Source organism: Piscicoccus intestinalis NBRC 104926 (genome assembly GCF_001515525.1).
Lineage (GTDB): Bacteria > Actinomycetota > Actinomycetes > Actinomycetales > Dermatophilaceae > Kineosphaera > Kineosphaera intestinalis.
The window spans coordinates 1-56,093 of the sequence record NZ_BCNQ01000016.1; the positions used below are offsets into that span (position 1 = coordinate 1).

The following is a 56,093-nucleotide window of genomic DNA, read 5'->3' on the forward strand; positions in this document are numbered from 1 at the left end:
GTGCGCGATGACGGCGGCGACGAGCCCGGCCGCGAGCGGCACGACGAGCGCGGCCCGCAGGCCCGCGGCGTCGGAGATGACGCCGATGACCGGCGAGGTGAGCAGGAAGCCCAGGCGCATGAGCCAGCCGAGGATCGCGATGCCGGTACCGTGCGCCAGCCCCGGGACCCGGGCCGCGGCGGCGAACGCGGCCGGTACGAGCGTGGCGCAGCCGAAGCCCATGAGCGCGAACCCGACGAACGTCACCAGGTAGGTCGGCGCGATCATCGCGACGAGCACGCCGACGGCGATGACGACGCCGCCGGCGCGGGCCACCGCCTCCCGGCCCCAGCGGTCGGTCATCGGGTCGCCGACGATCCGGCCGACGAACTGGCTGGCCAGCACGATCGTGAAGCCGAGGCCGGCCAGGCCCGCCGGGGCGTCGGTCTCCCGGCCGATGAACAGCGCCGACCAGCTGTTGGCGAACTCCTCGAGCAGCGTGCCGCAGATCGCGAGCACGACCAGCGGGGCGAGCAGGCGCCACGGCCGGATGCCGGTCGCCGCGGGCCGCGCCTCGTCGAGCTCGGCGTCCTGCGCCTCCTCGGTCGAGGCGTGCCGGTCGCCGGGCGCGGTGGCCAGCTTCGCAGCGACGAGCGCGACGATCGCCCACACCACGCCGTTGACCGGCAGCTGCACCGACAGCGGCACCCCGTTGGCCGCGCACCACGTGCCGATGAGCCCGCCGGAGGTGGCGCCCAGGCTCCAGATCGCGTGGAGGGAGTTGATGATCGAGCGGCCCCGCCACTGTTCGACGATGACGCCCTGCACGTTCTGCGCCGAGTCGACGATCGCGTCGGTCAGGCCGGCCACGAGCAGGATCGCGGCGAACAGCACCGCGCTCGGCGCGAACCCGGCGAACGAGAGGATGACCGCGAGCAGCACCGTGCCGATCGCCGTCACCGCTCGGGCCCCCGCCGCCCGGATCAGGGGCGCCGCCGCCGCGGCCGCGAGGATCGCCCCGATCGGAAAGCAGATGACGAGGAACCCGAAGGCCGTGTTGGACAGGCCGAAGGCCTCCTTCACCTCCGGGTAGCGCGGCAACAGGCCGCTGAACAGCACACCGTTGGTGAAGAACATGAGCGAGACGCCGAGCTGGGCGCGCTTCGGCGAGAGAGTGGAGGGCACCGGACGACGGTATGGACTGTCATGATCACGTGCAACGACCGTCTCAGGGCGAAATGATCACCGGCCGAGGCAGGCCGCGCGACGACCGCGGTCAGCACTTAGGGTGGCGCTCGTGAGTGAACTCGTTCTCATCGCCAACGCCTCCGACGGCACGATCAGCTCGCTGCGGCTGCACCGCGGCGAGAGCCCGCGGCTGGAGGCGCTCACCACGACCGAGGGCCTCACCGGCTGCGGCACCTTCGCGGTCGACACGCAGCGCAACCTCGTGCACGCCGCCTACAAGGGCGACCCGCCCGGCGTCGCGACGCTGCGGCTCGACCGCGAGACCGGCGAGCTGCGCGAGGTGTCGCGCCGCAGTGTCGAGAGCTCGATGACCTACCTGTCCCTGACCGCCGGCGGCACCCTGCTGCTCGGCGCCTCCTACGGCGGCAACGTCGGTGGCACCTGGCCCGTGCGCGTCGACTCCGAGCCCGGGCTCGAGGAGCCGGTGGCCCGCATCGAGCACCGCAACCTGCACTGCGTGGTGCCGTCGGACGCGCCGAAGGGGACCGACTCCGCGCCGACGGTGGCGTACTTCGTCGCCCTCGGAGACGACCTCATCGCACAGTACAGTGTGGAATCCGACGGTTCGCTCACGCCGCTCGACCCGCCGACCGTGGCCGCGCCCGCCGGCTCCGGGCCGCGGCACCTGCTGCTCGACGGCGACGACGCCTACCTCGTCACCGAGTACTCCGGCGAGCTCATCCGCTTCGCCCGCGGTTCCGACGGTGCGTTGGCAGCCCGTGAGGCGGTCGTCGTCGTCGACCCCTCGCAGGGCCTGGCGCACAGCCGGTACGGGGCCGACCCGACTCAGGAGCACCTCATCTGGGGCGCGGACGTGCACCGCGCGGGCGACTGGTTCGTCACCTCCGAGCGCAGTTCGTCGCTGCTGACCGTCGTCACGCGGGAGGCCTCCGGTCGGCTCGGCGACGTCGTCGGATACACGCCCACGCAGCGGCAGCCGCGCGGCTTCAACGTCACCGACGACGGCGCCTTCCTCGTCGTCGTCGGCGAGAAGTCCACGGACGCCGAACTGTTCGCCGTCGAGAGCGACGGCCGCCTGACGAGCCTGGGCACCGCCGGCATCGGCCACGGCGCCAACTGGGTGCGCATCCTGCCCTGAGCGGCAGGCGTGCTCGACCCAGCGCTCGACCCAGCGCTCGGCTCAGTGCTCGGCGGAGCGCGGCTCCAGCAGCGCCAGCGCGGTGTCGATCGACTCGACGGCGCCGGCCCCGTCGACCCGCGACAGCGTGAACGCCGAGATGACGAGGTTCGTCACGGTCGAGGCGAGCCGCTCGGCCTCCGCGTCGTCGAACTCGGGTCGGCGGGCGCGCACCCCGGCGAGCATCGCCGCGAACAGCTGCGCCCGGTACCGGACGATCCGGGCGCGCAGGGCGGGATCGGCGGCCAGTGAGCCGCTCGCCGACCGCAGCGCCAGGCACCCGTCGAGCGGCAGCCGCGAGCCCGGATCGGTCAGCTCGCGGCGCACCCCCAGCAGATAGTCCGCCAGCGCCCACGGAGCCGGTCGCTCCTGCCGCAGCGCGATCAGTCGCGGCAGCGCGACCTCGTCGAGGTAGTTCGTCAGCGCCTTGTCGAAGAGCCCGCGCTTGCTGCCGAAGGCGTGATACAGGCTGGAGGCGCTCAAGCCCGTGGCCGCCCGCAGCTGCGGAATCGAGGCCTCGTCGTACCCCTGCCGCCAGAACACGTCGCGGGCCGCGCGAACGACGTCGGCCGTGACGAACGATTTCGTTCTGCCCATCACACCTCCCGCAACTTTGTGGATCGAGCGATCCATTTTAGGCTGGAACAAGCGTTACAGAAAGGGCCGGCCGGGACCGCCGGCCGCGTCGTAAGGGGAGGCCGTCGTGACCGCCATCGCGTGGATCTGTGCTGCGCTCGCAGCGCTCGTGCACTGCGTCATCTTCTATCTGGAGTCGATGGCGTGGGGCAGCCCGCGGGCCAAGGCCGTCTTCGGCGAGGTCGATGCCGAGGCCACTCGGTTCATGGCCTTCAACCAGGGCTTCTACAACCTCTTCCTGGCCGTGGTCACCGTGACCGGCATCGCGTTCTGGGCGGCCGGCTCGGCCGCCGCCGGCGCGGCGCTGCTCGTCGCCGGCCTGGGCTCGATGCTCGCGGCGGCGCTCGTGCTCGCCGCCGCGTCGCCCGCGCACCGCGGGGCCACGCTCAAGCAGGGGGCGTTCCCGCTGCTCGGGCTGCTGGCCGCCGCCGCGGCCCTGCTGTGACCGTGCGACCGGTGTGACCGGTGTGACCGTCTCCGTCCTGTTCTGACCCCTCGTCTTCGTTCCATTCGCAGGAGTGACCCCCTAATGACCTTCGATCTCAGCACCCAGGTGCAGCTCGTCGCGCGCCCGCACGGCTGGCCGACCCCGGACGACTTCCGCGTCGAGCGCGAGCTGCTCGACGAGCTGGCTCCGGGGCAGGTTCGCGTCGTCAACGAGTTCATCTCGGTCGACCCGTACATGCGCGGGCGCATGAACGACGCCAAGAGCTACGTGCCGCCGTTCCAGCTCGAGCGCGCGATGACCGGCGGCGCCGTCGGGCGGGTTGTCGCCTCGCGCTCCGAGATCCCGGTCGACTCGCTCGTGCTGCACCAGCAGGGTTGGCGCGACGTGGCGCAGGGCGACGCGGGCGGCTTCCAGGTGGTGCCGCGGCTGCCGGGCGCGCCGTCGTCGGTGCACCTGGGAATCCTCGGCATGACCGGCCTGACGGCCTACGTCGGTCTCACCACGATCGCCCGGATGGCGCCGGGCGACACGGTTTTCGTCTCCGGGGCCGCGGGTGCGGTCGGCAGTGCGGTCGGGCAGTTCGCCCGGCTCCTGGGGGCCTCGCGGGTCGTGGGCTCCGCGGGCTCGGCGCAGAAGGTGGCCGCGCTGACCTCCCGGTACGGCTTCGACGCGGCGCTGAACTACAAGGACGCCCCGGTGCGTGAGCAGCTGCCGCAGCTCGTGCCCGACGGCATCGACGTGTACTTCGACAACGTCGGGGGTGATCACCTCCAGGCGGCGCTGGACAGCATGAACCGGCACGGCCGGGTCGCGCTGTGCGGCGCGATCTCCGGCTACAACGCCACCGACCGCGCGCCCGGGCCGGACAACCTGACCAACCTCATCACCCGCAGCCTCACCCTCGAGGGCTTCACGCTCGGCGACCACTTCGACAAGGCGCCGGAGTTCGCCGACGTCGTGACCCCGTGGTTCCGGGAGGGCAAGCTCGCCTACGACGAGACCGTCGTCGACGGCATCGAGAACGCCGTGCAGGCCTTCCTCGACATGATGCGCGGCGCCAACACCGGCAAGATGGTCGTCCGCGTCTCGTAGTCAACGCCCCCAGCGCCCCCGCCCAACCAACGCCCCCGCTCGACCTCCCGCCCAACGTCCCTGAAAACTGCGTGTCACGGTCGGGACTGCTGTTCGTGTCGCAGTCCTCACCACGACACGCAGTTCTCAGCGAGGAGACGGGAACGCTCGGAGAAGTCCAGCGCAGCGACGGCGGCGTTCGGGAATGTTCGGTGAGGCTCGAGGTAGCCGGGGCGGGCCGGAACGACGGGCGGGACGGACCGTCTCCGTCGATGATGGACGCGTGAGTCTCATCGATCTGCACCGACCGATCAGCGGCGACGTCATCGACCTCATCCTCGCCGACCATTACCTCTTCGAAGACCTGCTGCGGCGGCTGCGCAACACCGCCGAGGACCGCGACGCGCTGCGGCAGGCGTTCATGACCCTGCACGTGGCGCACGCCTCCGCCGAGGAGAGCGTCGTGCTGCCCGCCCTGCGCTCCCGCGCGAAGTCCGTCACCGAGCACGAGGTGGAGCACGGGGAGGAGGAGCATGCCGAGGGCCACGAGGCGCTGCTGGCCGTCATGGAGCTGAAGGGCACCGGCACCCAGGCCTTCGACGACGCGCTCGAGGAGCTCTCGACGGTCGTCAACCACCACCTGGTCGAGGAGGAGCTGACCGTGCTCAACCCGGCCCGCGACGAGGTCGGTCCCGTCAAGCGTCGCGACCTCGGAGCGGCCTTCGCCACCGAGCGCAACGCGATCATCGACGCCGGGGTCACCGTCGAGCAGCTGCGCGCGATCGTCGCCGGCGCCAAGAGCGAGGGCCTCCTCGACGAGGAGGGGTAGTCCGCGGGCCCCTCGACCCGCGCCCCCAGGCCAACTGAAAACTGCGTGTCGTGGTGAGGACTGCGACACGAACAGCAGTTCTCACCGCGACACGCAGTTTTCAGCGAAGTTGGCGCAGGTCGCGGGGTGGGGCGCCGAACCACCGGCGGCAGGCGCGGGTCAGCGCGGCGGGCTCGGAGAGGCCGACCATGCCGGCCACCTGCCGCAGCGGCAGGTCCGTGGTGACGATGAGCCGGTAGGCGCTCTCGCGGCGCACCTCGTCGAGCACCGCCTCGAACGTCGTGCCCTCGGCCGCGAGCCGCCGCTGCAGGGTGCGCGGGTGCATGGCGAGCAGGTTCGCGACCGACCCGATGAGCGGCGGGCTCGACCCCAGCGAGCTCGCGAGCACCCGATGCACCTGCCCGGAGACGGTCGCCGCGTGCTCGCGCCCGTGCGTCTCCAGGTACTGCACGGCCATCTCGTGCACGAGTTCGTCGCCGCTGTCGAGCCGCTCGTCGAGCAGCCGAGCGGGCACCCGCAGCAACCCGGCGCCGGTGCGAAAGCGCACCGGAGCGCCGAAGATCTCGCGGTACACCGACTCCGCGGCCAGGGGCGGGCCGGGCAGGTGCACGCCGCGCAGCCCGTACGGTCCGCCCCGCACGAGCAGCAGGAGACGGTGGATGAGCCCGAGACCGACGTCGATCCCGAGCGGCTCGGGGGCGCGGCCGAGGGCGATCGCGATGACGCCGGGCTCGCCGCGCGGGTCGGGCAGCACCTGCACGCTGGCTTCCGAGGCGTGCATGAACAGGAACCGGTCGCCGGAACGCACCGCCTCCCCGATCGTCGGCGCGCTCTCCAGGCAGACGGCGAGCGGTCCAAGCACCCCCATGTCCTGGCGCTGCGTCAGCAGCAGCGCCAGCTCGGGGCGGCCGAGTTCGCCGCCGGCCAGCGCGAGGCAGGCCGCGAACTTCTCGCCGGGCAGCAGCGCGTCGTCGTCGCGGAGCACCGCCGGGTCGAGCCCGACGCGCCGCAGGTAGTCGACCGGGTCGCCGCCGAGTTCGGCCACGAGAGTGTCGAATCCGCGCAGCGCGGCGGCGCGGATGAGGGTCGGCATGCCCGGTATCCCACCCCGAATGTCGCGAGGAGTCAACTTTCTGTCGCGCACGGTCAAGAAGGGGCGGGAACGGCGGGAGTTGGGTAGAGCATGACCACTTCGCAGAGCACCGCCACCGCGCCGGGCCCCGCGCCCAAGCCCGTCGTCGGCACCCTCTACGCGATCGACCCCGAGGCGCCCGTGCAGAGCAACATGAAGCTCGCGCAGCAGTACGGGGAGATCATCAAGCACCAGTTCCCCGGCCGCCCGCCCGTCTACTTCGTCTCCTCCCAGCGCCTCGTCGACGAGCTGTGCGACGAGAGCCGGTTCGACAAGCGGGTACACACGCCGCTGGAGAACATCCGCGCGTTCGCCGGCGACGGCCTGTTCACCGCCTACACCCCGGAGGAGAACTGGGGCAAGGCGCACCGCATCCTCATGCCGGCGTTCTCGCCAGTCGCGCTCAAGGGCATGTTCGACGGCATGGTCGACATCGCCGAGCAGCTCATGCTCAAGTGGGAGCGCCTCGGCCCGGAGGCCGACATCGACGTCACCCACGACTTCACCCGGCTCACCCTCGACACCATCGCCGTGTGCTCGTTCAGCTACCGGTTCAACAGCTTCTACAGCTCCTCGATGCACCCGTTCGTCGACTCGATGGTCGACGCGCTGCAGGAGTCGGGCGACCGCGGCCGGCGGCTGCCGCTGCAGAACCGGCTCATGCTGCTCACCCAGCGCCGCTACGACGAGGACATCCGGCTCATGCACGAGGTGGCCGACAAGATCATCGCCCACCGCAAGGAACACCCCCTGCCCGACGGGCGAAGCGACATCCTCGACACGATGCTCGGCGCGACGGACCCGCAGACCGGCGAAACCCTCTCGGACGAGAACGTGCGCTACCAGATGGTGACGTTCCTCATCGCCGGGCACGAGACGACCTCCGGCCTGCTGAGTTTCACGCTGTACGAGCTGCTGAAGAACCCCGAGGTGATGCGCGCCGCGCGCGAGCACGTCGACGAGGTGCTCGGCGACCGCTACCCGACGTACGCGGACCTGTCGAAGCTTGGCTACCTCGACCAGATCCTGCGCGAGACCCTGCGGCTGTGGCCGACGGCACCGGCGTTCGGTCTCTACCCCTACGAGCCGACGACGATCGGAGGCCGTGAGGGCGGGCCGGCCTACCCGCTGAACCCCGACGAGAGCGCGCTCGTGCTCACGCCGTCGCTGCACCGTGACCCGGCGGTCTGGGACGACCCGGAGCGTTTCGACCCCGACCGCTTCTCGTTCGAGCGGGCCAAGACCATCCCGGCCAACGCGTGGAAGCCGTTCGGCAACGGGCAGCGCTCGTGCATCGGCCGCGGATTCGCCCTGCAGGAGGCCCAGCTCGTGCTTGCGCTCATGCTGCAGCGTTTCGACCTCGACTGGGCCGACCCGGGCTACGAGTTGAAGGTCAAGGAGACGCTGACCCTCAAGCCCGAGGGGTTTTTCGCACGCTTTAGTGTGCGATCGGACCGGTCGGTGCAGGGGCCGGCGCGCGGCACCGACTCCGAGCCGGTGAGTGACGAGGTGCCGGCGGTGGAGAGCCACGGCACGCCGGTGCGGATCCTGTTCGGCTCCAACGCCGGCACGAGCGAGTCGTTCGCCAACCAGGTGAGCCGGCAGGCGACCCGGCTGGGCTATTCCCCGAGCGTGGCGCCGCTGGACGAGGGGGTCGACGCGCTGCCGAGCGAGGGCGCGTTGGTCGTCGTCACGGCCTCCTACGAGGGGCAGCCGCCGGACAACGCCAAGCAGTTCGTGCCCTGGCTGGAGGCGGTGCCGGACGGCGCGCTCGACGGCGTGCGGTACGCGGTGTTCGGCTGCGGCAACACCGACTGGGCGCGCACGTACCAGCGCATCCCGACGCTGGTCGATGAGCAGCTGGAGCGGGCCGGCGCCGCCAGGCTGCTCGAGCGCGGCGAGGCCAACGCCCGCGGCGACTTCTTCGGCGACTTCGAGGAGTGGCACGAGCGGCTGTGGCCGGCGATCGGTTCGGCCCTGGGCGTGGCGGCGTCGCCGGACGTCGACGCGACCCCGCAGCTGTCGGTCGACATCATCGGCCCCGGCCGCGAGCAGCTGCTGCGCGCCTCCGACCTGGAGCTGGGGCAGGTCGTCGTCAACCGCGAGCTCGCCGACCTGTCCAAGCCGGGAGCCCGCAGCAAGCGGCACCTGGAGATCGCGCTGCCGACCGGGCAGACGTACCGCACCGGCGACTACCTCGCGGTGCTGCCGCTGAACCCGGTGACCGTCATCGACCGGGCGCTGGCGCGGTTCGACCTGGCCTACGACACGCGCCTGCAGATCAGCGGCGCGGCCACCCAGTTGCCCGTCGACGCGCCGGTGCTCGCCGGTGAGCTCTTCGGCTCCTACGTCGAGTTGTCGCGCCCGGCGGGGCGGCGGCAGGTCGAGCAGCTGGCGGCGGCCTGCCCGTGTCCGCCGGAGAAGGCGCAGCTGCTCGCGTTGGCCGACGAATCCACCTACGAGAGTGAGGTGCTCGGCAAGCGGCTGTCGGTCTTGGACCTGCTGGAGCGGTTCGCGTCGGTGAGTCTGCCGCTCGCGACGTTCCTCGGCATGCTGACTCCGCTGAGTCCGCGGCAGTACTCGATCAGCTCCTCGCCGCGCTGGAGCGCCGATCACGCGACGCTGACGGTGGCGCATCTGTCGGCGCCGGCGCTCGCGGGCGACGGCACCTACGAGGGGGTCGCCTCGACGTTCCTCGCGCACTCGCGGCCGGGCACGCGCATCCCGGTGACGGTGCGGGAGAGCAACGTCGACTTCGCCCCGCCGGCCGACCTGTCGACCCCGATGGTCATGGTGTGCGCGGGCACCGGGCTGGCTCCGTTCCGCGGGTTCATCCAGGACCGGGCGCTGCGGGCGCAGGCCGACGGGGTGACCCCGGCTCCGGCGCTGCTGTTCTTCGGCTGCGACGGGCCCGACATCGACTACCTGTACCGCGACGAGCTGCAGGAGTGGTCGCGGCAGGGCGTCGTCGACGTGCGCCCGGCGTTCTCCGCGGAGCCCGAAGACGGGCCGGACGGGCCGATGCGGTTCGTGCAGGACCGGCTGTGGGCCGACCGCGCCGACGTCGCCGACCTCGTGCGGGCGGGCGCGCAGTTCTACGTGTGCGGCGAGGGCCAGCGCATGGCGCCCGCGGTGCACGAGACGTGCGTGCGGATGTACGCCCAGGCCGCGGGAGTCTCCGCCGAGCAGGCCCTGGAGTGGGTCGAGTCGATGGAGCGCGAGCACGGGCGGTACGTCTCCGACGTCTTCGCCTGATCCGTGCCGGTGGCGCTCTGCTGAACGCGCGATAGGTCGCCCGTTCAGCAGAGCGCCCGCATGCGACTGAAGACCGCTGATATCGCAGATCGCCATACTGCCTACGTGGACGGTCAGAAGCTTCGTGAGCTGCGCGAATACCACGGGTTGACGCAGTCGCAGGTGGCGCGCGCGGCCGGGGTGTCACAGAGCATCGTCTCCGACGTCGAGCGTGGGCGTCGACTGTCGCCGGAGGCCATCGAGCAGGTGGTGGGCGGGCTGCGCCGCAGCATGTCGCCGTCTCTGGTGCTGGTAAGGCACGGGGCGGCGATGCGCGCCTTTCTCGAGGTGAACGGCGCCAGGGACGTGCGGGTGTTCGGGTCGACGGCCAGGGGTGCCGACCGCTGGGACAGCGACCTCGACATAGTCGCCCGATTCGACCGGCCCATGAGCCTGTTCGACGTCGACTCCCTTGTCGGCACGCTTCGCCGTATCGCCGGTGGCCTGCCGGTCGACCTCGTCGTGGAGACGGATCGCACCCGGCTGCGTGATTCGGACGCGGTGCCGCTGTGAGCGAGGTTCAGTGCGCGACGGAGCCGAACGCGAAGAGTGCAGCACCCGCCCTCTGGAGCGGAGGGCCAATCTGTGTCCGTCGTACGACTGGTGACTGGAGCCTCTGGGAGGTGCGAGCGCCGATCGTCATCAGGTCACTGAACCCAACTGGCAGTCAGTCTTAAACGGTGGATAATTGCCAGCAGAAGTTGGCACGCTAGGTTGCTGTTGAGGTTCGCATGGACGATGAACCGTTGATCCTCGAGAGCGCGCGTCGGCACGGGATCGACGATGACGACATCCTGAGTGCCTACGCTTTTGTTATCGGCTCGTTCGTCGATGAGCGCGGACCGCGACCGCTGGTGATGCTGGTCGGGCTTTCGACGAGCGGCGCGGTACTCGAGATCGGAGTAGTCGATCGTCCCGACTACGGGATCATCTGTGTCGTGCACGCGATGACCGCGCGGCCCGAGACGTTGAAGAAGGCAGGGGTGCTGTGATGACTACTAAGCGACTGTCGACGGATGACCTCACCGAGTTGAACCTGTGGGGCGAGGGTGTCGCGGATCAGTACGAGGCCGGGATCACTCCGACTCCGGGAGCGTCGGTTCCGCCGCTGCTCGAACTGCAACGTCTGCGGTACGAGCGGCGCCGAATCGAGGAGGAGACGCGCCGCCTTGTGGCGGCCGCACGCGAGGCGGGCGAGTCGTGGCATCGCATCGGCATGGCCCTCGGGGTGACCGCCGAGGGCGCTCGCCAGCGCTTCCGTCAGGCTTCCTGAGCCTGACCGGTGCCGCGCGTATTGGTCAGCAGCATGCGGTCAAGCACGACGAGGCCGCCCACCGCGAGCGAAGAATCCGCTGGGCAGGCCGCCTACTCCACCTCGGCCGGCCCGCTGAGCCGGACCTCCTCGAGGTCGAGGCGGGCCTGCACCTGACGAAAGGCGCTGTCGTCGATCTCGCCGCGATTGCGCATGCCCACGACCGTCTCGCGCTTGACCGCGATGAGGGCGAGCCGCAGCTGGGCGTACTGGTCCATGGCACGCTCGACGCGCTCCCGGAACTGCGGGTCGTCGAGGTCGACCTGGTCGCGGTGCTCGGCGTACTCGGCGACCACCCGATCGATGGTCTCCTGGTCGACCCCGAGGTCGCGGGCGATCCCGGGCAGCGCCGCCAGGCTGGCCCGGGCGGCCTCGCAACGAGCCTGCGCCACCTCGTCGTGCTGGCTGCTGTCCAGCGGCAGCCGCGACCAGCGGGCCACGTAGGGCAGCGCGAGCCCCTGCGCGACGATCGAGGTGACGACCACGCCCGCGACGACGAAGACGATCATGTCGCGGTTCGGCCACACACCCACGCCCTCCGCCTCCAGGGGCACGGCCAGGGCCACGGCCAGCGACACCCCGCCGCGAAAGCCCGCCACCGTCCTGAGCACGCGGGCGCGGTTGGTCGCGCGCAGGTTGCGCTGGGCAGGGCGCCGGTCGAGGGCGCGGATCGTGTACGCCGAAACGACGAGGAAGAGGTAGCGCGAGGCGAGCATGACGACGTACACCGCCGCCGTGACGATCATGCCCGTGCCGATCTGCGCCGAGGACAGGCCCGAGACCGCGATCGGCAGCTCGAGCCCGATGAGCACGAACAGGGCGCCGTTGAGTAGGAACGTCGTCAACTGGAAGAACGGGGTCGACTGCTGGCGGGAGCGCGCGTCGACGACGAGCGGCGCCATCCGCACCCACAGCAGCCCGCACGAGACGACCGCGAGCACGCCGGAAGCCTCCACTGACTCCGCGATGAGGTAGAGCACGAAGGGGGTGAGCACCAGGAAGGTCGTGTCGAGCACCGGGTCGTGGATGAAGCGGCGCACCTGGAAGAGCAGCCAGCCGCCGATCAGGCCGATCGCCAGCCCTCCGACGAAGGAGATGAGGAAGAGGACGGTGATGTGCCCGGGGGTGATCGCCTCCTCGTGGGTGGTCAGCGACAGGGCCAGGGCGAACAGCACGAGGGCGGTGCCGTCGTTGATGAGCGACTCGGACTTCAAGATCCCCGCGGTGCGGGCCGGCAGGTCCTTGCCGAGGGCGGCGACGGCCGTGGCGTCGGTGGGCGCGAGGGCCGCCCCGATGAGCCAGGCCGTGGCCCACGGCAGGCCGAGGGCGTGCGCGACCGCCGCCATCGCCGCCGCCGTGACGACGACGAGCAGGATGCCGGACAGCAGGATGCCCCGCAGATAGACGCGGATCGTGCGCCCGGAGGCCGTGATCGCCTCCCAGAACAGCAGGATCGGCAGGAACAGCACGAGCACGACCTCGGACGGCAGCTCGATGCCGCGCATCGCCGGCACCAGCGCCAGCACCAGGCCTGCGGCCACGAGCGTGATCGGCGAGGCCACGCCGCTGCGGCTCGAGACCAGGCTGCCGACCAGCACCGCCGCGCCCAGCGCGACCACGATGACCAGGGCTTCCACAGGCGCATCCTCTCCGAGTCCGGTCGCGGGCCCACGCAGGTCACGCGAGCGTGTGCGAACGGCGTCTGGGAGACATCATGCCTCCCGCGGATCGCGCCCTCAGCGCACGAGCATCGCCCGGGCCGCCTCGCGCAGGTCACCCCCGGCGTCGGCGGCGGCGGTCCGCATGCGCTGGTAACCGGCTCCGCGGGCGACGATCGCCTCCAGGCCGGCGAGTTCGCGCTCGCACCCCAGCCGGTGGGCCATCGGCGCCAGCCGCTCCAGCAGCCGGCTCAGGTGGTCGGTGACGAGTTCCTCACGGCTGTCGGCGCCGACGATGACGATGGCGTCGAGCCCGTACCGGGCCGCCCGCCACTTGTTCTCCTGCACGTGCCACGGCGGCAGCGGCCGCGGCAGGGTGCCGTCGGCCAGCTGCTCCTCCAGGTGCAGCGTGAGGCAGTGGATGAACGCGGCGATCGCCGCGACGTCCTCCAGCCGCGCCAGGCCGTCGCAGCAGCGCACCTCGATCGTGCCGAGGTTCAGCGACGGGCGGATGTCCCAGCGCAGCTCGCTGGCGTCGGCGACGACTCCCGTGGTGAACACGTCGCGCAGGTACGCGCGGCACGCCGACCACGTCTCGAACTGGAACGGCAGGCCCGCGGTCGGCAGCTGCTGGAACAGCATCGTGCGGTTGCTCGCGTAGCCGGTGTCCTCCTCGGTCCAGTACGGCGAGGAGGCGGTCAGCGCCGTCAGGTGCGGGTGGTACGTGAGCAGGGCGTTGATGAGCGGCCAGACCTTGGCGGCCGAATCGATGCCGACGTGCACGTGCACCCCGAAGATCACCATCTGCCGCCCCCACCACTGGGTGCGGTCGATGAGCGTCTCGTAGCGGTCGCCGGAGGTGACGCGCTGGTCCTCCCAGCGCGCGAACGGGTGCGAACCGCCTCCGTAGAGGTCGACGCCGACGAGGTCGGCCGCCGCCCGGACGCGCGCGAGCCCGTCGGACAGGTCGGCCGCCGCCTCGCCCGCGTTCGCGCAGATGCCGGTGACGATCTCGACGGTGTTGGTGAGCAGCTCCTTGGTGACCGTCGAGCGCGCGGCCCCGGGGTGGCCGTGGCCGTCGTCGCGGGCCTCGATGAGCGCCAGCAGGTCTTGGGCCTTCGGCACGAGTTCGAGGGAGACGGGGTCGACGAGGCCCAGCTCCCACTCCACACCCACCGTGCGCCCGAGCGAGGGGGAGAACGACCGCGCCGGCTCGGTCTTCGGCTGGGTGTCGGTGGCCGTGCTGTCGGCGGTCTCGGTGGTCTCGGTGGTGTCGGTGGTGTCACTGGCTCGGGTCATGGCGATCACCTCTCGGGCCGCGACGGGAACGGGACGGCCATCGATAACCTAGCGTGATGCCTTGCATAAGCCCGCGGGTGGGCTCGGCATGCGAGAGCGTACGCGTGCCGCCCGTGAGCCGGCGAGCCGGGAGGCTGCGCACGCGGTCGGTCGCGGCCTGACACCCGGCGTGACCTCGGCGTGTGTCGTGGTCAGCGCGTACAGTCGGCGATCCACGAGCATCCCGGCATCGGGAAGCGCGTGTGGGGGGAGCGGTAGACCACGGGGGTGGGGGCGATGACGGAGGCGGAGGCGCTGGACGTGCTGCCGCGTGCGCGCACGCGGGCCCGCTGGAGCAGTGCTCTCGGAGGCCTCATCGGCGCCGGAATCCTCGCCGGCTGGCTGTGGTTCGGCGACCTGCCGGTCGCGCAGACCCCGGCCGGAAGGGTCGTGCACTGGCTGCTCTACCTCGTGGGAATCATGCTGTTCACGGAGGTCGTCCGGATGCGACGCTTCCCGGCCGCCGCCGACCTGCAGCCGGCCCGCCTCGTCGCCCGCAGCCGCTCGCGGATCGCGGTGCGCGACTCGCGGGGGCGGCGCTGGTCGTGGCGGGTGCGCGGGGCCCGGCGGCTGCGGGTGGGGTCCCGGGTGTGGGTCGACACCGAGCTCGCCCTCGACCGGCGGGTCAGCCTCATCGTGCCGACCGATGCACAGCCGCTCGTCCTGGAGCCGGTGACGCGCGCCGAACTGGAGGCCGACCCCACCTTCGCGGCCGGTTCGGGGCGGCCGGGTGAACCGGCTCCCGAGGAGGTGCGCGACGCGGTGGTCGAGGTGGCACGCGCCGCCGCCCGCCCCCGCGCGTGGCTGCTGCTGGGCACGCTGGCCGTCTGCGCGATGGTGCTGGTGGGAGGCGGTGCCACCCGCGGCACGGCCGGGCTCGATGCCGCGTCGGTCGTGTGCGTGCTGCTGCTCGGGGCGGCCGCCCCCGCGACCGTGCCGTGCCTGCTGGCCGCGCGTAGCCTGGCGCGCGCCACTCGTGGCCCGACCCGTGGACCCGGGCTGGTGCGGATGCGGGTCGTCGACTCGCCCTCGCTCGCCCGGGAGTGGGACGGCCAGCCGGCTCCGGCCAACCGCGTGCTCGTCTGGGCGGCCGACGGCCTGGGCGTGGCCGGTCTACACGGAATTCCCCTGGGGCGCGGCGCACGTGTGGGCCCCACCCGGAGCCCGAATCGGCCGGCTCGTGCCCCTCGTCGCCATCGGCGGCCCGGCGGGCGCCGGCCGGATGATCGTGCCCTGGCTGCCGGCCCGCCCGGCCGACGACGTCGAGGCGGCTGAAGCCGCTGAAGCCGCTGAAGCCGCAGGGGAGGTCACGGGCCGCGCGACCTCGCGCCGGACTTCCTCCGACTGACCGCCTGCGACTCAACGCCTCCGCAGCGGCTGCGCTACAGCCCGGCCTTCTGCGTCGTCTGGCGCTTGATGCGCCCGAGCATGCCGGCCATGCCGCGCAGGCGCAGCGGGCTGACCAGGTCGTTCAGCGCGAGAAGGCCGGGCAGGTCGTTGGGGGTGTCGACGACCTCGCGGGCGCTGGAGCCGTCGAGGCCCTCGTGCAGGATGCCCGCGAAGCCGCGGGTCGTCGGAGCCTCCGGCGGCGCCGAGAAGTGCAGGTGCACGGTCGCGTCGTCACCAGTGCCCTCGACGTCGACGATGAGGAAGATCGGCGACTGACACTCCGGCACCGGCTCCAGCAGGTCGGGGTGTTCGGCGTAACGCTCCGGCAGCGCGGGCAGCTCGGTGCTGAACTCCAGCAGCAGGTTGAGGCGCTCGCTGCTCGGCAGCTCGTTGAAGTCGCTGACGACCTCGGCCATCGCCTCCGTCAGTCCGCTGGTGTCGGCGGTCATCGGGCCGGCACCTCGCCCGGCTCCTCGCCGCGCACGATCGGCACGCGCACCGCGTTGCCCCATTCGGTCCAGGACCCGTCGTAGTTGCGCACGCGCTCGAAGCCGAGCAGGTAGGTGAGCACGAACCACGTGTGGCTCGACCGCTCCCCGATGCGGCAGTAGGCGATGACGTCGTCGCCGGGGGCCAGGCCCTTCTCCTGCTCGTAGATCGCCTCGAGCTCCGCGCGGGACTTGAACGTGCCGTCGTCGTTGGCTGCCCGCGCCCACGGCACCGACTCCGCGCCGGGGATGTGGCCGCCGCGCAGCGCGCCCTCCTCGGGGTAGTCGGGCATGTGCGTGCGCTCACCGGTGTACTCCTGCGGGGAACGCACGTCGATCATCGGCTTGCCGAGGTGATCCAGCACGTCGTCCTTGTAGGCGCGCAGGCCGGCGTCGGAACGCTCGACCACCGGGTAGTCGGCGGTCGCGCGGTCGGGCTTGTCGGTGGTCATCGGCCGGCCCTGGGCCTGCCACAGGGCGCGGCCGCCGTCGAGCAGCCGCACGTCCTCGTGGCCGAAGAGCCGAAAGACCCACAGCGCGTAGGCGGCCCACCAGTTCGACTTGTCGCCGTAGAAGACGATCGTGTCGTCGCGGGAGATGCCCTTGGCGCGCATCAGCTCGGCGAAGGCCTCCCCGTCGAGGTAGTCGCGGGTGACCGTGTCGTTGAGCTCGGTGTGCCAGTCGACCTTCACCGCGCCGGGGATGTGGCCGGTCTCGTAGAGGAGCACGTCTTCGTCGCTCTCGACCACGACGAGGCCCTCGTCGCCGAGGTGGTCGGCGAGCCACTGGGTGGAGACGAGCCGCGTCGGGTCGGCGTACTGGGCGAACTGGGCGTTGTCGTCGAAGTCCACAGCCATGCGCGTCATCCTCCCACGCGCCCCCCATCTGGCCGAAGGCTGCCCTTTCGGTCGAGGGCTCCTAGCGGGTGTCCCGTGAGGTCGCCGGTGTCCTGTCGGGCCGCCGGTGTCCCGTCGGTTCGCCGGTGTCCCGTGAGGTGGCCGGTGTCCTGTCGGGCCGCCGGTGTCGCGCGGCGGTCAGCCGTGCCCGTTGGCTTGCCGGCCCCGGGTTCGGTGGCCGGTGATCCGAGCGGGCGAACTGGCCGGAGTCGGCCCGCCGCCGCGACGACGGCGGTCATGCTGGAGACGGGAGGTTGTCATGCGCATTCGAGACAAGGTGTTCGTCGTCACCGGGGGCGGGAGCGGCATCGGGCGGGAGGTCGTGCTCGAACTCCTCGAGCAGGGAGCCCGAGTGGCCGCCGTCGACCCTGCGCGCCGCTGCCCTGGCCGAGACGCTGTCGATGGCGACCGCGCGGTGCGGCTGCGCTGCGGCCGGACGGTTGAGCACGCACGAACTCGACGTCACCGACTCCGCGGCGGTCCGCGCCCTGCCGGAGACGGTGACCGCCGCGCACGGGCAGGTCGACGGACTGCTCAACGTGGCCGGGATCATTCAGCCGTTCGTGCGGCTCGTCGACCTCGACGAGGAGCACGTGCGCCGGGTCATGGCCGTGAACTTCGACGGCGTGCTCACCACCGTGCGCGCGTTCCTGCCCGGGCTGCTGACCCGTCCCGAGGCGGCGATCGTCAACGTCTCGAGCATGGGCGGGCTCGCGCCGGTGCCCGGGCAGACGGTGTACGGGGCGAGCAAGGCCGCCGTCGGGCTGCTCACCGAGGGGTTGTACGCCGAGCTGCGCGGCACGTCGGTGACGGTGACCGCCGTCTATCCCGGCGGCGTGGCGACAGGCATCAGCGAGAACAGCGGCGTGCGCATGGCCGGCCGCGAGACCGCACCCTCCGCGGCCCAGCAGCGGATGCTGACGTCGGCGCCCGCGGCCGCCCGGCAGATCGTCGACGGCATGGTCGCCGGCCGCTACCGCGTGCTCGTCGGCTGGGACGCCCGCGCAGTCGACCTCCTGAGCCGCCTCGCGCCCCGGTTCGCCACCGAGCTCATCGCCCGCCAGATGGCCCGCCTCCTCGACCCCGCCCCCGAGCCCGCCGCGGCCGTGAGCCCGCCGCGTCCGTGAGCCCGCTCCGCCCGTGAGCCCGCTCCGCCCATGAGGCCGCACCGTCCGTGAGGCCGCCGCCCTCCGACCGTGACCGTCTCCGAGCGCCCGGCCCCGGGCGTCGGCTCGGCGGCACGACCGTGAAAACTGCGTGTCGCGCTCAGGACTGCGACACGGACTGCAGTTCTCACCACGACACGCAGTTTTGAGGGAAGTGAGGCGAGGGTCAGGGACGCTCAGCGGGTCAGCGGGTCAGCGGGTCGGCGAGGTCAGCGGGGTCGGCGGGGTCGGCGCCGGAGACGGACTCGCGCAGGAGACGCCAGAGGGCCTCGACGTCGGCGCGCTCGGTGGGCTCGGCGCCGATGGAGACGCGCACCATCCAGCGCCCGTCGAGGGTGCTCGGCGACACGAACGCCCGGCCGCCGGCGTTGACGGCATTCGCCCACAACAGTGTGTGTTCGTCGAGCGCCTCGCCCGCCAGCCCCTCCGGCTCGTGGCGCACGCACACCGTCTGCAACTGCACCGGCGCGAGCACGCGCCACCCCGGCTCCGCCTCGACCTGCGCGGCGAACCTGCGCGCGTTCTCCAGGTCGCGCCGCAACCGGGCCCGGATCGCCTCGGCCCCCTCGAGCCGCAGGTGGAACCACAATTTAAGGGCGCGGAACCGCCGACCGAGCGGGATCCCCCAGTCCTTGTACTGCACGACGTCGGCGTCGGCCGCCGAGCCGAGGTAGGCCGGGGTCGTCGACATGCACGCGATGAGGTGCTCGACGTCGCGCACGTACAGCAGCGAGCAGTCGAGGATCGTTCCCATCCACTTGTGTGGGTTCCAGCCGAGCGAGTCGGCGCCCTCGACCCCGTCGAACAGGTGCCGCATCTCCGGCAGTAGCATCGCCGCGCCGGCCATCGCCGCGTCGACGTGCACCCACGCGCCGAACTCGCGGGCCACGTCGACGATCGGGCCGACCGGGTCCATCGCCGTCGTGCCGGTCGTGCCGACGGCCGCGACGACCACCGCGGGCCGGCGCCCGGCCGCGACGTCGGCCGCCATCGCCTCCCGCAGCCTCCGGCCGCATCGCGTAGGTCACCGGGTCGACGTCGACGAACCGCAGGTTCTCCCGCCCGAACCCCGCGAGCAGCACCGCCTTCGGCACCGACGAGTGCGCCTGCGGCGAGGTGTACGCCACCAGCGGCTGCTCGACGCCCTGCAACCCGCCCGTCTCCTCGGACAGGTTCGAGGCCCGTTCGCGGGCGGCGATCATCGCGACGAGGGTGCCGGTGGAGGCGGTGTCCTGGATCGCGCCGCGCCACTGCGGCGAGAGCCCGCACAGCTCGCGCAGCCACTCGGTGACGACCTGCTCCACCTCGGTGAGGGCCGGCGCCGACTGCCACGTGATCCCCAGCGCCGCGACGCCGCTGCTCGCGATGTCGCCGAGCACCGACGCCAGCGAGGCGTTGCTGGGAAACCAGCCGTAGAAGGCGGGGTGCTGGGTCTGCGTGATGCCCGGCACGACGATGTTCTCCAGGTCGGCCATGACGGTGCTGAGCGGCTCGGCCTTTTCGGGCGCGTGCGGCGGCAGCGCGTCGCGGATCTCGCCGGGCACCACGCGCGATTCGACCGGCAGCTGCGGGATGCGGGCGCGGTGGTCGGCCACCCAGTCGACGAGGGCGTGGGCGGCGATGCGGAACTCCTCGGGCGTCATGGCGCCCATTCTCGCGCCGCCGGGCGCCGGTGCGTCGGCGGCTCAGTGCGGTCGACTGCGCAGCAACTGCGCGAGCGAGATCGGCGGGTGACCGGTGAGGCGGGCGACGTCGTCGGTGACGTCGGCGACCTCACCGGCGGCGATCGCCGTGTACGTCGAGACCCACGCGTCGAGCTGCCACGACGGGGCGCCGAACGAGGCCCGCGATTCGTACGCCTCGGCCACCGTCTCCGGGTGGTAGCTCACCGTGCGGCCCGTCTCGTGGCCGACGATCTCGGCCACCTGGTACAGCGTCAACGACTCCGGACCCGTCAGCGAAAACGTCTGGCCCGCGCGGGAAGTCGGGTTCAGCAGCACCGCGGTGGCGGCGTCGGCGATGTCGTCCTGCGCCACGACCGCCACGCGACCGTTCCCCGCCGGGCCGCGGATGACCCCGTCGTCACCGACGAGATCGGGCATGAAGTCGGCGTAGAAGCAGTCGCGCAGAAACGTGAACGCCATGCCGGTGCCGCGGATGTGCTGTTCGGTCTCGTAGTGGTCGCGCGCGAGCGTGAACGTCGCGGTCGGCGTGGCGCCGTAGAACGAGATGTACACCAGGTGCCGTACCCCGGCCGCCGCGGCGGCGTCGACGAACGTGCGGTGCTGGTCGAGGCGGTCGGGGCTCTCGGAGCCGCTGACCATGAGCGCGGTGTCGATGCCCTCGAGTGCCGCGCGCACCGCCGCGCCGTCGCCGTAGGAGGCGGTCACCGCATCGGAGGCGGGCAGGTCCGGCGCGCGGGACGGGTCGCGCACGAGCAGCCGCTGGGGCGTGCCGGTTTCGGCGATCCGGCGCGCGATCCGGCCGCCCAGTTTGCCGGTGGAGCCGGTGATCGCGATGGGGCGGGTGCTCATGGCTGCCTCCGTGAGTTGGCGTCCGGGGTTTCCACCGTAGGCCAGACCGGTGACGCGCGCCGAGGGAGTCGGGGCCGCGACGCGCGCCACCGGAACGACGAGCGGTCAGCGACCGATGACCCCGCCCCAGTCGAGCCCGAAGCCGAAGGCGTAGGTGTTGCCGGCCGAGTCGACGTAGGGCGCGGTGTCCTCGCCGACGTCCTCGAGCTGGGCCTCCACGGCGTCCATGTCCTTCGGGCTGGCGATCGGCAGACGACCGGTCGGGTTGTAGCGTCCGGTTGCTACATCCAGGAGCGGTTCGTCGGCGATCGAGTAGCCGACGAGGATCGCGTCGACGTCCTTCTCGAACTCGGCCGGGATGAACGCGGTCTTGGCGCGCACCGCCGCGATGACCGGGATCGTCGTGCCCATGGCCTGCTCGACCTTGCGGACGGCGGCGATCGCCTTCTCGAGGGAGACGAGGTCGCGCTCGTTGCCGATCTTGGAGGTCTTGCCGTAGTAGGAACGGTTCTCCCGCGTGCCGTCGGGGCGCAGGTCACCGGCGATCGACGTGCGGCGCACGTGCGGGCCGTCGGCGGTGTACGGCCTCCACTGCAGCGACAGCGGGTAGAACGTGCCGTCCTTGTTCATGCCGGCGCCGGTGAAGTTGTCGCCGTTGTCGGGCGAGCGCAGGCTCATGAGCACGAGGTCGACGTCGGACAGGTCGGGGATCGTGTAGTCGACGACCGCGCCGTTCGCGTCCTTGACCGGGGTGTCGGTGAGCACCCGGCCGAAGTACTTCTTGGCGACCTCGACGTCGATGGTCGGCCCGACGCGGTCCTGGGTCTCCTGGGAGAACACGCTGGGGAAGCCGTGCCCGATCGAGCTGGGGATGTAGACCGTCTTGTCGCGGTAGGCGCCGGACTCCAGTTGCCGGATCGTCGGCTGACCGGAGCGGGCGGCGTTCTTCAGCATGACGACGGAGGCGCGCTGGGTGGCCAGTCCGCGCTCCACCTTGTCGGCGCTGGCGACGACCGCGCGGGAGTGCGCGAGGTCGAGGTATGGGTTGTCGAAAAGCCCGGGCGCGAACAGCATTCGCAGGATGCGGGTGCCGGATTGACGGAATCGCTCGTCGGCGCTGATCGGGTTCTTGCCCGCCTCGAAGTCCTTCTGCCACATCGCATGTGCGGCCATGACCGGGGCGGTGCGGTTGTTGCCGCCGAACATGTCCAGGCCCGCGCGCAGCACCGCGTAGTGCCGCTGCTCGACGGTGGCGCTCTCCATGCCCCACGCCATGCCGAACGGCGAATTCGGGTCGGTGTAGCCGGTGGTCACGCCCCAGTCGGTGCACAGCACCCCGTCGTATCCGGCCTTGCGCAGCTGGTCGATCTTCACCGTGTCGTAGGCGGAGCCGACGCGGTTGCCGGTCAGCGGCGAGCCGTCCTTGGCGATGGCGATCGAGTAGGAGCTCATCGCCGCGAGTGACTCTTTCGCGGCGAGGAACGGCTTGGTGTGCTCCTCGTAGTTGCCGCCGGGGTAGACCGCGTACTTGCCGGCGTTGAGGTGGGCCTCGCGGCCGCCCTCGCCCGGACCGTCTCCGGGCCAGTGCTTGATCATCGTCGCGATGGAGTCGGCCCCCCACCCGGTCGAACGGCCTTGCGCGTCATAGGTGTTCTGCGACCCGTCGACGTACGCCTTGGCCATCGCGGAGGCGTGCGCGGTGTTCTCGCCGAACGTGCCGTCGACGCGCAACCAACGCGGCTCGGTGGCGAGGTCGATCTGCGGACCGAGGGCGGTGGTGATGCCCATCGCGCGGTACTCGGCCGAGGAGGTCTTCGCGAAGTCGAGCATGGCGTCGATCGAGAACGTTGCGGCCAGACCGATGTTCGACGGGAACCGGGAGATGTCGGTGCCCGGGGCGTTGTAGGCGGAGTCGTTGCCGGCGGTGGAGCGCGGGTCGGAGGAGATGTTCACCGGCACGTACGGCTCCTGCGCCGAGACGAGGGTCTCGGTGAAGGCCTGCGCGGCGTTGGTCCACGTGACGTTGGCGTTGACGTCGTTGGGGCCCGCGTTGAGCACGTTGCGCAGGTGATCGTCGCGCAGGTAGGTGCGCTGCGCGTCGGTCAGGCCCTTGGCGAACTCGCGTTCGTGGCTGCTGAACAGCATGAGCCTTCGATCTGCGGGATCGTCAGCTCCTGCGCGAGGGCCTTGGCCCGCTCGTCGGGGGTCTTGCGCCAGTCCTCCCAGGTGTCGAGCGTGCCGTTGGCGTTCATGTCCTTGAACGCCAGCTCCCCGGAGCCGGTGCGCTCGCGCAGCAGGGTGACCTTGCCGCCGGGCACGTAGCTCAGGGTGGCGCCCCCGGGATTGGTGACGACGGTGAACGTCGTCTTCCCGTCGGAGACGGTGCGTTCGGTGGGCGACGGGCCGCGCGGGGAGCCGGAGGCGGGGGCGGTGGCGGCGAGGGTCGTCCCGGTAGCGAGCAGACCCACGACGACAGCGGCGAGGGTGCGGCGTGCACGCATGACGATTCCTTTCTGGCGGGTGAGCGACACACTGCCACTAAGGAATTCATCAGCTCACGAAAACGCCTTGAGAAATTCTCGGGCTCAGTGCACGGAGCCGGTCTCGATGAGCAGCACACCGCCGACCGTGACGGCGATGCCGAGTGACATGAGCCAGGTCAGCGACTCGTCGAAGAGCAGCCGAGCGAGGATCGCGGTGAGCACGACGCCGGAGGCCGACCAGATGCCGTAGGCGACGCCGAGTGGCATGCCGAGGGTGAGTACGACGGCGAGCAGGCCGAAGGCCGTGACGTATCCGACGGCGACGGCGAGATACCAGGGCCGCCGTCCGGTGGCGGCCATGCGCAGCGACAGCGTGCCGCCGACCTCGAAGAGGATCGCGCCGATGAGGGCGAGCCAGGCCATGGTCATGCCGGCCGTTCGGCGTCGACGCGGCGGTGGGCCCCGCCGGAACCCAACTCGATGAGCAGCACCCCGACGATGACGAGCCCGATGCCGATGCCCATGACGAGGGTGATGGGCTCGCCGAAGACGACGAGCGACATGATCGCGGTGAGCGCGACGCCGCCGGCGGCCCACAGGCCGTAGGCGACCCCGACCGGAACCCCCGTGCGCAGGGTGCCCGCGAGCAGGGTGAACGCGACGAGATAGGCGACGACGACCAGTGCGTACCAACCGGATTGGTCGATCGCAGCGCGCAGCGACAGCGACCCGGTGACCTCGGAGACGATCGCGGCCACGAGGCAGATCAGGCCTTTGGTGTTGGCGGAGTGGCTCGGTCGGGTGCGCACGCCCGCCAGTGTGACTGGCCTCGTGGCGGGGGGCGCATCCGGGGTTGGTGGCCTCGACGCAGGCGTCGGGGCGATGATCGGGAGATGAGGCGCATCGAGGTGGCCGGGCCCGCCGACGCCGCGGTCGCCGGGCGGCTCCTGGCGCAGTTCAACGCCGAATTCGACACGCCCTCACCGACGGCCGAACAGTTCGCCGACCGGTTCGCGCGGCTGCTGGCGCGGGAGGACGTGCTCGTTCTGCTCGTCAAAGAGTCCTCGCCAGGCGGGGAATCGGTCTCCGGTGCAACGGGGTTCGCGTTCATCACGCTGCGTCCGACGCCGTACTACGACGGCCCGCTCGCGCAGCTGGAGGAACTGTACGTGGTGCCCTCGCTGCGCGACCGCGGCATCGGCACCCAGCTGCTGCACACCGCGCTGGAGGCGATGCGCGGCCGCGGCGCCGGGGAGATGCACATCAACGTCGACGAGGTCGACACCGACACCCGCCGCTTCTACGAGCGCCACGGCTTCACCAACGTCGAGGCCGACGGCCGCATGCTCTGCTACGTGCAAGAACTCTCCCCCAATGCCCCTGAACCCGCCCCTGAGACCTGAAACCCTCTCCTGAAAACTGCGAGTCGTGGTGAGAACTGCGGCACGGACTGCAGTTCTCACCACGACACGCAGTTCTCAGGGAAGTGGGGGACGCGGTTTTCGGGGAGGTTGGGGGGATGGTTGCTCGGTCGATGCTGTTGTTCGTGCTGGCGGCGCTCGCGGAGATCGGGGGTGCGTGGCTCGTCTGGCAAGGGGTACGCGAGCAGCGCGGCCTGCTGTGGATCGGGGCGGGCGTGATCGCCCTCGGCGCCTACGGGTTCGTCGCCACCCTGCAGCCCGACGCGAACTTCGGGCGCATCCTCGCCGCGTACGGCGGGGTGTTCGTCGCCGGGTCGCTGCTGTGGGGCATGGTCATGGACGGCTTTCGCCCCGACCGGTACGACGTCGTCGGCGCCCTGGTGTGCCTGGTCGGAGTCGGCATCATCATGTACTCCCCGCGCGCCGGCTGACCGCGCGCCGGCTCCCCGCCCCCGCTCCCCGCTCCCGCTGACTGCGCGCCCAGCTGACCGCGGGCCCCGACGAACCGGGCGGGCCGCCCCGGTGGGGCAGGCATTAGCGGTGCCTGTTGCGCCGCGTCGCCGGTGACCTACCGTGGAGGCGGCCGGGCGCCACAGGTCCCCGCCCCCACAACTCCCACCCGCGAGGAGCGGTTCACATGCGCGGAACGATCATCTACGGCCCCGGCGACATCCGCGTCGAGGACCGACCGGAGCCGCAGATCCAGGAGCCCACGGACGCGGTGATCCGCACGGTGGCCGCGTGCGTGTGCGGCTCTGACCTGTGGCGGTACCGCGGCATCGCGCCGGTGAGCGAGCCGACTCCGATCGGCCACGAGTACGTCGGGGTCGTCACCGACGTCGGCGCCGACGTCGCCACCGTGCGGCCCGGCCAGTTCGTCGTCGGCGGCTTTCTCACCAGCGACAACACGTGCGTGCTGTGCCGCAAAGGCGCGCACGCCAACTGCCTGCACGGCACCGGCTACGACGGCTGCCAGTCCGAGTACATCCGGGTGCAGAACGCCGACGGCACGCTGCTCGCCACGGGCGGCCCCGACCAGATGCCGCCGCCGGAGCTGATCCCCAGCCTGCTCGCGCTCTCCGACGTCGCGTGCACCGGCTGGCACGCCGCGGTCTGCGCCGGCGTCGCCCCCGGCGCCACCGCCGTCGTGGTCGGAGACGGTGCGGTCGGCCTGTCCGGCGTGCTCGCCGCTGCCGCCCTCGGCGCCGAACGCGTCATCGCGATGAGTCGGCACGCCGACCGCCAGGAACTGGCGCGCGTCTTCGGGGCCACCGACATCGTCGCCGAGCGCGGCGACGAGGGAGTCGAGGCCGTGCACGAGCTCACCGAGGGCGTCGGCGCCGACTGCGTGCTGGAGTGCGTCGGCACGCAGGATTCCGTCGTGCAGGCCCTGCGGTGCGCGCGCCCCGGCGGCCTCGTCGGCTGGGTCGGCGTGCCACACGTGGCCGACCTTCCGCAGGAGCACATGTTCTGGAAGAACGTCGGCCTGCGCGGCGGGGTCGCGCCCGTGCGGGCCTACCTGCCCGGCCTGCTCGAGCGGGTGCTCGGCGGCTGGACCGACCCGGGCCGGGTCTTCGACCTGACGCTGCCCCTGGAGCAGGCCGCGCAGGCCTACGCCGCGATGGACGAACGCCGCTCGATCAAGACGCTGCTCACGCCCTGAGCGCCCGAGGCGCCTGCGAACGCCCGGCTCCGACGCCGCCTCCGACGGCCGCGTCCCACGCCCGCCTCCGACGGCCGCGTCCCGCCTCCGAACGGCCGCCTCAGATGTAGACGCGGCCGCCGAGGATGGCGGTGCGGCTGGGCGGCAGGCGGAAGGCGTCGACGCGGCTGCCGGCGATCCGGCTGAGCAGCACGAACAGGTGCTTGCGCCACAGGACGGGGCCGCGACCCTCGCGGGCGTGCACGTCGAGCACGGACAGGAAGTACCGGGCGCACTTGGGGTCGAACGCGAAATCGTCGCTCTTGCCCTGGCTCCACCGCAGGTTGTGCGGCACGTCCGGGGAGTCGTTGAAGCCGAGCTTGATGGAGATCGCGACGATGCCGTCGTTCGGCGTGCCGAGGTCGGTGATCCGCACCCGGTCGACGTGGTGCACGTGCGGCACGTTGCCGACCTCGACGGTGACGATCGCGACGTGCTCGTGCACGGACTGGTGGAAGCGCAGGCTCTCCTTCAGCGCCAGCGGCACGGTGCGGGTGTTCGTGTGTAGGTAGATCGACTGGCCCGGCACCCGGCGGACCGTGCCGGTGTCGAGCTGCGCGAGCCACTCATCCAGCGGTCCCTCGAGTTCCTCGCGGCGGGCCCGCACGAGGGCAGCGCCCCACCGCCACGTCGTCATGACGACGATGACGCCGGAGGCGATGACGATCGGCAGCCACCCGCCGTGCATGATCTTCGTGAGGTTCGCCCCGAGGAAGCTCGCCTCCAGGCCCCCGACGACGACCATGAACACGACGACGCGCCACATCGGCCAGTGCCAGCCGCGGTCCGCGAGCCCGCCGTACAGGATCGTGGTCAGCACCAGGGTGCCGGTGACGGCCAGCCCGTAGGCGTTCGCGAGGGCCTGGGAGCTGCGGAAACCGAGGATGAGCACGACGACGCCGAAGAACAGCGCCCAGTTGATGATCGGCACGAAGATCTGGCCGCTCTCGCTCTCCGACGTGTGCCGCACGCTCAGCCGCGGGATGAGGCCCAGGTGCAGGGCCTGCTGCGACACCGAGAAAGCCCCGGAGATGACGGCCTGGGAGGCGATGACCGTCGCGATCGTCGCCAGCACGACGATCGGCAGCACGAGCGGCTGGGGCGCGAGGCGGAAGAACGGCTGATCGACGGCGGAGGGGTCGGTGAGGATGAGCGCGCTCTGCCCGAGGTAGTTGACCGTCAGGCAGGGAAAGACGACGAAGAACCAGGCGAGCCGGATCGGTCGGGCGCCGAAGTGACCCATGTCGGCGTACAGCGCCTCGGCGCCGGTGATGGTCAGCACGATCGCGCCCATGGCGATGAACGCGACGACCGGCCGGTCGACGGCGAACGCGAGCGCGTACGTGGGAGACAGCCCGCGCAACACGCCGGGGTGGGCGACGATCGCGGGGATGCCGAGCGCGGCCAGGGTCGCGAACCACAGCACCATGACCGGGCCGAACGCGCGCCCCACCCAGTGGGTGCCGAACCGCTGGACCGCGAAGAGCAGCGCGAGGATGACCAGGGAGGCGGGCACGACCAGGTCCTGCGCCCCCGAGTCGACGACCTGGAGCCCCTAGATGGCCGACATCACCGAGATCGCCGGGGTGATGACCGAGTCGCCGTAGAACAGCCCGGCGCCGACGATCCCCAGGGAGATGATGGCGATCGTGGCCCGGGGCCCGCGCATGAGGCGCCGCAGCAGCGCGGTCAGGGCCAGGATGCCGCCCTCGCCCTCGTTGTCGGCCCGCATGACGAGCACGACGTATTTGACCGAGACGATCGTCGTCACCGACCAGAACACCAGTGACACCACGCCGTACACGTCGTCCGGAGTCGGTTCGACGGCGTTGTGGTCGATGCTGTACACGGTCTGCAGCGCGTAGAGCGGGCTCGTGCCGATGTCTCCGAACACGATGCCCAGCGCCGCGAGCAGCAGCGTGCGCAGCCGCGCCCCCTCCCGAGACATGGGCTCGGTCGCCGGGTCGTCGCCGGAGACGGGGAGCGCGGTCGACCCCGTCCGCGCGGTGTGCTCGGCCCGCTCGATCTGCTCGGCCTGCCGGAGACCGGTGGGCGCGGGGTGCTCGTCGACGGGCACCGACTCGGTCGGGTGGTCGTTGCGCGGCCCTGGGCCTGACTCCACGTCCGTCATCGTGGCACCGCCCACCCGCACTCGCCGGGCGCTCTCAGTGACACTTCAGCCGGGGCTGGCCGGGTCAGATGTCGATGCGCCCGCCGAGGATCGCCGTGCGGCTCGGCGGCAGCCGGAACGAGTCGGCGCGGCTGCCCGCGACGCGGCCGATGAGCACGAACAGCTTCTTGCGCAGGCCGACCAGACCGCCTCCCGGGCGGGCGTGCACGTCGAGCACCGAAAGGAAGTAGCGGGCCTGCTCGGCGTCGAACTCGAAGTCGGCGCACAACCCGTGACTCCACTCCAGGTTGTGCGGCACGTCCTGGGAGTCGTTGAAGCCCAGCCGGATAGAGATCGCCACGATCCCGTCGGAGGCGGTGCCGATGTCGGTGATCGTCACCCGCTCGACGTGCCGCACGTGCGGCACATTGTCGACCTGCACCGAGACGATCGCGATCTGCTCGTGGATGACGTGGTTGAACCGCAGCATCTCCTTGAGCGCCAGCGGCACCGTCTCCTTGTTGATGTGCAGGAAGACGGCCTGACCCGGCACCCGCTGCACGGCACCGGCGTCGACCTGCGCGAGCCACGCGTCCAGCGAGCCCTCGAGTTCCATGCGCCGTTCGCGCACGAGGGCGGCGCCCCAGCGCCACGTGGTCATCGCGGTGATGACGAGGCTGGCGATGAGGATCGGCAGCCAGCCGCCGTGCGGGATCTTCGTGATGTTCGCGCCGAGGAAGCCGATCTCGAGCACCCCGACGACGACCACGAACAGCGCGACCTTCGGCAGCGGCCACCCCCACCCGCGGCGCGCCAACCCGCCGTAGAGGGTGGTCGTCACGACGAGGGTTCCCGTGGCCGCGAGCCCGTAGGCGTTGGCCAGCGAGGCGGAGCTGCGGAACGCGGCGACGAGCACGACGACCCCGGCGAACAGGAGCCAGTTCACGACCGGCACGTAGATCTGACCCGTCTCCTGCAGCGAGGTGTGCCGCACCGTCAGGCGCGGGATGATCCCCAGGTGCAAGGCCTGATGGGAGACCGAGAAGGCGCCCGAGATGACGGCCTGGGAGGCGATGACCGTGGCCGCGGTCGCGAGCACGACGATCGGCAGCGCCAGCGCGTCGGGGGCGAGGTGGAAGAACGGGTTGTCGATGGCGCGCGGATCCGTGAGGATCAGGGCGCTCTGACCGAGGTAGTTGATGATGAGGGCCGGGAAGACGAAGCCGAACCAGGCGAACCGGATCGGCTTGGGCCCGAAGTGCCCCATGTCGGCGTAGAGCGCCTCGGCGCCGGTGATCGTCAGCACGATCGCACCCATCGCGATGAACGCGATGAAGGGCCGCTGGGCGGCGAACTGCAGGGCGTACGTGGGAGACAGCCCGAGCAGCACCTGCGGATGCGCGGCGATCGCCGGGATGCCCAGGGCGGCGAGCGTGGCGAACCAGACCACCATGACCGGCCCGAACGCCCGACCGATCCAGGCGGTCCCGAACCGTTGCGAGGCGAAGAGCACCGTGAGGATCACCAGCGAGACGGGCACCACGAGTTCGCCGGCGCCTGGGTTGACCACCTGCAGCCCCTCGATCGCCGACATCACCGAGATCGCCGGGGTGATGACGGAGTCGCCGTAGAAGAGGCCGGCCCCGACGATGCCCAGGGAGGTGACGATGACGGGCGAGCGCGGGCCGTGCATGGAGCGCCGCAGCAGGGAGGTCAGCGACAGGATGCCGCCCTCGCCGTCGTTGTCGGCCCGCATGACCATGACGACGTACTTGAACGACACGGTGATCGTCAGGGCCCAGAACACGAGGGAGATCACGCCGTACACGTCGAGCGGGGTCGGCGCCACCGCGTTGTGATCCGCGCTGTAGACCGTCTGCAGGGCGTACAGGGGGCTCGTGCCGATGTCACCGAACACGATGCCCAGCGCCGCCAGGACCAGGCTGCGCAGCGGGGTCGTCGCCCGCGGCAGCGCCATCGTGGCGGACTCTGCGGGCGCCTCAGGCCCTTGTGGCCCGTGTGGCCCGGCTGGTTCCGATGGTTCGGCCTCGCGCGGGGGTCGCTCTGAGTCCACGCCCGACATCGTGGCACCGGCGACCCGGCACGGTCATGTGTGCTGGCTCAGGCGGCTCTCAGTCTCCGGGTCACAGCTCGTCGATGAGCACGAGCGACTTGCGGGCGCCGTCATACGTCGCGCGGCGCTCCTCCGGCAGGTCGGCCGGCGTGCCGAGCACGAAGCCGTGTTCGATGAACCAGTGCGGAGTCTGTGTCGTCAGCGCGAACAGCCGGCGATACCCCAGGGCCCGCCCCCGCGCCCGCGCCCGGCGCAGCAGCACCGCCGCGAGGTCGCGCCCGCGGTAGTGCGGATCGACCGCGACGCAGGCGAATTCGGCGGCGCGGTCGGTGGGGAACTCCACGAGCGCGTTGCAGGCGATGACCGTGCCGTCGCGCACGAGCACCGAGAAGGAGTCGATGTCGAGTTCGAACTGCTCGCGGCTGCGGGGCACGAGCATGCCGGCGCGTTCGAGCGGAGCGGTCAGCTCCATGATTCCCGTGACGTCCTCGGCGTTGGCCTGCCGCGTCGACTCGTAGTCGTCCTCGGCCGAGATCATCAGCCCGCAGCCGTCGCGGGAGTACAGCTCCCGCAGCAGCGGGCTCGCGCCCTCGGTGCCGATGAGATGGGTGCGGCGCACGCCGGAGCGGCAGGCCGCGAGCGCCGCCCGCACGCAGTTGCGGTCCTCGATCGAGAGGGTCAGGTCGCGCAGCTGGGTGGCGACGAGCGCCTCGGCGGCGGTCAGCGACAGTTGCCCGGCGTCGCCGGCGTCGCGGGGCAATTCCCAGGTGGCGGGCTCGGACTCGATGATGAAGATCAGCTTGTCGGCCCCCAGGCCGGTGGCCACCGCCTCCGCGACGTCGGCGTTGCGGAGGTTGAACGTCTCGCCGGTGGGGGAGTAGCCGACCGGGGAGACGAGCACGATGCGGTCGCTGGCGAGCTGGTGACGGATCTCGGCGATGTCGACGCTGCGCACGATCCCGCTGAGCAGGTGGTCGACCCCGTGGCGCACCCCCACCGGGCGGGCCGTGACCCAGTTGCCGCCCGTCACCTTGATGCGGGAGCCGGCCATCGGGGTGTTCGCCAGGCTCGAGCTGAGCCGGGCCTCGATGTCCATGCGCAGGATGCCGACCGCGGCCTTCACCGCGTCGATGGTGTCGGAGTCGGTGATCCGCAGGTCGCCCTCGAAACGCGACCGGATACCGCGGATCGTCAGCTCCGCCTCGATCTGCGGGCGGGCGCCGTGCACGAGCACGAGCCGCACCCCGAGGCTCGACAGCAGCGCGATGTCGGCGAGCAGCCGGTCGGTGTCCTCGCGGGCACACACCTCGCCGGGGAAGGCGATGACGAACGTCTTGCCGTGGTGCATGTGCACGTACGGCGCGGCGCTGCGGATGGCGCGCACGAACGACTCGCCGGCCAGGGGCCCGTCGGCCGGGGAGTGCCTCTCGTCGCTCACCCCAGCAAGGGTAATCAGCGTCACCGGTGGTGGTCGGGGGCGGCGGTGTGCATCCGGCGGGTCTGGGTGGCTCTCGATGGCTCTCGATGGCTCTCGATGGCTCGCGGTGGCTCGCGGTGGCTCGCGCTGGCTCGCGGTGCCGTCCGCGGCCTCGGCGCGTCGCGACGCTCGCCGGTCGCGGCGCTGTGTCGGTGCTGGCGCAGGTCAGCAGCAGCGCCCGCCACCCTGACCCGGCGCCGATCGCTAGCGTGAGGTGCGCGAACGGGCGCCGGCCCGCGCAACCGCGAGAAGGGGAGTCAGCATGGCCGGACACACCACCGACGGGGCTGCCCGATCGCTGGCCGCCGCGACGAGGTGCGTGGCGCTGGGGCGGCCCGAACCCGGGCCGGGCGCGCCGGTCAACCCGCCGATCACGCTGTCCTCCACGTTCCTTCACGACGGCGCGCGGGAGGCCGAGTTCGCGTACGTGCGCGAAGACACCCCCGCGTGGCGCCCCTTCGAGGAGGCGCTCGGCGGGCTCGAGGGCGGGCGCGCGCTGGCGTTCGGGTCGGGGATGGCCGCGGCGGCGGCTGCGATCTCGCTCGTCCCGGTCGGTGGCGTAGTCGTCGCACCGCGGTCGGCGTACATGGGCGTCCTCAGCCTGCTGCGCGACGGGGCGGCGGCCGGGCTGTACACGGTCCGCGAGGTCGACCCGACCGACACCGCCGCCGTCGTCGCCGCGCTGCCCGGCGCAGACCTCGTGTGGCTGGAGTCGCCGAGCAACCCGCTGCTGGACGTCGCCGACCTGCCCGCGCTGCTCACCGCCTCCCGCGAACAGGGCGTGACCAGCGTCGTCGACAACACGTTCTCGACACCCCTGCTGAGTCGCCCGCTCGAGCTCGGGGCCGACATCGTCATGCACTCGGCCACCAAGTACCTCGCCGGGCACAGCGACGTGCTGCTCGGTGCGCTCGTCACCGCCTCGCCCGGCGAGAACGCGGGGGTGCGCGAGGGGGCGCACGACGGGGCGGGGTTGCACGAGCGGCTCGCCCACCACCGGCACCTGCACGGCGCCGCGCCCGGGGCCCTCGAGACGTGGCTGGCACTGCGCGGGTTGCGCACGCTGGCGGTGAGATTCGAGCGCGCCTGCGCCAACGCCGCCGACCTCGCGGGCCGCCTGCAGGGGCACCCGGCGGTCGAGCGCGTGCGCTACCCGGGCCAGGGCGCGATGCTCGCGATCGAGGTTCGGGGTGGCGCCGCCGCGGCCGAGTCGGTGTGCGCCACGACCACGCTGTGGGCGCACGCAACGAGCCTCGGCGGCGTCGAGTCGCTCATCGAGCGCCGCCGGCGCTACGACGTCGTGCCCGACTCGCTCGTTCGCCTGTCGGTCGGCATCGAGGACGTCGACGACCTGTGGGCCGACCTCGAGGCTGCCCTCGACCGGCTCGCCTCGCTCGGTGCATCCGACGCGCCCGGCGGGTTGCCGGCACCCGACGAGAGGACCTGACATGAGCGTGCGCTTCGCGACCATCGGCACGAGCGTCATCACCCGCAACTTCGCCGCCGCGACCCGGCTCAGCGGGCGCGCGACGATCACCGTGGCCCACTCCCGCGACCGGCTGCGCGCGCAGCAGTTCGCCGCCGAGATCGGCGCGGGCCGTGGCGAATCCGACCTGGAGGCGGTGTTGTCGGCGGCCGATGTCGACGCGGTCTACGTGGCCTCGCCGAACACCGCGCACGCCGAGCACGCGCGGGCGGCGCTCGCGGCGGGCAAGCACGTGTTGTGCGAGAAGCCGCTGGTGTTCACCGCCGCGCAGGCCCAGGAGCTGTTCGACCTCGCCCGGGACCGGGGCGTGGTGCTGCTGGAGGCCATGCGCTCGGCATTCGACCCGGGCATGGCCGCCATCCGCGAGCTGTTGCCGACGCTCGGACCCGTGCGTCTGGCGAATCTGCGCTACGTGCAACGCTCCTCGCGGTACGAGCGGGTGCTCGCCGGGGAGCGGGTCAACATCTTCGACCCGGCGGTCGGCGGCGGCGCGCTGTTCGACCTCGGCGTGTACGTCGCCAGCCCGTGCGTCGACCTCTTCGGCGAGCCGCAGACCGTCACCTCGGCCCCCATCGAGCTGCCGACCGGCGCGGACGCGGCCGGCGTGATCGTCGCCGGCTACCCGGGGCTCGTCGCGACGCTGACGTACTCGAAGATCACCGCGTCGGCGCTGCCCAGCGAAATCCAAGGCGAGGCAGCGACGCTCGTCATCGACCACATCAGCCGGCCGCGGCGACTGCGGGTCGAGCCACTCGGAAGCGAGCCGGTCGAGCACGTCGTCGACGGCACGCTCGACGCGGGCGAGGACGTCGACGGAAACCTCGCCTACGAGGTCGTCGCGTTCGCCGATCTCGTCGAGTCGGGCCAGTGGCCGGAGGGGCCGACGGCGCGGTCCCTCGGGGCGGCCCGCCTCATCGACGCCGCTCGGGCGGCCGGTTGACCCCGGGCCGCCACCGTTCGGACTATCACCGCGTCGAGCCCCAGAGCGGGGTCAGGGCTCTGACCTGCGGTTTCTCGAGTTCGTGCGCTGACGGCCCAGCGCGGTGATAGTCCGAGGGGTGTCCACAGGCCTGTGGAAAACGTGCTCGGGTGCGGGTGCGGGTGCGGGTGCGCGAGTGCGCGGGGGTCGGGCGTGTGGTCGGGCATGCGGGTGGTCGGGAGCGCGGGTGCCGCGGCCGGGGGCGCGAGGCCGCGCTACTCGGCGAGGGCTTCGGCGGTGGCGTCTCCGCGGGCGCGCGTGCGCTCGGATTCGGCGTGCGCTCGCGAGCGCCGGGCGGCGAGCACGCCGCCCTCGTGGGGGCCGCGGGCCGATTCGACGAGGGCGGCGGCCTCGTGTTCCGCGGCGCTCGACACCTCGTAGCGCTGGCTGTAGATGTCGAAGATCGCCATGATCGTGGCCGCGAGCGGCACGCCGAGCAGGGCGCCGGCGACGCCGAACAGCGAGGCGCCGAGCAGCGCGGCGACGAACGAGACCGCCGGGTGCAGGTTGACGGCGCGGGCGCTGATACGGGGTTCGATCGTCACGTTCTCGATCTGCTGGTAGGCGACGGCGAAGAGCAGCACCCACAGCCCGTCGGTGGGTTCGTCGCTCGCGAAGCCGACGATGACCGGCAGCGCGATCGCGATGTACGTGCCGACCGTGGGCACGAACTGGGCGACGAGGCCGGTCCACATGCCCAGCGGCAGCCAGTACGGCATGTCGATGAACCACATGAACAACCCGGCCGCCGTGCCCGAGATGACGGCCAGGGTCATCCGCGCCGCGACGTAGCCGCCGACCTTGATGACCATGAGCTGCCAGACCGTGTTGAACACGACCTGCCCGCGCGGCCGCAGCAGCCCGGCGATCCAGGCGCGCAGGTTCGGCAGCCCCGCGGAGACGAAGTAGGCGAGGAAGACGAACGAGAAGACGCTCAGGGCGAGCCCGAGCGTGTTGCTCACGAGGCCGACGAGGCCGCCGGCGATCGCGCCCGCCAGGCTCGTGACCTCCTCGCTCGTGACGCCGAGGTCGCCCAGGATCGTGTCGGTCGTGTAGGCGGTGTGGAAGCGGTGGTTGAACGAGTCGAGCACCGTCGTGACGACCTGCGGCGCACTCTGCACGAGCGCGGCGAGCTGGTCGGTGAGCATGCGCCCGAACGTCGCGAAGAAGGCGGTGACCAACACGGCGAGCGCCACGAACGTCAGACCGGTGGCGGCGGCCCGCGGCATGCGGCGCGCGAGCCGCCGCACGACCGGCTCGATCGCCAGCGCGAAGAAGAAGGCCAGCGCGAGGCTGAAGAAGATCGACCCGCCGTCGGCGAACACGAACCGCACGAAGAGCGCGAGCGCCACGACGCAGACGACGATCCACGCGGCCACCCACACCGACCGCGCGTCGACGACCAGTCGGGTCGTCGGTTCGGCGGGTGGCGGTGCGGCGGCGGGCGCGTCGTCGACTCTTCGGGCCCGACCCAACACTCGCGTCCCCTTCACCGTTGCGCCGCTCGCAGTCCCCGGGGGTGATCGCGCCCGGGAGGTGCTGCCAGGCGACAGGGTGTCACATCGCGCGTGGCCTCGACAGTCCCCGCGGCCGGGAGTGGATACCAGGGCTGCCTCAGGTCAGGGTGCGGCGGCGCACGCGGCGGGCCTTGCAGGCCAGGTGCAGCGCGAGCCGGGTCGGGCCGTCGGACACGTCCGCACCGAGGAGGTCCGCCGCCCGGTCGAGGCGGTAGTACAGGCTGCTGCGGTGCAGCCCGAGGCGGGCCGCGACCGCCTGCACGTCGCCGGCCGCGTCCAGATAGGCCTCCAGGGTCGCGAGCAGCATCGCGCCCGACTCACCTGCCGCCTCCAGCGCCGCAATCGGCGCCGTGGGGTCGAGGGGGCCGATCGGGTCGAGTGCGTCGAGCTGGTCACGTGGGTCGGGAGAGCCGGGAGAGCCAGGAGACCCGGGGGAGCCAGGAGACCCGGGGGAGCCGGGCGGCTCGAGCGAGTCGACGGAGCCGAGCGGGTCGACGGGGCCGTGCGGGTCGAGCAGGCCGTGCCGGGCGGGGCGCGCGAGCGAGGCAGGGGCGCCGCGCGGTGGGTCGGCCCGCGCGAGCAACCGGTGCACCCCTAACCGCGCGAACGGCGCAGGCGAGGCGACGGCGGGGTCGAGGGCCGCCATCTCCGCGGCGAACAGCGCCTGCCGGCGGGCGACCGCCGCCGACTCCGCGAACGGAGCCGGGTCGGCGAGCCCGATCCGCACGTCGCGGGCCGCCCGGCCGACGACGAGCTCGAGGTCGGCGACGAGGCGGTCGAACTGCTCGTCCCCGGCCGCGCTCGACGGTCGGCGCGCGACGACCAACAGGTGGGTGGGCGCCACGTGCGCCCCGACGAACGTCGGATGCGCGCGCAGCACCGGCCCGACGCAGGCGGCGAGCGCGGTGTACTCCGCTGCCGTCCAGGGCCGGACGCCCCCTGGCTGCGCCGCGGTACGTGCGGAACCGGCTCCGGCACCCGCGGCCCCGGCACCCGCGGCCCCGGCAACCCCGCCCCCGGCCGCGGTACCCCCGCCTGCTCCGGCACCGGAGTGGCCGGCTCCGGTGGCAACCGCGGCCAGCACCTGCACGTGCCCGTCGAGGAGCGCCGGCACGGCGTGCAGCAGGTCGTCGCGGGCCTGGGCCGACCCCTCCTCGTAGGCGGTCCGCACCAGCCGATCACGAGTCCAGGCCGCCGGTGCCGGCGTCGGCATCGCGGGGGAGCGGCTCAGGAGCGCGGCGATGCGCGGGGCGTCGCTGTTCAGTGCCGCCAGGCGGGTCTCGTCCAGTCCGTCGTCGATGACCCACAGGCTGCCCACCGGCCGCCCGCGCCGACGCAGCGGCACGCACACCCGGGCCGCCATGCCCAGCTGCGGGTTGGCCGGCACCCGGACGGCCCGGTGGCGCGGGTCGGCCTCCCGCAGCGCCGCCTCCTCCCACGCGCGCACCTCGGGCTCGACATGCCGACGCAGGATCGCCGCGAGCCGCGCCTCGTCGGTGGCGCCGGAGTCGGGTTGGCTGCTGTACGCGAGCAACTGGCCGTCCGGCCCGTCGATCGTGATGCCGACGCCGAGCCGTCCGGCGAGCGCGTCGAGGGCCTCCTGCAGCCCCGCGCCGGTCTCCTCGCGTGCCTCGGTCACGCCTGGAGTGAACCACGGCCTCCGACAAACGTCGAACGGATAGTGACCATCCTGCGGCGACTGACTGATGACAGCCGGGGTCGCCGCTCGTTAAGTTCCCCGTGACGCCGGGTCAACGCCGGGTCGCCCTGCCCGCTGGCCCGCCCGGCCTGTCGGGCCGATCCGCCCGCCGGACCCCGCCGCACCCGCCTCGCGCCTTCGGGCGCCCACACCGCTAGGAGATGCCCATGCCCACCGCCCTCGCCCCGCGAAGCTGGGTTCCGCCGGTCCCGGAGCAGCGGACCCGCGACCTCGCCGAGGCGACCGCCCGCGACGCCCAGGCATCGCCGGCCCGGCTCGTCGAGCGCGTCGAGGAGCTCGCCCGCCGCAACCGGCAGATCCACGACGCGGACTGCCTCAACCTCAACCCGGCGACGAACGTCATGAACCCGCGCGCGGAGGCGCTGCTCGCCGCCGGGCTGGGGTCGCGGCCCTCGCTGGGGTACCCGGGTGAGAAGTACGAGATGGGGCTGGAAGCCATCGAGGAGATCGAGGTCATCGCCGCCGAACTCGTCGCCGAGGTCTTCGGCGCCGCCCACGTCGAGGTGCGGGTGCCGTCCGGCGCGATCGCGAACCTCTACGCCTTCCTGGCGACCTGCGAGCCGGGCGACACGATCATCGCGCCGCCGCCGGCCATCGGCGGGCACGTCACGCACCACGGGGGCGGTTCGGCGGGGATGTACCGGCTGCGCACCGTCTCCGCGCCCGTGCGGGCCGACGGCTACACGGTCGACCTCGACGCCCTACGCGTGCTCGCCCACGAGGTGCGGCCCCGGCTCATCACGATCGGGGCGAGCCTGAACCTCTACCCGCACCCGGTGGCCGCGATCCGCGAGATCGCCGACGAGGTCGGGGCGTACCTGCTGTTCGACGCCGCGCACCTGTGCGGGCTCATCGCCGGCCGCGCCTGGCCCAACCCGCTCGAGCAGGGCGCGCACCTCATGACGTTCAGCACGTACAAGAGCCTCGGCGGACCGGCCGGCGGCGCGGTCGTCACCGACGACGCCGAGCTGGCCCAGCGCATCGACGCCATCGCGTTTCCCGGGCTCACGGCCAACTTCGACGCCGCGAAGTCGGCGGCGCTCGCGGTGACGATGGTCGACTGGCAGGTCGCCGGGGCCGACTACGCCGCCGCGATGGTCGCGACCGCCCGCGCGCTGGCCGAGTCGCTGCAGGCCCGGGGTCTGCCGGTCTTCACCGGCCACGACGGACCGACCCGCTCGCACCAGTTCGCCCTGCGCGCCCGGCCCTGGGGAGGCGGTCAGGCCGCGGCCCGGCGCTTGCGCCGCGCCAACCTGCTGGCCTGCGGCATCGGCCTGCCGGAGGAGCCGATCGAGGGTGACGTCAACGGCCTGCGGATCGGCACCCCCGAGCTCGTGCGCCTCGGTCTGCGCGTCGACGACATGCCCGGCCTCGCCGACCTCATCGCCCGCGGCCTCGACGAGTCCGTCGCGCCGGAGACCGTCGCGCCCGACGTCACCGCCTTCCGCTCGCGCTTCCACGGCATCCACTACACCGCCGATTCCCCGGAACACCCCTGACGCCACGCCCCCGACACCACGCCCCCCGCCCCCGAGACCACGCCACGCCCCCGAGACCACCCCACGCCCCGACACCACTTCCCTCAAAACTGCGTGTCGCGGTCAGGACTGCTGTTCGTGTCGCAGTTCTCACCACGACACGCAGTTCCGAGGGTCGTGTGGGACGCGGTCGAGGAGGTGAGGGTCGTGCGGAGCCGGAGCCGGAGCCGGAGCCGGAGCCGGAGCCGGAGCCGGAGCCGGAGCTGAAGCGGGGCCAGGGCCGCGGCCGAGACGTGCCCGTGCCGGAACCGTCTCCGCCGGTTGCCGGCGCCTCAGCCCGGACGCCCCGCTCAGCCTCCGGGCGTGCCTTCGGTGTTGAGCAGCACGACCGTGGCGTCCTGCGGCAGGTCGAGGTCGGCGCGTCGCCGGCGGTCGGTCAGGGCGGCGCGGGCACCGGCGAGGGAGGCGGCGCCGCTGGGCCCGGAGGAGATGCCGAGCCCCGCGAGGTCCTCGGCAGCCGACAGCGCCTGCTCGTCGGAGACGGTGACGGCCGCGTCGCACCCGGCGGCCAGAATCGGCCACGCGGAGGCCGAGACCGTGCCGCAGTTCAACCCCGCCATCGCGGTGTCGCCCGTCTCGACGCTCGTGGGTCGCCCCGCGCGCAGGCTGGTCAGCACGCAGGCGGCGGTGTCGGGCTCGACGGACAGCACGCTCGGTCCGGCCACCACGTCCCGTGCGGTCGCCGGGCGTGGCGTGTTGATCTCGGTCTCCTCCGGCGACGGGCGCCGGTAGCGCCGCACGACCGCCTCGGCGAGCGACCCGACTCCGACGGGCACGGCGACCAGGCTTGGCGCGGCCCCGAGTTCTTCGTCGATCTCCTGCAGCAGCGTCTGATAGCCCTCGACGATCCACGCGGGCACGTCCTCGTACCCGTCCCACGCGGTGTCCTGCACGAGCGCCAGGTCCTCCCGGTGGGCGAAACGCGCTGCGGCCGCAACGGTCTCGTCGTAGTCGCCGTCGTGGCGCACGACCTTGGCCCCCTCGGACTCGATGGCCTCGGCCGCCCGCGCCGTCATCACCCGCGGAACGAGAACCGTGGCGGGCACGCCGAAGTGGGCGGCCATGCGGGCCACCGCCCGGCCGTGGTTGCCGTCGGTCGCGGTGACGAAACCCACGCCGGGGCGGGCGCGCGACACCTGCGCGCACGCCCACGACGCGCCGAGCACCTTGAACGCGGCGAGCCCGAGGCGGTGCGACTCGTCCTTGACGAGCACCCGCGCCACGCCCAGTTCGTCGGCCAGCGCGGGCGCTTCGACGAGCGGGGTCGGCCGGTAGTCCGGGAGCGTGCGGTGGAAGTCGCGGGCGGGCGCGGGCGTCGGCGGGCCGATACAGCGCCTGGCCCGCGGGGCGGAGTGCCACTGCGTCGTCATGCCCTCATGCTGCCGTGCCCCCCGACGCCCCCGGACACCACATGTGCACGACGACACCCGGGGACGACGAAGGCGCCCGCCCCGGGTGGGTGCGGGCGCCTTCGCGCGTTCGATGCGGCTCAGCCGGCGTCGGCGGCGGAGCCACCGGCCGCGGCGCCGGAGCCGGCGTCCGAACCGGAGTTCGCGCCCGACCCGTTCGAGCCGCTGTCGGCGCCGGAGCCGGAGCCCGAACCGGAGTCGGCGCCGGAGTCCGTGCCCGCACCGGAGCCCGAGTCGGCCGTGGCCCCGGAGCCCGAGCCCGAGTCCGAGCCGGAGTCGGTGGTCGCGTCCTGCTGCGGCACCGACTGCTGCTGGTTGCCGCTGTCCTGGGTGTTCTCCCCGGAGGGCGCGGTGGCCTCCGACGTCGGCGTGGCCTGGCCGGTCGACCCCTGGGTGGGGCTGTCCGTCGACGTGCCGGAGCTGCTCGAGCCCGGGTCGACGACCGAGCCGATCGACGTGCCGCTCGAGGAGCTGCCGCTGACGGTCGCGGACACCGGCTTACCGGTCGCCACCTCGAAACCGGTGATCGCGACGATCGCCAGCAGGAAGACCGCGGCGGTACCGAACCACATGCGCCGGTCGATCGAGCCGAGCGCGCGCCGCAGCCGCACGCCGAAGCCGGTGCGCGTGTCGACGACCAGCGCGTCGGCGGCCGAACTCCCCGTCCGGTGCGCGGAGACCGAGGGGCTGGGCGGGCCGGGCTGGGCGGCGTCGGTGACGCCGACGGAGCCCGTGCCGGCCGGCCGCTGGCGGCGGACGAGCCGGGACCGCAGGTGACCGCCCGCCGTCTTCATCGATTGGGTGTAGAAGGCGCCACCGACCGTCGAGACGATCGAGGCGAGTGCGGCACCGATGAGGGTGCCGGCGACGCCGAGGTAGGAGGACACGACGGCCGCGCTGGTCGCGGCGAGCGCGCCTCCGAGCACCTGCAGCGGTGAAAGCCCGAGGAACGGTTCGCGGCGTTTGGGCTCCGCGCGCTCCTCGTCCGTGGTGCGGGGCAAAGTGTCTGTCATCAGGTCCTAGCAAGTTGCGGCGAAAGGGAGCCGCGATGCCGTGACCCCCCACTGACGGGTGCGCGACATCGACGCACTGCTGCACACCACGCTAGAGCCGCCCCCGGCGCCCTCTCAACCAGCAGATTTCGGACAAAATACGTCGGTAACGATTGCGTAAACCGCTGACCAGGCCAATCCACAGATCGGCATGGAAGCTGATTCTGCGCTGAGGGTCGTCTCGTGAGATCGTGACGTATCACCATTCGAGTCCCGACGAGACCCGTCGTGGGCTTGGAATATCTGAGTCACTACGTTGTTGATAGTGCCGTATGCAGCCACCGCTGCTGGGACACGACGCAAGGAGAACGTCATGCAGTTCGGCATCTTCACCGTGGGTGACGTCACCACCGACCCCACGACCGGTCGCACCCCGACCGAGCACGAGCGGATCAAGGCCACGGTCGCCATCGCCAAGAAGGCCGAAGAGGTCGGGCTCGACGTCTTCGCCACCGGCGAGCACCACAACCCGCCGTTCGCGGCGCCGGCCAACCCGCCGGTCCTCCTGGCGCACATCGCCGCCGCCACGCAGCGCATCGTGCTGTCCACCGCCACGACGCTCATCACGACTAACGACCCCGTGCGGATCGCGCAGGACTACGCCTACCTGCAGCACCTGTCCGACGGCCGCGCCGACCTCATGCTCGGCCGCGGCAACACCGGCCCGGTCTACCCGTGGTTCGGCAAGGACATCCGCGACGGACTCGAGCTGGCCGTCGAGAACTACGCGCTGCTGCACCAGCTGTGGCGCGAGGACGTCGTTAACTGGGAGGGCAAGCACCGCGCTCCGCTGCGCGGCTTCACCTCCACCCCGCGACCGCTCGACGGCATCCCGCCGGTCGTGTGGCACGGTTCGATCCGCAGCCCCGAGATCGCCGAGCAGGCCGCGTATTACGGAGACGGTTACTTCGCCAACCACATCTTCTGGCCCAAGGAGCACACCGCCGCCATGGTCGAGCTGTACCGCCGGCGCTTCGAGGACTACGGCCACGGCAGCGCCGACCAGGCGATCGTCGGCCTCGGCGGGCAGGTGTTCATGCGCGGGAACAGCCAGGACGCGATCCGCGAGTTCCGCCCGTACTTCGACCGCGCGCCGGTCTACGGCGGCTCGATGAGCCTAGAGGGATTCATGCGGGAGACGCCGCTGACCGTCGGCAGCCCGCAGCAGGTCATCGAGCGCACGCTCGGTTTCCGCGACTACGTCGGCGACTACCAGCGTCAGCTGTTCCTCATCGACCACGCCGGGCTTCCGTTGAAGACCGTGCTCGAGCAGCTCGACCTGCTCGGTGAAGAGGTCGTGCCGGTGCTGCGCCGCGAATTCGCCGCGCTCAAGCCGGCGCACGTGCCGGACGCGCCGACCCACGCCTCGCTGCTGGCCGCGCTCGACGGGCCGGAGGCGACCGGGGAGGCGGGGGAGGCGGGGGAGACGGCGCAGTCCGTTCCCAGCGTCGACCGCTGGACCGGAACGCGCGCCGAGGACCAGAACGTCGGCGCGGCTCGCTGAGCCGGGCCGGTGGGCCCTGAAGAGAGTGGGAAATCTGCCGCGTCTGGCCGGCGGTTTTTACCACGCTCTTTCGGGGTCCCGAGTCGGTCGGCCGGTCACCGGCCCCGGAGCATGGCTCAGCCTGGCGGATAGAGCCGCTGCCAGCTATCCGCCAGGCTCAATACGACGCTAGATCAGCATTCGAAAGAAACGGACCAACAGGAACATGACACGCCGGTCGATCATCATCGTCAGCGCCGGTCTGCGCTCGCCGTCGTCGACGCGCAACCTCGCCGACCAGCTCGCAGCCGCGGTCCGCCGCCGCTTCGAGGCGGCCGGTGAGTCCGTCGACGCCGACATCGTCGAGGTGCGCGAGCACGCCCACGCCATCGCCGATGCGCTGCTCGTGGGCTTCCCGTCCGGTGACCTCGCCGACGCGATCCGCCGCGTCGAGGCCGCGGACGCGCTCGTCGTCGTCACCCCGACCTTCCAGGGCTCCTACAGCGGCCTGTTCAAGTCGTTCGCCGACCTGCTCGACCCGGAGGCGGTGCGGGGCACCCCGGTGCTGCTGGCCGCCACGGGCGGCAGCGAGCGCCACAGCCTCGTCATCGAGCACTCCCTGCGGCCGCTGTTCGCCTACCTCGGCGCGGTGACCGTGCCGACCGGCGTGTACGCCGCGACCTCGGACTTCGGGGGCGCGGGCGCCGCCGCCCTGACGGCGCGGATCGACCGCGCCGTCGGCGAGCTGCTCGCGCTGGCCGGGCAGCCCGAACGCCCCGGACAAACCGGAGCGCCCGGCCAGCCCGATCGGCCCGGAGCGCCCGGAGCGCCCGGACAGACCGGAGCGCCTGGCCAGCCCGAACGCCCCGGAGCGCCCGGACAGACCGGAGCGCCCGGACAGACCGGAGCGCGCGGGGTGGGGCGCCCCCGGCGCGCCGAGGCGACCGGCTCCCCGCGCAGCACGCCGGCTCGGACGCCGGAGGTGACCCCGTTCGCGGAACTCCTGGCGCAGGTGCGGGGCACCGGGCCCGCGCGCTGACGTTCTCTTACACGGTTCTTGCATAGCGGCATGACCATGGCCGCAGTGGCATTCGATGGGCCGCTCCGACGCTCGGCACAGGGTGTCTGGGCGCTCACCGCCACCGGACCCGCGCACCGTCTCCTCCGCCATCCGGCCCGCGATGCGCGACCGCAGTGCACATGGCCCGCAAGGCCACGAGAACCCGAGGAGTTCGGTCATGTCCCGCATTCGACACACCCTTCGCGCCGCTCGGTCCGGCGCCCTGTCCGGAACCCCGCGGCTGGCCGCGGTCGCCGGTGTCACCGTCGCCGCCGCCGCGCTGCTGGTGCCGACCGTGGCGGCGGCCTCGGCCCCCGCCTCCGCGCCGGCCGCCCCGACGGCGCAGACCTGCGACGGCCCGAAGCCCCAGGACCTCACCGGCAAGGGCCACCACGATCTGGGCCCCGGCCCGGCCGCCATCAACATCGACGAGCGCACAACCTCGAACAAGAACTACCGCGACACGCTGTGGACCGGTGACCACCTGCAGCTGACCGTGATGTCCATCAAGCGTCACGACGACATCGGCCTGGAGATGCACCCGCAGCTCGACCAGTTCCTGCGCATCGAGAGCGGCACCGGCGTCGTGAAGATGGGCGACGCCCAGCACAACCTCACCTACACGCGGCGGGTCGACAAGCACTCGGCGATCTTCGTGCCCGCCGGCACGTGGCACGACGTCGTCAACACCGGCCGGTCGTCGCTGAAGCTCTACTCGATCTACGCGGCGCCGAACCACCCGCGCAACACGGTGCACCGCACGAAGAAGGACGCCGCCAACGACCCGCTCGAGAAGAAGAAGTGCCCGCAGGACGTGGAGGCGTCGAACTAGGGCCGCTCCGGGAGGCGGGGTCACGGTCGTCTCGCGCCGTGAGGGCCCCGTCTCGGGGTGTGGGACGGGACCGGTCGGCTGCCACGGAGCCGGCTCCGCGGAGTCGGTTCGGCGGCAACCGGCCGGTCCAGTCGGTTGGCACAGGCTCCCGTGCGGAAAGTGGGCGGCGCCTGAGCGGGTCGCGACCTGACGTCCCGGGTCCGTACGCTCGGGGGAGCGGGCCGATCCAGCCGGGGACCGGGTCGTGCGAACCTCCCGGGAGACAGCGATGAGCGAGCCGAGCGACGCCCCGCAGCGCGAGGCGCAAGTCGCTGCCGGCCGGGACCCGTTCAACCCCGAGGGCCTCACGTGGCGCCGGGTGTCGCCCAAGCTCGCCGTGCTGCAGCTGCTGACGCACGGGATCACCGTCGCGGCGCTGCTGCTGCCGGCGGTGGCGGTCCCGCTCGTCGTCGGATTCGACTGGCTGTGGGCCGTTCCCGCCGTCGTGGCGCTCGTCGGGGCCGTCGTGCTGGCGCTCATCCCGCGCCGGGTGCGGGCCTGGGGGTACGCCGAGGAGGCCGACGACCTCGTCATCACGCGCGGCATCATGTTCAAGACCCTCGTCGTCGTGCCTTACGGCCGCATGCAGTACGTCGACGTGCAGGCCGGTCCGCTGGAGCGGGCCTTCGGGCTCGCCACCGTGCAGCTGCACACCGCCTCGCCGGGCACCGACGCGGGCATCCCGGGGCTGGTGGCGGCGGAGGCGGCCCGGCTCCGCGAGCGGCTCGCCTCCCGCGGCGAATCGCGATTGGCCGGGCTGTGACCTCGCCCCCCGAGGGCGCGCCCGACCCGTCGCGGCCGAACCGCGAGCCCGACGGCCCCCACGATCCCGACCCCGACGCGCCCGGCGACGCCCACCAGCCGACAGGCACCGACGTGCCCGGCGAGGTCGACCGGGCCCTGCCGGGGCGGTCGGACTCCCAGGGTTGGCGCCGGTTGCACAAGGCCACCCCGCTGCTGCGGGGCTGGCAGGTGGTGGCGATCGTCGTCGTCTTCGTGTGGCAGCAGGCGCTGCAGTGGCTCCCGGATCGCGGGCAGATCCCCGGCTGGCCGGACGACGCGGCCACCACCGTGTTCGTGGTCGGCGGGCTCGCCGCGGTGTTCCTCGGGGCCGTCGTGCTGTGGGCGGTGCTGTCGTGGCGCGCCACCCGCTACCGGGTCACCCGCGACGTGCTGCACCTGCACAGTGGCGTGCTGTTCCGGCAGCAACGCCAGGTGCGGCTCGACCGGCTGCAGGCCATCGACGTGGTCCAGCCGCTGGTCGCACGCCTGTTCGGGCTCGCCGAACTCAAGCTCGAGGTCGCCGGCGGCAGCGGCTCGGACGCGCGCCTGGCCTACCTGCGGCTCCCGGAGGCCGAGCAGGTGCGCGCCGCGCTGCTGGCCCACGCCGCGGGCGTGCGGTACGAGGGGGAGCGCGCCCCCGAGGCGCCGGAGCGAACGCTGGTGACGCTGCCGCTGGAGCGGCTGCTCGAATCGCTGGCCCGGTCCGCCGGTGCGGTCGTGTTCGCGGTGTTCGTCGTCGCGATCCTCGTGCTCAGCGTGCTCGGATACTGGTGGGCCTCACTGACGCTGCTCCCGACGGCGCTGGCCGCGGTCGGCGCGGTGTGGGTGGCCGTCTCCGGCTCCTACGGGTTCCGGGTCGCGGCCTCGCCGGACGGCCTGCGGGTGCGTCGCGGGCTGCTCGAGACCCGCGCGCAGACCGTGCCACCGGGCCGGGTGCAGGCGGTCAGTCTCACGCAGCCGCTGCTGTGGCGCGGGCGGGACTGGTGGCGGCTCCAGGTCAACGTGGCCGGGTACGCCGGCGACGAGGCCAAGGCCCAATCCGGGCTGCTCATGCCGGTCGCCACCCGCCACGAGGCGCTGCTGCTGCTGGCCCAGGTGTTTCCGGACGTCTTTCGCCCGCGCCTGGCCGATCTCATCGCCGCCGGCCTCACCGGGATGTCGGACCGGGGCCGCGATCCCGGTGGCGCGGGCTACCTGTGCGCGCCGCCGGCCGCCTGGCTGCTCGACCCGATCGGCTGGCGTCGCCTCGGGGTGGCCGTCGACGAGCGCGCGCTGATCATCCGGTCGCGGAGGCTGACCCGGCAGCTGGTGCTCGTGCCGCACGAGCGCACCCAGTCCCTGGCCATCAGCCGCGGGCCGCTGCAGCGCCGGCTCGGTCTCGCCGACTTCCGGGTGCACTCGACGCCTGGCCCGGTGTCGCCGCGCGCCAAGCACCTGCGGCAGGGGCAGGCCGGTGAATTGCTCGCCGAACAGGCCCGGCGCGCCCGGGCGGCCCGCGCCGGCAGCGGCCCCGAACGCTGGCTGGAGACCGAGCCGCCCGCCTAACCCGCCGATCACCGCCGGGCCCAACGAAGTTCGCCGGAGCCCACGAATTCGGCTGGCACACTTGGGCGCCCGTTCTCGCGTCCGGATGCGCCGCGCGCGGCGGCTCCTATCATCGACAGCATGCGGATCCTCCTCATCGAGGATGAGCTCCCGCTGGCCAAGGCCGTGTCGAGGTATCTGCAGGGGCAGGGGCACACGGTGCTCGCGGTGCTCGACGGAGTCGATGGGCTGCACGAGGCGATCGAGAGCGAGCCGGACCTCGTGCTGCTCGACCTCACGCTGCCCGGGCTCGACGGGCTCGAGGTGCTGCGCGGGATCCGGCGCCGCACCCTGTCGCTACGGTCATCGTCATGACCGCCCGCGCCAGCGTCGACCAGCGGGTCACCGGCCTCGACCTGGGCGCCGACGACTACATCGTCAAGCCGTTCGCCCTCGCCGAGCTCGGCGCCCGGGTAGGCAGCCGGCTGCGCAGCCGCGACCAGCCGTCCGCCACGAGGATCGAACTGCACGGCCTGGACATCGATCTGACCTCCCGCGAGGTGCGCCGCGGCGGCGAACCGATCCACCTGACGGCCCGGAAGTTCGCACTGCTCGTGCACCTGGCCCGCCACCCCGGGCAGGTGCTGACCCGCGAGCAGCTGTTCAACGCCGTCTGGGACTTCACCCACGACCCCGAGTCGCGGGTGCTGGAGGTCTACATCGGCTACCTGCGGCGCAAGCTGTGCGCCGCTGGGCAAGACGACCTCATCGAGACCGTGCGCCAGGTCGGCTACCGGCTGCGGGACCGGCGGTGAGTCATGCGACGCCTCACGCTGCCCGCCCGGCTGGCCCTGCTCTCGATGCTCGTCGTCGCGATCGCGGTCAGCGCTGCGCTCTACGCGGCCTGGCGCACCACCGACTCCCGACTCACCGCCGAGATCGACTCCGACCTGAGCACCCAACTGCGCGAATGGGATCGGCTCGCCGCGCAGGACGCCCCGCGAGACGCCGACTCCCTCGCCCGGACCGCCCGCGCCTGGGTGCGTGAGCAGCAGGATCACCCCTCCCGGCAGGTGCAGGCGGTCATCGTCACGGGTCCCGGCGGAGCCGGCGCAGCGACCGCCGGCTCGCCGGGTTCGCCGGGCTCGCCAGGCTCGGCGGGCCCGCCTGGCTTGGTGATCGGCAACCGGGCGTGGGACCAGACGGCCCGGGGCGCCGACACCGCGCCGCTGCTCGGCGATCCCGGCCCGCGCGACGTGCGCCTGGCCAACGGCTCGGACTACCGGGTGGTGGCCCGTCCGGTCGACGCGGCGGCCGGACAGCTTGGGCAGGTCGTCGTCGCCGATCCGATCGACGAGATCGCCACGGCCCGAGGCCAACTGGCCCGCGACACCGCGCTCATCGGCGCGCTGGCCATGGCCCTGGCGGCCCTGCTGGTCGGAGGCGGTTCGGCCCTGATCACCCGCCAGCTGCGTCGTCTCGGCCAGGTCGCCGCCGCCGCCGGAGACGGTGACCTGCGCGTGCGCGCCGGGCAGCTGCACGGATCGCCGGAGGTGCGCGACCTGGCGCGGGTGTTCGACGACAGCCTCGACCGCATCGAGGGCACGCTGGCCGCGCAGCGCGCCTTCGTCGCCGACGCCTCCCACGAACTGCGCACGCCGCTGGCCGTCATCCTGCGCAGGCCGAGCTCATCGGCGCCGAAACCGACGCGGCCCGGCGCGAGGAGGACGTCGAGGACCTGCTCCGCCAGACCGACGCGACGCGACGCCTCGTCGACGACCTGCTGACGATCGCCACCGGCGACGCGGCCCCCGCCTCCCTCATCGTGCCCCGCGACATCGACCTGGCCGACCACGTGGCGGATCTGCGCCGCGACCTGCCGCTGCTCGGCGAGCGCCGATTCGAGGTGCACACCGTGCCCGGAACGCTGCGCGCCGACCCCGACCGCATCGACCAGATCGTGCGCAACCTCGTCGCCAACGCCGTCGCGCACACCCCGCGTGACGGGCTCGTGCAGGTGCGCTTCGAGGCCGCCGACGTGCCGGGACGGTTGCGGATCGTGGTGCGCGACAACGGAACCGGCATGTCGCCGGAGGTTGCGGCGCAGGCTTTCGAGCGCTTCGCCCGAGGCCGGCCGCGGCGCGAGCCCGAGTCGCGCGTTGGCCACTCGGGGACGGCCGGACCGGGGGGCGTCGGGTCGGAGCCGGCGGGGTCGGAGTCGGCCGGGTCGGGCGTCGCTGTCGGCGGCAGCGCCGGGCTCGGGCTGCCGCTGGTGCGCACGCTCGCGCGGGCCCACGGCGGCACGGCCACGCTGCGGTCGGCCCTGGGTGAGGGCACGACGGTCGTCGTCGAGCTGCCGGGGTACCGATCCCCGGGGCCGGGCGGTGAAGCCGCCGACGAGGCCGCGGCGGAAGCCGGCGACGAGCCCACCGAGGAGCCCACCGAGGAGCCCACCGTCGAGCCCACCGTCGAGCCCACCGGCGAAGCGCGGCCGGGCGCCGCCGCGACGACCCCCGGCGACCGCACGTAAGCTGACGCGGGGCTTCGAGGCGGTTCGACCGCTTCGGGACGACAACGACGCCGCAACCCCACGTCGTCGTCGCGACCCGCCGGGCATGCCCGATCGGGCGGCCGCAGGCGCGGCGACCACCCCGTCTCCCTGTCGATAGGAGCCCGTGTCATGGCAGCCAAGACCGTCGCCGACCAACTCGTCGAATTCCTCACCCGCCTCGGCGTCGAGCGCATCTACGGCCTCGTCGGCGACAGCCTCAACCCCGTCTCCGACGCGCTGCGCCGGCAGAAGGCGATCGAGTGGGTCGACGTGCACAACGAGGAGGCCGCGGCGTTCGCGGCCGCCGCCGAGGCCCGCCTCACCGGCAAGCTCGCCGTGTGCGCGGGCTCGTGCGGCCCCGGCAACACCCACCTCATCCAGGGCCTGTACGACGCGAACCGCAGCGGCTCGCCGGTACTGGCGATCGCCTCGCACATCCCCTCGGGGCAGATCGGCACGTCGTTCTTCCAGGAGACCCACCCCGAGCAGCTGTTCACCGAGGCCAGCCACTACTGCGAGATGGCCAACTCGCCGCGGCAGGCGGCGCGCATCCTGCACAACGCGGTGCAGACCGCGATCTCCGCGCGCGGAGTCGGGGTGCTCGTGCTCCCCGGCGACATCGCCTCCGCCGAGGCCGTCGACGCGCCCGCCCTGGGCGCGGTCTCGACGCTGCCTCCGGTGCACGTTCCGCAGCCGCAGGTCGTCGACGAGCTCGCCGAGCGGATCAACGCCGCGGGCAAGGTCACGCTGTTCGTCGGGGCCGGTGTGCGCGGGGCGCACGAGCAGGTCATGGCGCTGGCGCAGAAGGTCAAGTCGCCGGTCGGGCACGCCCTCGGCGGCAAGGAGTGGATCCAGTACGACAACCCGTACGAGGTCGGCATGAGCGGCCTGCTCGGGTACGGCGCGGCGTTCGACGCCTGCCACGACGCCGACCTGCTGTTGCTGCTCGGCACCGACTTCCCGTACGACCAGTTCTTGCCCGAGAAGGTGCAGATCGTGCAGGTCGACCGGTACGGCCACCGGCTCGGGCGGCGCGCCAAGCTCGACCTGGCGATCGAGGGCGATGTCGCGGCGACGATCGACGCGCTGCTGCCCAAGCTCACCGAAAAGACCGACCGCGCCTTTCTCGACAAGATGCTCGACGAGCACTGCAAGAAGCTCGAGAAGGTCGTCGACGCGTACACGAAGAACGTCGAGAAGCACACCCCGATCCACCCCGAGTACGTCGCCTCGGTGCTCGACCACCTCGCCGACGACGACGCGGTCTTCACGGTCGACACCGGCATGTGCAATGTGTGGGCCGCGCGGTACATCACGCCCAACGGCCGGCGGCGCGTCATCGGCTCGTGGCACCACGGCACGATGGCCAACGCGCTGCCGCACGCCATCGGGGCCTCGTGCGCCTACCCCGACCGGCAGGTCATCTCGATGTCCGGAGACGGTGGGCTCGCCATGCTCATGGGCGAGCTGCTCACGGTCGTCGAGCACAAGCTCAACACCAAGATCGTGCTGTTCAACAACTCGACGCTGGGCATGGTGCGCCTGGAGATGCTCGTCGACGCGATGCCCGCCTGGGGCACCGACCGACCGTCGACCGACTACGCGGCGATCGCCCAGGCCGTCGGCATCGGCTCGGTGCGCATCACCGACCCCGCGACGCTGCCCGACCAGCTGCGCGACGCGCTCGCGGCCGACGGCCCGATGCTCATCGACATCGTCACCGACCCCGACGCCCTGTCGATCCCGCCGCACATCACCGGCGCCCAGCTCCAGGGCTTCGCGATGGCCGCCACCCGCGTCGTCCTCGACGGCGGCGTCGGCGACATGATCAAGCTCGCCCGCTCCAACCTCCGCAACATCCCCCGCTGACCAGGTGCCCCCTCCCATCCGGCCGAAGGCTGCCCTTTCGGTCGGGGGCTAGGGCTCTAGTACGAGCCCTCGACCGAAAGGGCAGCCTTCGGCCGGGGAGGAGTCGGCCAGAGGAGGAGTCGGCCAGGGGAGGAGGGGCAGCGGTGACGCCGGTGTTACTCCTGCACGGGACGAACGACACCGGGGCCGCGTTGCGCCCGCTCGGGGATGCCCTGGCGGCGGCCGGGCACACCGTGTCGTACGTCGACTACGGGCGGCACCGCGCCAGCCTGCGGGGGCTGGTCGCCGGAGGCGGTGGGCTCGCCCCGCTGGCGGCCTCCACCGCCGAGGTCGTCGCCGCCCTCGACGCGCTGACCCCAGCCGGCCCGACCGGCCGCGTCGACATCGTCGGGCACTCCCAGGGTGGGCTGCACGCGTTCGCCGCGGCCCGCGCCCGGCCCGGCGCGGTGCGCACCCTCGTCACGCTCGAGGCGCCGCTGTGGGGAGCCCGACCGCTGGGCCGCTGGTCGCCGCTGCTGCACGCGCGCGGGCCGGCTCGGGCTCTCGACCTGCTGTTGGGCCCCTCCGCGCGGGGCATGGTGCCGGCCGACCGGGCCGACCGGGCCGACGACCGGGCCGGCTGGACGCCGCGCCCGATCCCGGGCGTACGCCACCTGACGATCGTCGGCGACGACCGGATGCTCGCCCCGCCTCCGGGCGCGGACGAGGCGGGCCTGGGCGTCGTGCGCCTGGCCGAGCGGCACCCCGGCCGCCGCGTGCGTCACGACCACCTGCCCGCCGACGAGGCCGTCATCGCGCTCGTCCTCGACGCCCTTGCGCCGTGACCCGTCGGCTCGCCCACGCCGAATCCGCGTCGAAGGCCCGCCGCCGCAGATGCCCCAGAGGCCCCCGGTGTCTCGGACGCCCCGGATGTCTCAGCGCCGCCCCACCGCGTCGATGATCGGCTCCAGCGCGGAGGCGGGCCGGTCGTCGCCGAGCACCGCCGCCCAGGCCGGCACCATCTCGGCGCCGTAATACCGGTGCCCGAACCCGCCGGGCACGTTGTTGGAGACGAGCATGTCGGCCGACAGCTGCCAGAACGTGACGAACGGGGTCCACGACATCAGCGCCATCGGGTTGTCCAGCCGGGTCTCGCGCAGCCAATCGGGCGACTCGAACAGCAGCGACGGGCTCCACCACGCCACGGGGTCGGAGGGATGCTGCAGGTAGGCGACCCGCGGAAAGCTCCAGTCGCCGAGCGGGCGGCCGAACTGGTCGGCGCGCAGCTGGGCGGCGTCGCCGGCGAACCGGAAGTGCGCGCCGTTGTCGACGACCGGCGCCACCGACGTCGAGCCCGGGTTGCGCTCGGCGGTGAGCACGCCCCGGTTGGGGGAGAACCCGGGGGTGCCGCTCCACACCGCCCCGTCGGCCTGCTCGAGCATCTGCTGCGGCGAGTCGAAGGCGGCGTCGCCGCCGAACGCCCCGAGCGACTCGCCGGTGAGGTACAGCCGGGGCCGTTGCCCGGCGGGCAAGGCCGCGATCCGCGCCCGCACGGCGTCGAGCAACGCCCGCGACGCCTCCCGGGGCTCGTCGCCCGCGGTGATCAGGCCGAACGCCGACGGCAGGTCGGAGTAGGCGAACGACACGGCCGCGGTGTCGCCGCCGAGCAGGTACTCGAACGAGGCCACCGACCAGTTGTTCGTGTAGCCGGTGCTGGTGGCCGTGACCAGCAGGATCGCCCGCCGGTCCCAGGCGCGCGTGCGGTCCATCTCGGCGAGCACCTGCTGCACGGTCGGCTCGATCGGCTGCTGCCAGCCGACGAACACGCGGATCGGCTCGACCGCCGCCCGCCCGGTCGCGGACTGGATGCCCCCGGCGTCCGGGCCGCTGGAGACGAAGATCGCGCCGTCCTGGCCGAGGCTGTCCCAGCTGTGCGCCGAGCCGGGACCGCCGCTGCGCAGGCCCGAGGTCGGAGCTGAAAGACCTTGAGGAGCAGACCGATTGACCCGATCGGCGCTGCGACCGACGACGGTCAGGACGGCCGGTACCACGACGTAGTTCGTGATGGCGACGACCGTGAGCACGGTGAGCGCCGACGCCAGGGTGCGGGCGACCGTCTCCCGTACGATCCGCGAGCGCACCCGGCGCAGAAACCAGTCGGCGAGTCCGGCGATGAGCCGCCACAGGCTGATGAGCAGCGCGAACGTCACGACGGCGACGAGGCTGCTGCCCAGCGGGTACCACCAGCCCGGCGGCTCCTGCCCGACGTAGGCGGTGACGTACTCCTGCCACGCGATCGTCAGGATCGGGAACGCCAGCACCCCGAGGGCGAGCACCGCGAGCCAGACCCACAGCAGGGCGCGAGCACGCCTGCGGTCCATCGTGATCCGCAGGCCCGCCCACCCGGCCAGGCCGTTCCACAGGGCGCCGAGCAGGTAGCCGACCGCGTACCCGATGACCGCGCACACCGCGGCGATGAGGCCCTGCAGCCACCACGGGCGCGGCAGCAGCGACGGGGTGTTCGCCGAGACGTACCACAGCACCGCCAGCGCCAGACCCGGCCCGCTGAGGCCGCCGAGGTGGCTGCGCCGCCAGGCCAGGAGCCGGTCGAGCACCCGGGCCGGAACCGACTCCTCGTTCGTCGCCGCCGAATCGGACTCCGCGGCCGCAGCGTCCGAGTCGGAGGTCCGCGTCATGGCGTCATTGAAACACCGACGGGGCCTCGGGCCCGGCGGGCGCCGATCAGTCCAGGAGCCGGGTGAGGAACGTCAGCTGCGACTCGTCTTCCTCGATGACCTCGTTGAGCCGGGCGTTGAAGACCGCGCCGTACGGGGCCGAGATGTGCGTCTCGAACGCCTCCTGGTCGCGGTAGACCTCGTAGACGAAGTACTTGTTCGGGTTGTCGCGCTCGGTGTGCGGCTCGAAGACGACATTGCCCGGCTCCGCGCGGACGTCTTCGGCGAGGCCGGTCATCAGTTCGGCGACCTCGTCTTCGAATCCGGGCAGGACGGTGAACTCGGCGTAAAGGATGATCACGGGCCACATCGTCCTCCGATCCGCCTGCGCGCACAGGCCGTTGGCTCGGATGACTTTTCCAACCGGCCGCCGCGGAGCCCTTGGGGAGGCGGTGTCGCCGCCGATGGGGAGCGAGTCGTCACCCCCTCGGCGAGAGGACCCGCCATGAGCCGGCTCCGAATTCGCGGTCGTTACGAAACCTGGCTCGGGAGCCTGGGCGCCCCCGTGTGCCGGCTGCTGGGGCACGCCGTCCCGAGCCTGCGCCCGGTGCGCTACGCGGTGTGGCCCTCGATCCCGGTCGGCTACCGCCGCGGCACCGGTCCGCTGGCCCCGCCGATCGAGGTCGAGGTCGACCGCGCTGTCGTGTGCAGCCGCTGCCTGCGCCGCATCGGAGACTGACCGCGCCGACCGGCTCGGGGCGCGCGTCCGGCCCCGCCGCCTCGCGGGCCGGCCCGTCTCCCGCCGCGCGGCCGTACGCCTCAAACCCGCAGACCGGCGAGCTCGGCGCGCAGCGCCCGCAACGCCGCCTGCGCCGGTAGCGACCCGGCGAGCACCCGCAACGCGTACCCCTCCGCGGTGGCCAGGAGCCGCAGAGCGAGCTCGTCGGCGGGCGGTCCGGGCGCGAGTTCGCCGAGGGCCCGGCCGCGGTCGATGCAGTCGGCGGCCACGGCGACCCCCTCGTCGTGGGCGCGCCGCACGTGCGCCGCAATCACCTCGTCGTCTCGGCTCTTGAGCACGAAGGCCGACCACACGACGGTGCCGACGGCGAACCCCTCGGTCGTCGGCACCGCCCGCAGCACGAGGGCGGACAGGGTCTGCGCGGGCGTCAACGCGCGCACCTGCGCCCCGAAGGCGGCCCCTGCGTCGGCCAGCATCACTGCGCAACTGTGTTGCAGAAGCGCGTCTTTCGTCGCGAAGTAGTGCTGGATGCGGCCGACCGACACGCCCGCCTCCGCGGCGACGGTGCGCAGCGAGACGCCCTCGATCCCGCGCCGTGCGATCAGGGACCACACGGCCTGCGCGATCTCGCGGCGACGTTCTTCGTGGTCGACGACTCGTGGCACGCCGCCAGGATGCCATACGATCGCACCGTGAAAGAAACGGTGCGATCGTATTGGAAAGGGCGTCGGCGGAGGCGAGCCACGCGGTGGCTTCTCCCCGCGACCCTCGTCGTCTCGCTGCTGGCCAACGCCTGGTTCCTGTCCCGGGACGAGCCGGCCGTCGGCTTCTGGCGCAGCGAGGCGGGCCGCGCCGAGTACGTGCGCGCCTACGACCGCGCGATGGCCGGCCTTCCGCCGCACGAGGCGCGCGACGTGCGCACCGACTTCGGCACGGTGCGCGTCTACCGCTTCGCACCACGAGCCTCCGCCGAGGGGGAAGGCACCACCCCGATCGTGCTGCTCCCCGGCTGGGGGTCGGGCGCGCCGATGTGGG

The 56,093-nt window shown here is 72.5% G+C and carries 52 protein-coding genes and 2 pseudogenes (1 of these 54 running past the window's edge); 29 read left to right on the forward strand and 25 right to left on the reverse strand.

What is annotated here, in order from left to right:
* Nucleotides 1–1,164: MFS transporter (locus PINTE_RS04690; protein WP_068426984.1), on the reverse strand; the 1,164-nt coding region annotated here is incomplete at its 3' end.
* 112 nt (nt 1,165–1,276) lie between these two features.
* Here PINTE_RS04690 and PINTE_RS04695 point away from each other — a divergent pair.
* Nucleotides 1,277–2,326: a lactonase family protein gene (locus PINTE_RS04695; RefSeq protein ID WP_084343246.1), complete on the forward strand. Its 1,050-nt coding sequence runs from the start codon at nt 1,277–1,279 to the stop codon at nt 2,324–2,326.
* A 42-nt stretch (nt 2,327–2,368) separates the two neighbouring features.
* Here the strand turns inward: PINTE_RS04695 and PINTE_RS04700 are convergent, their stop codons facing one another.
* Nucleotides 2,369–2,962 carry a TetR/AcrR family transcriptional regulator gene (locus tag PINTE_RS04700; RefSeq protein WP_068426989.1) on the reverse strand — a complete coding sequence of 198 codons (594 nt, stop codon included), beginning with the start codon at nt 2,960–2,962 and terminating at the stop codon, nt 2,369–2,371.
* 106 nt (nt 2,963–3,068) lie between these two features.
* Between PINTE_RS04700 and PINTE_RS04705 the strand changes: the two genes are divergently transcribed.
* The 3 genes from PINTE_RS04705 (at nt 3,069) to PINTE_RS04715 (ending at nt 5,349) form a co-directional block, all read left to right on the forward strand.
* Entirely contained in the window at nt 3,069–3,446 is a 378-nt protein-coding gene (locus PINTE_RS04705; RefSeq protein WP_068426991.1) for a DUF1304 domain-containing protein, read from the forward strand.
* 84 nt (nt 3,447–3,530) lie between these two features.
* Nucleotides 3,531–4,541 carry an NADP-dependent oxidoreductase gene (locus PINTE_RS04710; RefSeq protein ID WP_068426993.1) on the forward strand — a complete coding sequence of 337 codons (1,011 nt, stop codon included), beginning with the start codon at nt 3,531–3,533 and terminating at the stop codon, nt 4,539–4,541.
* 262 nt (nt 4,542–4,803) lie between these two features.
* Nucleotides 4,804–5,349 carry a hemerythrin domain-containing protein gene (locus PINTE_RS04715; protein WP_068426995.1) on the forward strand — a complete coding sequence of 182 codons (546 nt, stop codon included), beginning with the start codon at nt 4,804–4,806 and terminating at the stop codon, nt 5,347–5,349.
* A gap of 100 nt (nt 5,350–5,449) precedes the next feature.
* Here the strand turns inward: PINTE_RS04715 and PINTE_RS04720 are convergent, their stop codons facing one another.
* On the reverse strand, nt 5,450–6,442 hold the full coding sequence (locus tag PINTE_RS04720) for an AraC family transcriptional regulator (RefSeq protein ID WP_068426997.1): 993 nt from the start codon (nt 6,440–6,442) through the stop codon (nt 5,450–5,452).
* Between the two features lie 90 nt (nt 6,443–6,532).
* Between PINTE_RS04720 and PINTE_RS04725 the strand changes: the two genes are divergently transcribed.
* The 4 genes from PINTE_RS04725 to PINTE_RS04740 all read left to right on the forward strand — a co-directional run bounded on the left by PINTE_RS04725 (nt 6,533) and on the right by PINTE_RS04740 (nt 11,048).
* The gene (locus PINTE_RS04725; protein ID WP_068426999.1) at nt 6,533–9,736 is read left to right on the forward strand and encodes a bifunctional cytochrome P450/NADPH--P450 reductase; all 3,204 of its coding nucleotides are present in this window, start codon (nt 6,533–6,535) and stop codon (nt 9,734–9,736) included.
* 105 nt (nt 9,737–9,841) lie between these two features.
* Nucleotides 9,842–10,288, forward strand: a complete 447-nt coding sequence (locus PINTE_RS04730) for an XRE family transcriptional regulator (protein ID WP_169798456.1) — start codon at nt 9,842–9,844, stop codon at nt 10,286–10,288.
* Between the two features lie 218 nt (nt 10,289–10,506).
* Nucleotides 10,507–10,767 (forward strand): hypothetical protein, encoded by a 261-nt coding sequence (locus tag PINTE_RS04735; protein ID WP_068427003.1) that lies wholly within the window; start codon nt 10,507–10,509, stop codon nt 10,765–10,767.
* Complete coding sequence (locus PINTE_RS04740) at nt 10,767–11,048, forward strand: hypothetical protein (protein ID WP_157087083.1); 282 nt, start codon at nt 10,767–10,769, stop codon at nt 11,046–11,048. The genes PINTE_RS04735 and PINTE_RS04740 overlap by 1 nt, the downstream gene beginning before the upstream one ends.
* A gap of 92 nt (nt 11,049–11,140) precedes the next feature.
* Here the strand turns inward: PINTE_RS04740 and PINTE_RS04745 are convergent, their stop codons facing one another.
* Nucleotides 11,141–12,724: a Na+/H+ antiporter gene (locus PINTE_RS04745; protein ID WP_217996496.1), complete on the reverse strand. Its 1,584-nt coding sequence runs from the start codon at nt 12,722–12,724 to the stop codon at nt 11,141–11,143.
* 99 nt (nt 12,725–12,823) lie between these two features.
* Nucleotides 12,824–14,044 (reverse strand): glutamate--cysteine ligase, encoded by a 1,221-nt coding sequence (locus PINTE_RS04750; protein ID WP_084343248.1) that lies wholly within the window; start codon nt 14,042–14,044, stop codon nt 12,824–12,826.
* Nucleotides 14,045–14,320: 276 nt separating this feature from the next.
* On the opposite strand from PINTE_RS04750, the gene PINTE_RS04755 reads away from it, so the two are divergent.
* Nucleotides 14,321–15,358 (forward strand): hypothetical protein, encoded by a 1,038-nt coding sequence (locus PINTE_RS04755; protein ID WP_068427006.1) that lies wholly within the window; start codon nt 14,321–14,323, stop codon nt 15,356–15,358.
* A gap of 107 nt (nt 15,359–15,465) precedes the next feature.
* Here PINTE_RS04755 and PINTE_RS04760 read toward each other — a convergent pair whose 3' ends face one another.
* Both PINTE_RS04760 and PINTE_RS04765 read right to left on the reverse strand, forming a co-directional pair.
* A complete protein-coding gene (locus tag PINTE_RS04760) occupies nt 15,466–15,921 on the reverse strand; it encodes a SufE family protein (protein ID WP_068427008.1) in 456 nt (151 codons plus the stop codon).
* Nucleotides 15,918–16,817, reverse strand: a complete 900-nt coding sequence (locus tag PINTE_RS04765; protein WP_068427010.1) for a sulfurtransferase — start codon at nt 16,815–16,817, stop codon at nt 15,918–15,920. The genes PINTE_RS04760 and PINTE_RS04765 overlap by 4 nt, the downstream gene beginning before the upstream one ends.
* Nucleotides 16,818–17,257: 440 nt before the next feature.
* Here PINTE_RS04765 and PINTE_RS04770 point away from each other — a divergent pair, with 440 nt between their 5' ends.
* Nucleotides 17,258–17,983 carry an SDR family NAD(P)-dependent oxidoreductase gene (locus PINTE_RS04770; protein ID WP_281178825.1) on the forward strand — a complete coding sequence of 242 codons (726 nt, stop codon included), beginning with the start codon at nt 17,258–17,260 and terminating at the stop codon, nt 17,981–17,983.
* Nucleotides 17,984–18,206: 223 nt separating this feature from the next.
* On the opposite strand, the gene PINTE_RS24730 is transcribed toward PINTE_RS04770, so the two are convergent.
* From PINTE_RS24730 to PINTE_RS04795, 7 genes and pseudogenes are all read right to left on the reverse strand, one after another.
* On the reverse strand, nt 18,207–19,013 hold the full coding sequence (locus PINTE_RS24730; protein ID WP_281178826.1) for a pyridoxal phosphate-dependent decarboxylase family protein: 807 nt from the start codon (nt 19,011–19,013) through the stop codon (nt 18,207–18,209).
* 70 nt (nt 19,014–19,083) lie between these two features.
* Nucleotides 19,084–19,674: pseudogene (locus PINTE_RS24975) on the reverse strand (pyridoxal-dependent decarboxylase); the annotation flags it as partial.
* 33 nt (nt 19,675–19,707) lie between these two features.
* Complete coding sequence (locus PINTE_RS04780) at nt 19,708–20,556, reverse strand: SDR family oxidoreductase (RefSeq protein ID WP_068427012.1); 849 nt, start codon at nt 20,554–20,556, stop codon at nt 19,708–19,710.
* Between the two features lie 105 nt (nt 20,557–20,661).
* A complete protein-coding gene (locus PINTE_RS04785) occupies nt 20,662–22,701 on the reverse strand; it encodes a glycoside hydrolase family 3 N-terminal domain-containing protein (RefSeq protein WP_157087084.1) in 2,040 nt (679 codons plus the stop codon).
* Complete coding sequence (locus tag PINTE_RS22540) at nt 22,659–23,057, reverse strand: hypothetical protein (protein WP_157087085.1); 399 nt, start codon at nt 23,055–23,057, stop codon at nt 22,659–22,661. Before PINTE_RS22540 ends, PINTE_RS04785 begins: the two co-directional genes overlap by 43 nt.
* 84 nt (nt 23,058–23,141) lie before the next feature.
* Nucleotides 23,142–23,462 carry a DMT family transporter gene (locus tag PINTE_RS04790; protein ID WP_174523988.1) on the reverse strand — a complete coding sequence of 107 codons (321 nt, stop codon included), beginning with the start codon at nt 23,460–23,462 and terminating at the stop codon, nt 23,142–23,144.
* Between the two features lie 2 nt (nt 23,463–23,464).
* Nucleotides 23,465–23,848, reverse strand: a complete 384-nt coding sequence (locus tag PINTE_RS04795) for a DMT family transporter (RefSeq protein WP_245642804.1) — start codon at nt 23,846–23,848, stop codon at nt 23,465–23,467.
* Between the two features lie 84 nt (nt 23,849–23,932).
* Between PINTE_RS04795 and PINTE_RS04800 the strand changes: the two genes are divergently transcribed.
* The 3 genes from PINTE_RS04800 to PINTE_RS04810 all read left to right on the forward strand — a co-directional run bounded on the left by PINTE_RS04800 (nt 23,933) and on the right by PINTE_RS04810 (nt 26,123).
* The gene (locus PINTE_RS04800; RefSeq protein WP_068427016.1) at nt 23,933–24,442 is read left to right on the forward strand and encodes a GNAT family N-acetyltransferase; all 510 of its coding nucleotides are present in this window, start codon (nt 23,933–23,935) and stop codon (nt 24,440–24,442) included.
* A 116-nt stretch (nt 24,443–24,558) separates the two neighbouring features.
* Nucleotides 24,559–24,891 (forward strand): YnfA family protein, encoded by a 333-nt coding sequence (locus PINTE_RS04805; protein WP_068427018.1) that lies wholly within the window; start codon nt 24,559–24,561, stop codon nt 24,889–24,891.
* 206 nt (nt 24,892–25,097) lie between these two features.
* Nucleotides 25,098–26,123: a zinc-dependent alcohol dehydrogenase family protein gene (locus tag PINTE_RS04810; protein ID WP_068427021.1), complete on the forward strand. Its 1,026-nt coding sequence runs from the start codon at nt 25,098–25,100 to the stop codon at nt 26,121–26,123.
* Nucleotides 26,124–26,223: 100 nt separating this feature from the next.
* Here the strand turns inward: PINTE_RS04810 and PINTE_RS24980 are convergent, their stop codons facing one another.
* The 4 genes and pseudogenes from PINTE_RS24980 to argA all read right to left on the reverse strand — a co-directional run bounded on the left by PINTE_RS24980 (nt 26,224) and on the right by argA (nt 31,784).
* On the reverse strand, nt 26,224–26,850 hold the full coding sequence (locus tag PINTE_RS24980; RefSeq protein ID WP_505803055.1) for a KUP/HAK/KT family potassium transporter: 627 nt from the start codon (nt 26,848–26,850) through the stop codon (nt 26,224–26,226).
* Nucleotides 26,836–28,293: pseudogene (locus PINTE_RS04815) on the reverse strand (KUP/HAK/KT family potassium transporter); the annotation flags it as partial. The pseudogene PINTE_RS04815 and the gene PINTE_RS24980, both read right to left, overlap by 15 nt.
* Nucleotides 28,294–28,357: 64 nt before the next feature.
* The gene (locus PINTE_RS04820) at nt 28,358–30,250 is read right to left on the reverse strand and encodes a potassium transporter Kup (RefSeq protein ID WP_068427023.1); all 1,893 of its coding nucleotides are present in this window, start codon (nt 30,248–30,250) and stop codon (nt 28,358–28,360) included.
* 166 nt (nt 30,251–30,416) lie between these two features.
* Entirely contained in the window at nt 30,417–31,784 is a 1,368-nt protein-coding gene (gene argA / locus PINTE_RS04825; RefSeq protein ID WP_245642805.1) for an amino-acid N-acetyltransferase, read from the reverse strand.
* Nucleotides 31,785–32,085: 301 nt separating this feature from the next.
* Here argA and PINTE_RS04830 point away from each other — a divergent pair, with 301 nt between their 5' ends.
* Together PINTE_RS04830 and PINTE_RS04835 are read left to right on the forward strand one after the other, a co-directional pair.
* Nucleotides 32,086–33,270: a trans-sulfuration enzyme family protein gene (locus PINTE_RS04830; protein WP_068427025.1), complete on the forward strand. Its 1,185-nt coding sequence runs from the start codon at nt 32,086–32,088 to the stop codon at nt 33,268–33,270.
* A gap of 1 nt (nt 33,271) precedes the next feature.
* On the forward strand, nt 33,272–34,249 hold the full coding sequence (locus tag PINTE_RS04835) for a Gfo/Idh/MocA family protein (RefSeq protein WP_068427026.1): 978 nt from the start codon (nt 33,272–33,274) through the stop codon (nt 34,247–34,249).
* A 254-nt stretch (nt 34,250–34,503) separates the two neighbouring features.
* Here the strand turns inward: PINTE_RS04835 and PINTE_RS04840 are convergent, their stop codons facing one another.
* On the reverse strand, nt 34,504–35,766 hold the full coding sequence (locus PINTE_RS04840; protein WP_245642806.1) for an AI-2E family transporter: 1,263 nt from the start codon (nt 35,764–35,766) through the stop codon (nt 34,504–34,506).
* A gap of 136 nt (nt 35,767–35,902) precedes the next feature.
* Nucleotides 35,903–37,444 carry a helix-turn-helix domain-containing protein gene (locus tag PINTE_RS24160; protein WP_068427027.1) on the reverse strand — a complete coding sequence of 514 codons (1,542 nt, stop codon included), beginning with the start codon at nt 37,442–37,444 and terminating at the stop codon, nt 35,903–35,905.
* 227 nt (nt 37,445–37,671) lie between these two features.
* On the opposite strand from PINTE_RS24160, the gene glyA reads away from it, so the two are divergent.
* Nucleotides 37,672–39,024 (forward strand): serine hydroxymethyltransferase, encoded by a 1,353-nt coding sequence (gene glyA, locus PINTE_RS04850; protein ID WP_068427029.1) that lies wholly within the window; start codon nt 37,672–37,674, stop codon nt 39,022–39,024.
* Nucleotides 39,025–39,353: 329 nt separating this feature from the next.
* Here the strand turns inward: glyA and PINTE_RS04855 are convergent, their stop codons facing one another.
* Both PINTE_RS04855 and PINTE_RS04860 read right to left on the reverse strand, forming a co-directional pair.
* Nucleotides 39,354–40,433: a pyridoxal-phosphate dependent enzyme gene (locus tag PINTE_RS04855; RefSeq protein WP_068427030.1), complete on the reverse strand. Its 1,080-nt coding sequence runs from the start codon at nt 40,431–40,433 to the stop codon at nt 39,354–39,356.
* Between the two features lie 119 nt (nt 40,434–40,552).
* Nucleotides 40,553–41,473, reverse strand: a complete 921-nt coding sequence (locus PINTE_RS04860) for a hypothetical protein (protein ID WP_068427031.1) — start codon at nt 41,471–41,473, stop codon at nt 40,553–40,555.
* A 364-nt stretch (nt 41,474–41,837) separates the two neighbouring features.
* Here PINTE_RS04860 and PINTE_RS04865 point away from each other — a divergent pair, with 364 nt between their 5' ends.
* The 11 genes from PINTE_RS04865 (at nt 41,838) to PINTE_RS04915 (ending at nt 52,489) form a co-directional block, all read left to right on the forward strand.
* Nucleotides 41,838–43,028 carry an LLM class flavin-dependent oxidoreductase gene (locus PINTE_RS04865; protein WP_068427033.1) on the forward strand — a complete coding sequence of 397 codons (1,191 nt, stop codon included), beginning with the start codon at nt 41,838–41,840 and terminating at the stop codon, nt 43,026–43,028.
* 205 nt (nt 43,029–43,233) lie between these two features.
* Nucleotides 43,234–44,046 (forward strand): CE1759 family FMN reductase, encoded by an 813-nt coding sequence (locus tag PINTE_RS04870; protein WP_084343241.1) that lies wholly within the window; start codon nt 43,234–43,236, stop codon nt 44,044–44,046.
* A gap of 199 nt (nt 44,047–44,245) precedes the next feature.
* Complete coding sequence (locus PINTE_RS04875) at nt 44,246–44,899, forward strand: cupin domain-containing protein (protein ID WP_084343242.1); 654 nt, start codon at nt 44,246–44,248, stop codon at nt 44,897–44,899.
* Between the two features lie 268 nt (nt 44,900–45,167).
* Entirely contained in the window at nt 45,168–45,701 is a 534-nt protein-coding gene (locus tag PINTE_RS04880; protein WP_068427035.1) for a PH domain-containing protein, read from the forward strand.
* Nucleotides 45,698–47,266: a PH domain-containing protein gene (locus PINTE_RS04885; protein ID WP_245642807.1), complete on the forward strand. Its 1,569-nt coding sequence runs from the start codon at nt 45,698–45,700 to the stop codon at nt 47,264–47,266. Before PINTE_RS04880 ends, PINTE_RS04885 begins: the two co-directional genes overlap by 4 nt.
* A 120-nt stretch (nt 47,267–47,386) precedes the next feature.
* Nucleotides 47,387–47,620, forward strand: a complete 234-nt coding sequence (locus PINTE_RS23835; protein ID WP_068427037.1) for a response regulator — start codon at nt 47,387–47,389, stop codon at nt 47,618–47,620.
* A complete protein-coding gene (locus PINTE_RS04895) occupies nt 47,617–48,060 on the forward strand; it encodes a winged helix-turn-helix domain-containing protein (RefSeq protein ID WP_068427040.1) in 444 nt (147 codons plus the stop codon). The genes PINTE_RS23835 and PINTE_RS04895 overlap by 4 nt, the downstream gene beginning before the upstream one ends.
* A gap of 3 nt (nt 48,061–48,063) precedes the next feature.
* Nucleotides 48,064–49,032 carry a HAMP domain-containing protein gene (locus tag PINTE_RS04900; RefSeq protein WP_068427042.1) on the forward strand — a complete coding sequence of 323 codons (969 nt, stop codon included), beginning with the start codon at nt 48,064–48,066 and terminating at the stop codon, nt 49,030–49,032.
* A gap of 38 nt (nt 49,033–49,070) precedes the next feature.
* On the forward strand, nt 49,071–49,775 hold the full coding sequence (locus tag PINTE_RS04905) for a sensor histidine kinase (RefSeq protein WP_068427044.1): 705 nt from the start codon (nt 49,071–49,073) through the stop codon (nt 49,773–49,775).
* A gap of 150 nt (nt 49,776–49,925) precedes the next feature.
* Nucleotides 49,926–51,665 carry a pyruvate dehydrogenase gene (locus tag PINTE_RS04910; RefSeq protein WP_068427046.1) on the forward strand — a complete coding sequence of 580 codons (1,740 nt, stop codon included), beginning with the start codon at nt 49,926–49,928 and terminating at the stop codon, nt 51,663–51,665.
* A 143-nt stretch (nt 51,666–51,808) separates the two neighbouring features.
* Nucleotides 51,809–52,489, forward strand: coding sequence for an alpha/beta fold hydrolase (locus PINTE_RS04915; protein ID WP_068427048.1), 681 nt, complete (start codon nt 51,809–51,811; stop codon nt 52,487–52,489).
* Between the two features lie 90 nt (nt 52,490–52,579).
* Here the strand turns inward: PINTE_RS04915 and PINTE_RS04920 are convergent, their stop codons facing one another.
* Nucleotides 52,580–54,340, reverse strand: a complete 1,761-nt coding sequence (locus PINTE_RS04920; protein ID WP_245642808.1) for an alpha/beta-hydrolase family protein — start codon at nt 54,338–54,340, stop codon at nt 52,580–52,582.
* Nucleotides 54,341–54,386: 46 nt separating this feature from the next.
* Nucleotides 54,387–54,680, reverse strand: coding sequence for a putative quinol monooxygenase (locus tag PINTE_RS04925; protein WP_068427050.1), 294 nt, complete (start codon nt 54,678–54,680; stop codon nt 54,387–54,389).
* 144 nt (nt 54,681–54,824) lie between these two features.
* On the opposite strand from PINTE_RS04925, the gene PINTE_RS04930 reads away from it, so the two are divergent.
* A complete protein-coding gene (locus PINTE_RS04930; protein ID WP_068427052.1) occupies nt 54,825–55,058 on the forward strand; it encodes a hypothetical protein in 234 nt (77 codons plus the stop codon).
* 80 nt (nt 55,059–55,138) lie between these two features.
* On the opposite strand, the gene PINTE_RS22545 is transcribed toward PINTE_RS04930, so the two are convergent.
* Complete coding sequence (locus tag PINTE_RS22545; protein ID WP_068427054.1) at nt 55,139–55,723, reverse strand: TetR/AcrR family transcriptional regulator; 585 nt, start codon at nt 55,721–55,723, stop codon at nt 55,139–55,141.
* A 27-nt stretch (nt 55,724–55,750) separates the two neighbouring features.
* Between PINTE_RS22545 and PINTE_RS04940 the strand changes: the two genes are divergently transcribed.
* A protein-coding gene (locus tag PINTE_RS04940) for an alpha/beta fold hydrolase (RefSeq protein WP_245642809.1) crosses the window boundary here: on the forward strand, nt 55,751–56,093 show its 5' portion. It continues 719 nt past the right edge of the window; 343 of the gene's 1,062 nt are visible here — the first part of the coding sequence; the start codon lies at nt 55,751–55,753; its stop codon lies beyond the right edge, outside the window.

What these genes read in the sequence shown, in the direction of transcription:
- PINTE_RS04700 (WP_068426989.1), bottom strand. Translation starts at nt 2,962, where the DNA reads ATGGGCAGAACGAAATCGTTCGTCACGGCCGACGTCGTTCGCGCGGCC.
- PINTE_RS04710 (WP_068426993.1), top strand. Translation starts at nt 3,531, where the DNA reads ATGACCTTCGATCTCAGCACCCAGGTGCAGCTCGTCGCGCGCCCGCAC.
- PINTE_RS04720 (WP_068426997.1), bottom strand. Translation starts at nt 6,442, where the DNA reads ATGCCGACCCTCATCCGCGCCGCCGCGCTGCGCGGATTCGACACTCTC.
- PINTE_RS04725 (WP_068426999.1), top strand. Translation starts at nt 6,533, where the DNA reads ATGACCACTTCGCAGAGCACCGCCACCGCGCCGGGCCCCGCGCCCAAG.
- PINTE_RS04735 (WP_068427003.1), top strand. Translation starts at nt 10,507, where the DNA reads ATGGACGATGAACCGTTGATCCTCGAGAGCGCGCGTCGGCACGGGATC.
- PINTE_RS04740 (WP_157087083.1), top strand. Translation starts at nt 10,767, where the DNA reads ATGACTACTAAGCGACTGTCGACGGATGACCTCACCGAGTTGAACCTG.
- PINTE_RS04750 (WP_084343248.1), bottom strand. Translation starts at nt 14,044, where the DNA reads ATGACCCGAGCCAGTGACACCACCGACACCACCGAGACCACCGAGACC.
- PINTE_RS04755 (WP_068427006.1), top strand. Translation starts at nt 14,321, where the DNA reads ATGACGGAGGCGGAGGCGCTGGACGTGCTGCCGCGTGCGCGCACGCGG.
- PINTE_RS04760 (WP_068427008.1), bottom strand. Translation starts at nt 15,921, where the DNA reads ATGACCGCCGACACCAGCGGACTGACGGAGGCGATGGCCGAGGTCGTC.
- PINTE_RS04765 (WP_068427010.1), bottom strand. Translation starts at nt 16,817, where the DNA reads ATGGCTGTGGACTTCGACGACAACGCCCAGTTCGCCCAGTACGCCGAC.
- PINTE_RS04770 (WP_281178825.1), top strand. Translation starts at nt 17,258, where the DNA reads ATGGCGACCGCGCGGTGCGGCTGCGCTGCGGCCGGACGGTTGAGCACG.
- PINTE_RS24730 (WP_281178826.1), bottom strand. Translation starts at nt 19,013, where the DNA reads ATGGCGGCCGACGTCGCGGCCGGGCGCCGGCCCGCGGTGGTCGTCGCG.
- PINTE_RS04780 (WP_068427012.1), bottom strand. Translation starts at nt 20,556, where the DNA reads ATGAGCACCCGCCCCATCGCGATCACCGGCTCCACCGGCAAACTGGGC.
- PINTE_RS04785 (WP_157087084.1), bottom strand. Translation starts at nt 22,701, where the DNA reads ATGCTGTTCAGCAGCCACGAACGCGAGTTCGCCAAGGGCCTGACCGAC.
- PINTE_RS22540 (WP_157087085.1), bottom strand. Translation starts at nt 23,057, where the DNA reads ATGCGTGCACGCCGCACCCTCGCCGCTGTCGTCGTGGGTCTGCTCGCT.
- PINTE_RS04790 (WP_174523988.1), bottom strand. Translation starts at nt 23,462, where the DNA reads ATGGCCTGGCTCGCCCTCATCGGCGCGATCCTCTTCGAGGTCGGCGGC.
- PINTE_RS04800 (WP_068427016.1), top strand. Translation starts at nt 23,933, where the DNA reads ATGAGGCGCATCGAGGTGGCCGGGCCCGCCGACGCCGCGGTCGCCGGG.
- PINTE_RS04805 (WP_068427018.1), top strand. Translation starts at nt 24,559, where the DNA reads ATGGTTGCTCGGTCGATGCTGTTGTTCGTGCTGGCGGCGCTCGCGGAG.
- PINTE_RS04810 (WP_068427021.1), top strand. Translation starts at nt 25,098, where the DNA reads ATGCGCGGAACGATCATCTACGGCCCCGGCGACATCCGCGTCGAGGAC.
- PINTE_RS24980 (WP_505803055.1), bottom strand. Translation starts at nt 26,850, where the DNA reads ATGCACGGCGGGTGGCTGCCGATCGTCATCGCCTCCGGCGTCATCGTC.
- PINTE_RS04820 (WP_068427023.1), bottom strand. Translation starts at nt 30,250, where the DNA reads ATGGCGCTGCCGCGGGCGACGACCCCGCTGCGCAGCCTGGTCCTGGCG.
- PINTE_RS04830 (WP_068427025.1), top strand. Translation starts at nt 32,086, where the DNA reads ATGGCCGGACACACCACCGACGGGGCTGCCCGATCGCTGGCCGCCGCG.
- PINTE_RS04835 (WP_068427026.1), top strand. Translation starts at nt 33,272, where the DNA reads ATGAGCGTGCGCTTCGCGACCATCGGCACGAGCGTCATCACCCGCAAC.
- glyA (WP_068427029.1), top strand. Translation starts at nt 37,672, where the DNA reads ATGCCCACCGCCCTCGCCCCGCGAAGCTGGGTTCCGCCGGTCCCGGAG.
- PINTE_RS04855 (WP_068427030.1), bottom strand. Translation starts at nt 40,433, where the DNA reads ATGACGACGCAGTGGCACTCCGCCCCGCGGGCCAGGCGCTGTATCGGC.
- PINTE_RS04865 (WP_068427033.1), top strand. Translation starts at nt 41,838, where the DNA reads ATGCAGTTCGGCATCTTCACCGTGGGTGACGTCACCACCGACCCCACG.
- PINTE_RS04870 (WP_084343241.1), top strand. Translation starts at nt 43,234, where the DNA reads ATGACACGCCGGTCGATCATCATCGTCAGCGCCGGTCTGCGCTCGCCG.
- PINTE_RS04875 (WP_084343242.1), top strand. Translation starts at nt 44,246, where the DNA reads ATGTCCCGCATTCGACACACCCTTCGCGCCGCTCGGTCCGGCGCCCTG.
- PINTE_RS04880 (WP_068427035.1), top strand. Translation starts at nt 45,168, where the DNA reads ATGAGCGAGCCGAGCGACGCCCCGCAGCGCGAGGCGCAAGTCGCTGCC.
- PINTE_RS23835 (WP_068427037.1), top strand. Translation starts at nt 47,387, where the DNA reads ATGCGGATCCTCCTCATCGAGGATGAGCTCCCGCTGGCCAAGGCCGTG.
- PINTE_RS04895 (WP_068427040.1), top strand. Translation starts at nt 47,617, where the DNA reads ATGACCGCCCGCGCCAGCGTCGACCAGCGGGTCACCGGCCTCGACCTG.
- PINTE_RS04900 (WP_068427042.1), top strand. Translation starts at nt 48,064, where the DNA reads ATGCGACGCCTCACGCTGCCCGCCCGGCTGGCCCTGCTCTCGATGCTC.
- PINTE_RS04910 (WP_068427046.1), top strand. Translation starts at nt 49,926, where the DNA reads ATGGCAGCCAAGACCGTCGCCGACCAACTCGTCGAATTCCTCACCCGC.
- PINTE_RS04920 (WP_245642808.1), bottom strand. Translation starts at nt 54,340, where the DNA reads ATGACGCGGACCTCCGACTCGGACGCTGCGGCCGCGGAGTCCGATTCG.
- PINTE_RS04930 (WP_068427052.1), top strand. Translation starts at nt 54,825, where the DNA reads ATGAGCCGGCTCCGAATTCGCGGTCGTTACGAAACCTGGCTCGGGAGC.